The sequence below is a fragment of the Bordetella genomosp. 2 genome (genome assembly GCF_002261345.1).
Taxonomy (GTDB): Bacteria; Pseudomonadota; Gammaproteobacteria; order Burkholderiales; family Burkholderiaceae_B; genus Bordetella_A.
Genome location: NZ_NEVT01000008.1, coordinates 55,612 through 113,282 on the forward strand (window position 1 = coordinate 55,612; position 57,671 = coordinate 113,282).

A 57,671-nucleotide genomic window follows, 5' to 3' on the forward strand; every position below is an offset into this window, starting at 1 on the left:
CAACGGCGACACCACCAACTGGCACGCTGAGGTGCTGGCCTTCCTCAACGGCCTGAATGCGTCCGGCAAGCTTTCGGACTGGAACCAGGTGGCCTTCCTGTTCCGCTCGGTGAAGAACGACAAGGTGGTGGCGCTCGCACGCTTCCTCGAAGCGCGGGGCGTACCCGTGTTCTCCCCCCGCTCGAACATGTTCTTCGAGCGCGAGGAAATCCGCCTGATGATCGGCGCGCTGATCTTCCTGTTCCCGCAGTTCCCCAAGGTGCGGGCGTGGGCCGAAGGCGTGCATCTGGACATCTGGGACTACTACGACCACCTTTGCTTCAAGCCCTTCACGGACGAGCTACGCAAGCCGGAGAACAAGCCTTTGCTGGATTGGGCGCGCCCGCTGGCCAAGCGCCACGTAGTGCTGACGCAGAACACCGACTACGCCTTCTCCGGCCTGTTCTACCAACTGCTCCAGTTCCCGCTGTTCTCGCGCTTCCTCACCGAAGAGGCAGTGCAAGGCGTGGACAAGGGACGCGCGGCGCGCAACCTCGGCACCTTCTCCAAGCTGCTCACTAAGTTCGAGTACCTGCACTTTGTCAGCGTGCTCAACCCGGATTTTCTGGAAAAGAACCTCCGCGACCTGTTCAACCAGTTCCTGCGCTTCCTGCAGGAGGGCGGTATCGGCGAGTACGAGGATGAGGCCGAGTACGCGCCCAAGGGCTGTGTCTCGTTCCTCACCATCCACCAGTCCAAGGGGCTGGAGTTTCCGGTGGTGGTGTGCGGCTCGCTGGAGGCCGTGCCAAGGAAGCAGCACACCGCGCTCGACGAGTTGTTGGAAGATGGCGGTTACCTGTCGAAACCCCGCTTCGAGCCGCTGGAGCACATCAAGCACTTCGATTTCCGGCGGCTGTTCTACACGGCCTTTTCGCGCGCGCAGAACCTGCTGGTACTGGCTGCGCAGGAGCGCAATGGCCGAGGACTGGGCAAGTCGCCGTCGAAGTATTTTGAGCGACTGTTTTACGAGCTGCCCAGCTGGCGCGACATCGACCTGTCGGCGCTGACCTTCGAGGCGGTCAAGCAGATCAACCTCAAGCGCGAGTACTCGTTCACCTCGCACATCACCGTGTTCGAGAACTGCGCCGAGCAGTACCGTTTTTTCAAGGAGCTGGAGTTCGCGCCCATCCGCGAGAGCCCGATGCTCTTCGGTACTCTGGTGCACCAGACCATCGAGGACATCCACAAGACCGTCCTGCGCGGCGAAGAGCACACCATCACCCTGGACGCCATCCGGGGCTGGTTCTCGGCTAACTACGCGATGCTTTCCAAGAAAGAGCGCGTCTACCTCGCGCCCTCCTCACAGCAGGCGGCGCTACTGCACGTGCTGCGCTACTACGAGCGCGAGAACGGCAACTGGGATCGCATCAAGGAAGCCGAGGTCGAGATTTCGCTGGTCAAGGATCAGTACATCCTCAAGGGCAGCGTCGACCTGATCCGGGGCGAGAACGACACGGTCGAGATCATCGACTTCAAGTCGGAGAAGAAGCCCGACATAGAGAAGGATCGGGAGCGGCTGCGCCAGTACCAGCACCAGCTGGAGGTGTACGCCCACCTGGTGGAAGAGCGCACCGGCCAGAAGGTCAGCCGGATGCATCTGTACTACACCGGCGAGGACGGCGGGAACCCTTACGTCTCCTTCACCAAGGACGACCGCGCCATCGGCAAAACCATCGCGCGCTTTGACGACATCGTGGCGCGCATCGAGCGGCAGGACTATCGCATGGCCGCACGCCCGGCCAAGCTGTGCCAGAGCTGCGACATGCGCGCCTACTGCGACAACAAGAACTGGAAATTCAGGAAAAACGACCAATGAGCAAGAACACCCCTGCGCAGGAGTCCCTGCAACTGGCCACGCCCGATGGTGGCACCACCAACGTCGACAAGTACGAGTTCGAGCCGATCAAGGGCTACCCGATGCTCAACTGGCGCGGCAAGCGCCCGTTCACCTCGACGCAGTACTACCCGGCGCAGTTGAAGGAGGTCCACGGCGAGGAGGTGGACGGCTGGCGCAACAAGATTTTCTGGGGCGACAACCTTCAGGTGATGAGCCACCTGTTGAAGGAGTTTCGGGGCAAGGTTGATCTGATTTACATCGATCCACCGTTTGATTCCGGGGCTGACTACAAAAAGAAGGTGCAACTTGGTGGGAAGTCTACGACTACGGATCAGCCAGTTTTCGAAGAGAAGCAATACACGGACTTGTGGTCGAACGATGAATATCTGCAGTTCATGTTCGAGCGTCTAGTTTTGATGCGTGAGCTGCTCTCCAAGACCGGGAGCATCTATGTCCACTGTGACTCCCACAAATCGCATCATCTCCGCTGCATCATGGAAGAAGTGTTCGGTCAAGAGCACTTCTTAAACGATATCATTTGGTGCTATTCAGATGCCGCAAACAGCAAAAAATACTGGAACACAAAACACGACACGATTCTGTTCTTCAAGAAGTCAGAAGAGTGGACATTCAACTATGAAGCTGTGCTTCGGCCACACACTGAAGAAAACATAAAAAAGTACCGTTACGAGGATGAAAATGGGCGCTATAGGCTATTTGGGAAAAATGTAGCAGGAAGCCCTATCCAGTGGCATCGAGATGTAAGTCCTGAATGGGAAAAAACCAATCCTGAACTTGTCTTCAGGCATTACCTCAAGGAGGGTAGCCTCCCATTGGACTGGTGGAACATTAATCCGGTGAATCAAGCAGCAAAAGAGCGGACTGGTTATCCAACGCAGAAGCCAGAAGAACTCTTGGAGCGAATTCTCCTTGCCAGCTCCAATCCTGGGGGCATCGTCTTTGATTGCTTCATGGGATCAGGAACCGCTCAAGCAGCGGCAATGAAGCTCGGACGCCGCTTCATTGGTGCTGACATTAATTTGGGTGCGATCCAGACGACCACCAAGCGCCTGATCAAAGTGGCCGAAGAACTGCGCCAGAGGCCGCTTGACCAAGATACCAAGTACTACACCGGCTTTGAGGTCTACAACGTCAACCACTACGACATCTTCCGCAACCCGGTGCAGGCCAGGGAGCTGCTGCTGGAGGCGCTGGAAGTCCAAAAGCTGGAATTCAGCACCGTGTTCGATGGTGAGAAGGACGGACGCATGGTCAAGATCATGCCCGTCAACCGCATCGCCACGCGCGCCGACTTGAACGAGCTCATCGCAGGCTTTGACTACAAGGCCTGGGAGCGCAAGCAGAACGAGAGCCCGAACCGCCCCGTCGAGAAGATCACCCTCGTCTGCATGGGCCACGAGCCGGACTTGGCCGCGCAGCTGGAGCTGGCCGCAAAGCCCTTCAAGATCGACGTCGAGGTGGTGGACATCCTGCGCGACAAGGCCAACCTGGAGTTCAAGCGCGACTCCGAGGCCAAGGTCGTGGTGAAGAACGGCGAGCTGGTCATCGAGCGCTTCTACCCGATGAACCTGCTGCAAAAACTCTCCTTGCAGAAGGAGTCGGTCGAGGACTGGAAGGAGCTGGTCGAGTCGGTGCTGATCGACTGGAACTACGACGGCGCGGTGCTGCAACCGGCGGTGGTGGACATTCCGGGCAAGAACGAGCTGGTCAAGGGCAGGTACAAGGTGCCGGAGGATGCAGGCACCATCCGGGTCAAGATCACCGACCTGCTGTCGGAGTCCTGGGAAGGGAGCGTGGCCCATGGCGACTAAACGCACAGCCACCTCGGCCAAGGCCAGCTCGTCCGGCGCGTCGCTGGACTTCGCCTTCTTTCGCTTTTTGTGGCAGTTCTACCAAGACAACCGAGGGGCGATCCGCTCGCACTACAAAGAGCTAACGCGCAAGTTCCTCGACTTCAACAACCCGGAAAAGAACCCCAAGGCCTTCCTGCGCCAGCCGCAGTTCGAGGCGCTGGAAACCTACGTTTTTCTCAAGGAGTTCCTCGACAACGCCAAGGTCGAGGAGATCTTCAAGGCGTGGTACGAGCGCAGCGGCAAGTTCGAGGGCCGCAAGTTCGGCTCCTTCCTCGGCACAGCCGGGCAGGAGATGTTCTCCTTCGACGAATCTGACGAGCTGGAACTGGATTCGTACAAGCGGCTGTTCGAGAAGATGCGCAAGAACTCGCGCGCCTACCCGAACTACATCTTCGCGCTGACGATGGGGACGGGCAAAACCATCCTCATGGCCACCTGCATCTTCTACGAGTTCCTGCTGGGCAACAAGTTCGAGAAGGATTCACGCTACTGCCACAACGCGCTGGTGTTCGCGCCGGACAAGACCGTGCTGCAGTCGCTGAAGGAGATCGAGTCGTTCGACCTGACCCGCGTGGTGCCGCCGGAGTACGTCAACTTCCTCACCACCCACCTGCGCTTCCACTACCTCGAGGAGGCGGGCACCTCACTCGACACGCTGGATCGCTCGCGCTTCAACATCATCGTCTCCAACACGCAGAAGATCATCCTCAAGCGCCAGCACAAGGAAAAGACCTCCGTCGACAAGCTGTTCGGTGCGACCGGCGAAACCCTCGCCGCCACCGGCGTCTATGCCGACGCCGCCGACCTCTACAACTTCGACCAGCCGGAAGAAGAAGGCGAGCTGACCACCAACCAGCGCTTCGAGAAACTGCGCCGTCTGGAGCAGCTAGGCATCTACGTGGACGAGGCCCACCACGCCTTCGGCAAGGCACTGGCCAAGGACATGGGCGTCGGGGCCAAGGAAACCGACACCAGCCTGCGCACCACCATCGACATCCTGGCCGCCAGCCTGAACGCGGCGGGCACCCGGGTGGTGGCCTGCTACAACTACACCGGCACGCCCTACGTGGGGCGCGAGGTGCTGCCCGAGGTGGTCTACGCCTATGGCCTCAAAGAGGCCATCGACAAGGGCTTCCTCAAGAAGGTGACCCTGCACGGCTACGCCAACACCCGCACCGACGAGTTTGTCGACATCGCCATCGAAACCTTCCTGAAGGAAACGGGTGACTTGCGACCGGAAGGGCTGCTTCCCAAGCTGGCCTTCTTTGCAGCCACCATCGACGAGCTGACCGGCGAACTGCGCCCAGCGGTGGAGCGTGCGCTGCTCAAGCACGGCATTCCGACCTCGCGCATCCTGGTCAACGTGGGCGACGACAAGCTCACCACCAACGACGACATCCGCGAGTTCAACCGCCTGGACACCGAAGGGTCGGAAAAGCAGTTCATTCTGCTAGTCAACAAGGGCCGAGAAGGGTGGAACTGCCGGTCGCTTTTCGGCGTAGGGCTGTTCCGCGAGCCCAAGTCCAAGGTCTTCGTTCTGCAGGCCACGATGCGCTGCCTGCGCGCCATCGGGCAGGCCCAGCACACCGGCCATGTATTCCTCTCGGACGACAACCTCAACACCCTGAACGACGAGCTGCAACAGAACTTCCGCATCAGCGCCGACGAGCTGCAGAAGACCGGCAAGGACAAAGAGCGCGTCGAAGTGCGCGTGGTCGAGCCACCGGTCAAGATCAAGCTGGTGCGCGTGCGCAAGCAGTACCAGGTACGGGAGAAGCAGATCAATGCCGGACTTTCGCTGGGAATCAATCGTTTTGATCCAGTGGGGTGGTCAGACCTAGTCGAGAAGTACCGACTGATCTCCACGGTTCAGGAAGGACTCATCGCTGATCAGGCCAAGATTTGGACCGTAGAACATACCCAACGGCGTACGAAGCGGCAGTTCTCCCCATTGACGCTTGTGGCGGAGATCTCGCGCTACCTGAACCGCCCACCGCTGGAGATTGAACAAATCCTTGAGTCGACCAAAGAGGGTCTTGGCGAACTGGTAGCTGTGACCAATGAGTTCAACGAACTGCTGTATGACGAGATCATCCCGCGCCTTTTCCGCCAGCTCTACGACCTAGACGAATCACAGCAAACCGAGGAGCACGAGGTCGAGTTGATCAAGATGCCCCCGAACGGCTACTACGAGGTGACGGCAGCCAAGGACAAGATCGTCCGGATGCACGACCCGCAGATCAAGGACGACGAGCGCGCCAAGAGCTTCCACCTCGACACCTACTGCTTCGACTCCGGCTCGGAAAACTGGCTGTTCTGGGATCTGCTCCGCGAGCAGCGGGTGAAGAAAATCTACTTCACCGGGATGCTGACTCACGGCCAGTCTGACTTCTTCATCCAGTACATCGACCCGGATTCGCGCACTGTTCGCAGCTACTACCCCGACTTCATCTTCCAGCGCGAAGAGCCGGATGGCAGCCTGAAGTACGTGATCGTCGAGGTAAAGGCCGACAACCAAATCGAAGATGCCGTGGTGCAGGCCAAGAAGGACTTCGCCCAGCAGATCGCGGTGGCAAGCGGAATGGAGTACCGAATCCTCAAGTCGTCCGATGCGGACAAGCGACACTTTAGAGTGTTGCTCTAAAGAACACGTTACTCAGGGAACCAATAATGGCGACTTCATTGCCCCAAAAGAAACTCTCGAAGTCCAAACTCTCGCTATATCTGCGTACGCAGTGCGACAAAGAGCTGTACTTATCGTTGTTTAACGTGAGCGCACAGGATATGGCCGCGGCGGGATTGCCCGCACCGCTGAAATCTAGACCAAACGTGCAGCTAGTAACCGGTGCCGGAAACGCATTTGAGAATGCTCAATTTCAGATGCTTGTGGCCAGATTAAGCGGGCATGTCCGTCACGCGCCAAGTTTTAACGATATTGACCTCTTAGTAGAGCTACCTACCATTACCTCTCCAACTTTGTGCATTCAACCCGCAATTGAGCCGGAGGCATTCCGGACAAATCTGCTGAACAATCTTGGTGTCTCGTCGGCAGATCAAGCCTCCATCCCTGTAATAGCAGGGATGCGTCCCGACCTTATTCTGGTGGATCAACCAGTGGTGGGTGACTGGGAGGTGCTGCCAAACGGAAGTCGGAAACGCATCGATTCCACAGAGTCGAGGCAAGCGCTATCGGTAATCGACCTGAAGAATGTCACGGAAGGCAACGCTAGCTACGCTGCTGAAGTCTGTCTTTATGCTGTGGTTCTTGCGAACTGGCTTGTCCATCACGGATTGACAGGCAAGTACTACATTTCCGAAAAAATATACCTCTGGACGACACCGTTCCTCGCGGAGTTTGAAGGGCTGTTCAAGGCAGCTCCGACCACGCCAAAACCCGCGCTTATCGCGGCCCTGCGAAAGGATCTCGAACGCGAAGCCGTCGATTTCCTTCAGTTTGTACCAAGCGTAAAGAAGTTCTTTGCTCAAGATGTGCCGCGTGTTGTGTCGCGTGGCGACACACTCGGGTGGCAAGCGGTTGATATCCACGTTGGCAGCCGCTGCAATGCATGTGATTGGCTTGGAAATCGCGATTGGTTATCGCCAGTTGATCAGGCTTTTTATGACGCCAACCCCAATCATTACTGTGTGCCTTCTACCAAGGCTTGCGGGCATCTGAGTCAAATCGCGAATTTATCTCGAGGCGCGAGAAAGGTTCTTGAAGCAAATGGCACAAAGGACATTGCTTCACTCCAAGCATTACCCGCCACTGACCCGATTCTATCTCGGCACTCGTTTCTCAAAAAGCATAGGAACGGTCTTTCGGGTAAGGCGGGATCTCTAATTACCAACACAAGCAGTCCGGGATTAACTTCCAAGGTTACTTCGCTCGCAAAAGGGGTGGAGCTCCGAGCATGTGCTGCTGTCACTTTTGATTCCTCTGCTGGGAGGTTAACTGGCATTGGCCTTCGTGCGGATGTTCTTCCACCCTACGGACATGCGGCGGCCCTAAAGCATCTTAAATATGTGGCGTACATGGTGGAGCGCAACACCGACGACGCAGAATGGATCGTTCTAAAACAATTCATTGATGATTTGGTCGACAGCGCAGTGCAAGCCGCCAAGCATTTAGATCCTGGAAATGCGAAGCCAAAGTTACCATACGCGCAGGTCTATTTTTGGGAATACCGACAGTACGAAGAACTTTGCAAAGCCTTCGGACGACATCTTCCGCGAATCCTGTCTTTGCCCGACAGTAAACAGCGAGCTCTTGCCTGGCTGTTTCCGTCAGATGATCTTCTCGAAAGAGACGACGGTGCGATTTCCCCTGCCATTGTCTTTGTGCAAGATATTGTCGAACGGGCGATGAACCTACCTGTTGCCCATGTCTACACATTGCTGGCAACGGTTGCTGTGTACCACCATCCTAAACTGCCGCCTATCTCTGGTGTGGATACCTTTTACTCTGAGCCCTTGTCAAACGGGATTCCACGTGAGCGTACATTCGAAATTTGGACAAATACATCTGGCGTAGTCCAATGGGGCAAATCTCACTCTCTACCACTATCAAAGGCGGTGGACCGATATTGCAGCCACTTGAAGGTACTCGCCTACAGTCTCAATTCAATTGTTGCAAAGCTTGATCAAGATTTCAGATCGGCGCTTAAGGGCAAAGCCAAACGACTCGAGTTATCTGGTATCGGCACCAAGAAAGGACTCGCTTTCGATTCTCAGTTGTGGGCTCAATGGAGCTTATTGGAACACGCCACGGCATCGACAGAAGCCGGAGCCGCTCTGGGTGCGTCACATGAAGAACTTGAGGCAAGATACGAAGCTATTGTTCTGACTAATATGCTGGCGAACCTTGGAGGTAATCGCTATCGATTCAAGGTGAGCAGTGACTCTCTCGAAGCAAAATTCGATGCCCCTGACCGCTTCCTCACCATCGGCGTTGTTAGCCGCCCAGGCTTTCCTCTTGAGAACGGATATTCTCTTAATCTGACATCCATTGACCCTTTACTGCAGCCACAAGAGTTGCGCCCTGCGATGCACAAAATTATCAAAGCATCGCTATTGGTGTTTGATCGTGCAGCGGGCGAGGCTGAGGTGGAAATTGCTCCCGCCTATACCGGTGCTGCATCAGCTTTCAATGCGGCAATCAATCCCAAAGTCGTCAATATTGCCACCGAGCAACTCTATCTTGTCAAAGGTGCACCTTGGGACGGAACGGAAGAAATAAAGGAAGTTCTCGATGCAATCGGTGATCCAAAGCACGCCAAGCCAGATCCGAACGCGATTCGTGCACTTGGCAAGCTAGGCAAGACTATCAAGCCAGGAGCTGACGCACCAACAACCGCTTCTCGCGTTCTATGGGATGCGCCGACTCTTTCAAAGGCGGCATACCGTCCGATTGCAGCGGCAAAGACTCTCGCTGCCGATGCCTGCAAAATTGCATTGAAGCCATTAAACCCAAGCCAAGTAAGTGCCATAGAGGGAGCTGCCAAAACGTGCCTCAGTCTCATTTGGGGGCCACCAGGTACCGGTAAAACGGATACCCTAGCAGCGCTGCTTCACGCGGTTGTTCGCGAGGCAATTTCTCTCGGAAAAGGGGTAAAAATTCTCGTTACTGGGCCAAATTACCGTGCTGTAGAAGTATTAGCGGATCGCCTACTTGAACTGTTGGCCAAAGATCCTTCAGCGATCTGCGATTTCTTTCGCGCCTATTCAAAATCACGCGAACTGCCGCCTTCGCCAAGGCTACCGCCACATATCAATGGTCAGAATGTCTCGCTGCAATCTTCTGCCGCTGGCTATAGTGATCTGAGTACAAGCCTAAAGGCAAACAATGTTATTACACTGGTCGCCACATCGGCGCATGCAGCTAAGAAGGTGGCGGCTCTCGCAAACTCTCACGACGTTTTGGCGCCAGTCTTCGACATGGTCGTAATTGATGAGAGTTCCCAAGTTCCTATTACTCTGTCTTTGTTACCTATATCGACACTAAAGGCCGAAAGTCAGCTTGTAGTTGCGGGTGACCCGCTGCAGATGCCTCCAATAGCTAGCCTTGATCCTCCGATTGGATCGGAATATCTCGTTGGGAGTATTCATGCCTATCTCAAGGAACGATTCAAACTTGCACAGCTTGAGCTGCTGGAGAACTATCGCTCAAATCAATGCATAGTTGACTACGCTCTCACACTAGGTTACCCCCCAAAGCTGCAAGCTGCTCGCCCGAATCTGAAATTGAAGGAGATAATGCCGCGAGCAGCTGCTTTGACCTCATTGCCCACATCGCTGCCTTCTTCGACTGCGTGGGAACAATTGCTTGATCCCGATAAGGCAGTTTGCACTCTCATTCACGAGGACGAAACTGCATCACAAGCAAATCCGGAGGAGGCCAAAATGGTTGCCGCTCTGGTGTGGGGACTGTACCGCGCAATGTCTGTCGAACTTGAGCCACTGACGGCCGGGAAAACCCATCAAGCACCCACGGAGCATGAACTGTTCGAGCGGGTAGTTGGAGTCGTTACACCGCACAAGGCTCAGCGAGCGCTCATTCTCAATGAGCTAATGAATTTATTTCCTACTGTCAGCCGCGACGAGATGGCGAACGCGATTGATACGGTCGAAAAATTTCAAGGCGGGCAACGCCAGACCATCATCGTATCCTTTGGCGTTGGCGACGTCGACATTATTGAAGGCGAGGAATTCTTTCTACTTCAATTGGAACGCATAAACGTTTCAGTTTCGCGAGCAGAAGCAAAGTGCATCGTGATTCTCCCCAAATCGCTCGCATACCACTTGCCATCGGAGAAAAGGACAGTAAAGACCGCCAAGGCGATCAAGTCGTACCTTGAAACCTTTTGCAATCAACGCCAAATGCATTCGGTGAGCTTTTCTGGTGGCGCGACGCGAGATGTTGAGGTGCGTTGGCATCAATGATTTCTCGCTGCATTACTTAGGCCCGTTCGATATGAAAATCGAACTCAATGGCGGCGGCGGACTCGGCTTTCATTTGATCTGCTTGCCGCTTGCCGACATCGGCTGACTTTGCCGAGCGCGTAGAAACCAAGCGCCAATTGATTCCAGATTCCTCCAAAGAGTCCCTGAAGAGTTTTTTTGCATCAACCAACGCTGACGGAATTATTCCGAATCGGATGTACATATGGAGCGACTCGGAGGACGAAGCAGTATTGGCAATATTGCGCCAAACCTTTCCAAGCGAAGCTGCAAATGCCTGTTGCCCACCGTGATCAAGTTGCGGGCCAGCTGAATAGTCAATGGAACTGGGGCCGCCAAGAAACCAATTTCTCAACCATTGGTCCTGAACATATGTCCGCATTCCGTAGTATGGAGGAGAAGTGATTACAACCGAGGGCGCTTTGTTAATCGACTGAAATAACTCTTCCGACTGAGCGTCTCCATGTATGACATGAGATATCGGACATGGGGAGGCTTGATCAAGTCCAGCCAACCGCTCTATCTTTCGACGCAATACTCGGAGTACATCAATCTTTGGGGCTTTGAGGTCGCGTTCCTTCCAGAATCGAACAGCGTAGTCCGGTTTTGACGCGTAAGTCCTTGGCATTTGGTTTGAAAAGTAGCCCGCGCTCTCAAGATGCTTGGGGAGTGGGCCGTGCAAACACCCCAGTGCGGCAGCACGCAATATGGACGACGCATCCGTTTCATTTCCGAGTCCAAGCAATCCTTCGCGCAGAGCGCAAATATCACGGAGCGTCGACCGGTGATACGCGGCACGGAAGAATGGAGTGTCTGGCAAGTCGGCTGGCTCGGCGTCTGCAATCAGTTCCGCAGCAAGCTTTAGAGGAGCCTCGATGTCGCAGCTCGCAAGCTTGGCTTTTGCAATAGCAACAGCAACAGGCGACGAATCAATACCCCAGGCAGAAAGTCCAAATTTTCGAGCAGAGAATAACGTGGTGCCCCGACCACAAAATGGGTCGAGCACAACTGGCTGTTCCTTTAGATGCTTTTTGAGCACCCTATTCGGATACTCAAGCGGAAACATCGTAAAGTAAGGGCAAATTGCGTTCAGCGCATTTTCTTTTTTGTAGGCTAGGGCCACGTTCTGAGTACTTGTGTTTGACATGAATTTTAGATATAAGGATTAGTCTACACGGCAATGGGTGCGTAGGGAACCATTGGCGGCGTTAGCTCTATCCGGAGTGTGTGCTTTGTGCAAGGTTATCCCTTCCAACAGCAGTCTGCGGCAGTAGCTCCATTCAACGACCTGGCCGCTGTTGAAGAGAACCAGCATGGTGCAGAGCATGGCAAGGGTCATGCTCTGCGACAGATCCGGCAGAAAACGCTGTGCTTGCTCGGTTTCCTCGCTATGCCCTGCATCAGTTTGGGCGATTTTCTGAAAGTCATTGTTGATTTTGCAGACGACCCCCAGTTTGCCCAATTGCTTCAGCAGGCTCGCACCCTGCAGACGTAGCAAAATCCGCTCAGACGTGCTGGTAGACGTCTGCCGCATCCCGCCTATCAGGCCATCAACTTGGGCAGCCAGCTGTCGCATCAGTTTCTTTTGCTGTTGCAAAGGCATGCTGTGTTGAAAGGCATCATCGAGCAGCAGCTCATCTATTTCCGAAAGCAGTGCAATGCTATTGGCAACCCGGCGATAACTGTCGGCCAGTTTTTCGAGCTTGCGTATCCGTGAGCTATGTGTCTCCACCGAACAGTTGTTGGTGCCGAAAAAGGTGAGTGCAGCTAACTCCTCAAAGAAGCTCGACTGAATTTCGTGTGGCAGCGCCTTGAAGTCGCGATGTTGCTGAATTTTTGCAATCAGGCGCTCCCTGAATAGTAAGCGTCCTGCCTCCGTGTCGGGCAGGTACTCACTGTGTTTTACTGACTTCACCTGTGCTCTCCCGCTTCCAGAGTTCAAGCTTGTCCGCCCATGCCTGCATCATGCCCCGCCGCTCTTCGAGGTAGGTGGCATGGTTGTAGGTGCGGCGTACCGAGTTGGGTTCCGAATGGGCAAGCTGCGCCTCAATGGCATCCGGGCGGTAGCCCATTTCGTTCAGCCGGGTGCTGCCCGTGGTTCTGGTGCCATGCGGGCTGTAGGTGCCGCTCCAGCCCAGCACCTTGAGCGCCTGCCGGATCGAATGCACTGACATCGGCCTGTTGCGGTCATCCCTGCCGGGGAAGAGGTGCGTCCGGTCGCCGCTAATGGCGCGCAGGCGCCGCAACATCTCTATGGCCTGCGTTGGCAGTGGCACCACATGCTCGCGGCGGGCTTTCATGCGCCGAGCTGGGATCGTCCAAAGCGCGGCATCGAGATCGAATTCAGCCCATTCCGCTTCTGCCGCTTCGCTGGGACGCGCCAGTGTCCACCACATCAACTGTATGCAGAAATTGACCTGATAGCCGCAACGGTGGTTGTCGAAGTCGCTGAGCAGCTTGCCGATCTGCGCGGTGGTCAGTGCCGTCTTGTGTTGCGTCTTGTTGGCGGGCAACGCCTTGCGGACGGGCCAGACGGGATCGTTGTCTGCCCGCAAGGTGGCGACGGCCAACTCGAAAATGCCGGACATGGTGCGCTTGGCTTCGGCGGCGACGGTCGGCGCACCGCGCTTTACGGTCTTGGTGAGGATGTCGAGAACGTGCGCGGGGGTGATGTCACGCACAGGTAGCTTGCCGATGCTGGGGAATACCACCCGCTCCAGCATGTCCAGGCGGCGTTTCTTGGTGATGTCTTCCCAGTCCCGCAGAGCCAGCCATTCTTTGGCGACCATCTCAAAAGTATTGGTGGAATCCTGTTCGCGCTTGAGGCGCTCAAGCTGCCGGTGCTGAACGGGGTTGATGCCCTGCTTGACCAGCTTCCGCGCCTCCTCGCACTTGTCCCGCGCTTCGGCCAGGCTGACGGTGGGGTAGTCGCCCAGCGCGAACCACGATCCCTTGCCACCCAGCTTGAAGCGGTAGCGCCAAGCCTTTACCCCATTGGGCTTCACTTCGAGGTAAAGGCCGCGAAGGTCATTCAGGCGGTAGAGCTGCTCCTTCGGTTTGGCAGCACGGCAGTGGGCATCTGTCAGCACGGTGTCACGAGATCGGCAATGAGGAACGACAGGAGGATCATATACACCTTCCGCCGCCTCGTCCAATCTTCATATACACCAGTATAGTCACTTTGCGCAGGCAAGGCCGAGCAACATCATGCAATCGTCAGAAACGAAAAACCCCGGATTTTCCGGGGTTCTAGCGTTTTTTCAAGACTTCAAAGCAATCTTATGAAATGCTGAGAAATGGCTCTCTAGGGTCAGACGTTGAACAGGAAATTCATCACGTCGCCATCCTGCACGACGTATTCCTTGCCTTCCGCCCGCATCTTGCCGGCTTCCTTGGCGCCCTGCTCGCCCTTGCAGGCGATGAAGTCGTCGAAGGCGATGGTCTGCGCGCGGATGAAGCCGCGCTCGAAGTCGGTGTGGATGACGCCCGCGGCCTGCGGCGCGGTGGCGCCGATGGGGATGGTCCAGGCGCGCACTTCCTTCACCCCGGCGGTGAAGTAGGTCTGCAGGCCCAGCAACTTGAAGGCCGCGCGGATCAAGCGGTTCAGGCCCGGCTCGTCCATGCCCATGTCGGCCAGGAAGGCCTGGCGGTCTTCTTCGGGCAGGTCGACGATTTCCGACTCGATGGCGGCGCAGATGGCCACCACCGGCGCATTGCGCGAGGCCGCGAAGGCGGTCAGGCGCTCCAGCAGCGGGTTGTCGGTGAAGCCGTCGTCGCTGACGTTGCCCACGTACATGGCCGGCTTGGCGGTGATGAAGCACAGCGGCTTGACCAGCGCGGCTTCCTCGTCGCTGAGATCGACCGAGCGCACCGGCTTGGCCTCGTTCAGCGCGGCGATGCATTTCTCGAGCACGGCCACCAGGCGCTGGGCTTCCTTGTCGCCCGAACGCGCCGTCTTGGAATGGCGATGCAGCGCTTTCTCGGCCGTCTGCAGGTCGGCCAGCGCCAGTTCGGTCTCGATGACCTCGATATCGGCGATAGGGTCGACCTTGCCGGCCACGTGCACCACGTTGGGATCTTCGAAGCAGCGCACCACGTTGACGATGGCGTCCGTCTCGCGGATGTGCGACAGGAACTGGTTGCCCAGCCCTTCGCCCTGGCTGGCGCCGGCCACCAGGCCGGCGATGTCCACGAATTCCACCGTGGCCGGCAGGATGCGCTCCGGCGAGACGATGTCGGCCAGCTGCTGCAGGCGCGGATCGGGCACCTCGACCACGCCGACGTTCGGCTCGATGGTGCAGAAGGGGTAGTTTTCCGCCGCGATGCCCGCGCGGGTCAGGGCGTTGAAAAGCGTCGATTTGCCCACGTTGGGCAGGCCGACGATGCCGCATTGCAGAGCCATGGAAATTCCTCGATGATCAAGACGGGGATTGTAGCCGCCCGGCCCGCCGGGCGCCGCCGCCCTACTTTGCCAGCCCCAGCACCAGCCAGATCAGCAGCATGGGCCCGGCGTTGAACAGGCCGTGCAGCGCCACCGACGCCCCGATGCCGCGCCGCACGCGGATCCAGCCCAGCACCAGGCCGGTGGCCCACTGCGGCAGCACCAGCAGCGGCAGCATCCAGTACGCGACGTCGGCCAGCACGAAATTGTTCAGGTGCACCAGCGCGAACGCCAGGCCGGACAGGTGGAACACCCGGCCGAAGTGCATCCGGTAATGGCGGCGCCAGGCCATCCGCGGGCGCGTGCGCGCCGCCCTGCCGCGCCGCAGCGGCAGGCAGGCCAGCAGCACCACGGCGGCCGCCCAGGCCAGCGTCCAGCCATGCACGCCCCACAGCAGCGGCGGCAGGATGGCGGGGCAGACCCATAACGCCTGCACGGGCCGCCGCAAGCCGTAGCGGAACAGCATTTCTTCGATCAGCGGCGCCCACAGCACCGCGGTCAGCCAGGGAATGGCGGACGGGTCCAGGCGATGCACCGCGCCGCCGGCGCCGGCGGCGGTGACCGCGATCGGCCCCAGGGCGAAGAAATTCAGGCCCCACAGCACCGCCGCCCAGCCCAGCAGCCGGCGCGGCGAGACGTCGGGCAGCCAATCGTTGCGCAGCTGGCTGGACGAACGCCGGCCGGGCAGGCGGCGCAGGTCGGGGGCGAACAGGAAACGCCAGAAATCGGCCAGTTCGTCGCGGAAGCGCGGCTTGCGGGGCGCGGCCGCCGATGTCGCAGCCATGCCGCTCAGGCCCCGTTGCCGCTGTGCAGCTGGCGCGTGGCCAGCGCGAAATCGCCGTCCAGCATGGCCGGCACCACGGCGCGGCAGCGCTGGATGACGTCGTCGATGGCGCCCTGTTCGTCGCGGCGCGGCGGGTGCAGCACGAAATCGGCCACCTGCTGCGCCAGCCCCAGCGTGCGCGGATGGCCGATGCCGATGCGCAGGCGCCAGAAATTGGGGCTGCCCAGGGCGGCCTGGATATCCTTCAGGCCGTTGTGCCCGGCATGCCCGCCGCCCTGCTTGAGCTTGACCTGGCCGGGCAGCAGGTCGAGCTCGTCGTGCAGCACCAGCACCTGCTCGGGCGCCAGCTTGTAGAAGCGCGCCAGCGCGCCCACGGCCTGGCCGGAGCGGTTCATGTAGGTGATGGGCTTGAGCAGCAGCACGCTGTCGCCGCCGCGCCGCGCCTTGGCCACCAGGCCATGGAAGCCTTTTTCCAGCGCGAAGCTGGCGCGCAGGTCGTCGGCCAGGTGGTCGGCCAGCCAGAAGCCGGCGTTGTGGCGGGTGGTTTCGTAGTCGGGCCCCGGGTTGCCCAGGCCGACGATCAGGCGGATGGCGGTAGACATGATGGGCATCTTTAAAACATAAAAAACCCCGCGCATGCAACTCGCATGCGCAGGGTTTCCGTTTTGGCGTCCGGCGCGGACCGGCGCCGCGGCTTAGGCGGCGGGGGTTTCGCCGGCCGGCGCGTCGCCTTCGTCGTCAGCGGACGCAGCACCACCGCCCTTGACCAGCGCCGAGGCCAGCACCGGGTTGGCGTCGCCGCCGTGCGCGACGTAGGTCACGCCCTTGGGCAGCTTGATGTCGGCCAAGTGGATCGAGGCGCCGCCCAGCAGGTTGGCTAGGTCGACTTCGATGAACTGCGGCAGCGCCGAAGGCAGGCAGGTGATTTCCAGTTCGGTCATCACGTGGCTGATGATGGCGTTGCTGAGCTTGACCGCCGGCGAGGTCTCGCCGTTGATGAAGTGCAGCGGCACCTTGGTGTGCAGGGCCTGGTTGGCGTCGACGCGCTGGAAGTCGACGTGCAGGACTTGCGGCTTGTAGGCGTGCCATTGAACCGCACGCAGCAGCACGGGCTCTTCCTTGCCGTCGAACTGCATCTGCAGGATCGAGGCGTGGAATTCTTCCTTGCGCAGGGCGTGGTAGATCTCGTTGTGGTCGAGTTCGATGTTCAGGGGGGCAGCCGTACCACCATAGACAATGGCGGGAACGCGGCCCGCGCGGCGCAGGCGGCGGCTCGCACTCGAACCCTGGACGCTACGCGCAGTGGCAGTGAATTTCATGGATGACTCCAGACAATCTGGCAGCGGTGAAGCTGCCGGCTAAGTTGCACGGCACGCGACATGCGTACCGTGTTGTTTGCCTGCCTGCCGCGACCAGCAGGCGGGCAAATTCGAAAATACGGGCTGCGCCGGCTCAGTCGACGAACAGCGAGCTGACCGATTCCGCGTTGGAAATACGCAGAATGGTTTCGCCCAGCAGCGCCGCGCACGAAAGCTGGCGGATCTTGCTGCTGGCCTGGCCTTGCTCGGACAGCGGGATGGTGTCGGTGACGACCAGTTCGTCCAGTTCCGACGCCTCGATGCGGTCGATGGCGCCGCCCGACAGCACGGGGTGCGTGCAATAGGCGTAGACGGCGCCGGCGCCGCGGTCTTTCAGGGCCTGCGCGGCCTTGCACAGCGTGCCGGCGGTATCGACCATGTCATCCATGATGATGCAGGTGCGGCCGTCGACTTCGCCGATGATGTTCATGACTTCCGACACATTGGCGCGCGGGCGCCGCTTGTCGATGATGGCTAGGTCGGCCTCGAGCTGCTTGGCCAGCGCCCGGGCGCGCACCACGCCGCCGATATCGGGCGACACGACCACCAGGTTGGCGAAATTGCGGCGCCAGATGTCGCCCAGCAGGATCGGCCCGGCGTAGATGTTGTCGACCGGGATATCGAAGAAGCCCTGGATCTGGTCGGCGTGCAGGTCCATGGTCAGCACGCGGTCGACGCCGGCGACCTGCAGCATGTTGGCCACCACCTTGGCCGAGATGGCCACGCGCGCCGAACGCGGGCGGCGGTCCTGGCGGGCATAGCCGAAATACGGGATGGCGGCGGTGATGCGGCCGGCCGAGGCCCGGCGCAGCGCATCGACCATGACCATGATTTCCATCAGGTTGTCGTTGGTCGGCGCACAGGTGGGCTGCAGCACGAAGACGTCCTTGCCGCGCACGTTCTCGTTGATCTCGACCATGACTTCGCCATCGGAGAAGCGGCCAACCGTCATCTTGCCCAGGGACATGTCGAGATGGTTGACTACGTCCACGGCCAGGCGGGTGTTGGCCGTGCCCGTGAAGATCATGAAGCTGTCGTTTGCCATGATGGAAGCTGCGATGGTCGATTAGGACGCGAACGTTTGCTGCGGCCGGCAAAACCGGCAAATAAAAAAGCTGCTGAACCATGGCCAGTGTCTGACAGGCGTGTTCAACAGCTTTTTTATTGATATTTGGTGGCTGGGGAGGAAGGATTCGAACCTTCGCATGCCGGAATCAAAATCCGGTGCCTTAACCAGCTTGGCGACTCCCCAACTATCTTGCAATCCAGTTCCGCAACGGATGCTCGGCCAACCCGGGACATGCCCGCACCAACCGGAACCCTGCTTGCGCTTGGCTGGTTGATTCACCAGCGACGCGCATTGTAGCGGTAATTTCCTGCTGCGCCAAAACGGCCTGTTGCGGTGTGGCGTACTGGGCGAACAAACACGCGCCAGACCCCGACATGCGGACGTGGACACCACGCCCCGACAGCCACCGCGCCGCCCGTGAAACCTCAGGATAGCGCCGGTAAACCACCGGTTCCAGGTCGTTCTTGCCAAAAAAGCCCTGGCTCGGTTTTGTGCCGGACTCTTGCGAAGCAAGAAAGTCCGCTATTCTGACTGAAGGTGTGTTCCTTGTCAAATCCGGGTCGGAAAAAATGCCGGCCGTGGGCACGCTGGCGTCGGGCTGGGCCACCAGGTAGGCGGCCGGCGGCAGTTCCAGGGCGGTCAGGATTTCGCCCACGCCCTCGGCGAAGGCCGATTGGCCGAACACGAACACCGGCACGTCGGCGCCCAGCGGCAAGGCCAGCGCCATCAGGTCGCGGCGCGACAGGCCGGTGTTCCACAGGCGGTTGAGCGCGATCAGGGTGGAGGCGGCATCGCTGGAGCCGCCGCCCAGCCCGCCGCCTTGCGGAATGCGCTTTTCCAGCCCGATGGTGACGCCCTGCCGCACGCCGGCGGCCTGTTGCAGGGCGCGCGCCGCGCGCACGGTCAGGTCCTGGTCGGCCGGCACGCCGGGCAGCTCGGCGGCGCGCTCGATGCGGCCGTCGGCGCGCGCCTCGAAGTGCAGCGTGTCGCACAGGTCGATGAAGCGGAATACGGTCTGCAGCAGGTGGTAGCCGTCGGGACGGCGGCCCACCACATGCAGGAACAGGTTCAGCTTGGCCGGCGCGGGTACGTCGTACAGCATGGCCGGCGGTCAGGGCTGGCTGATGGCCAGCCGGACCATGATGCGCCGCCCCGGCTCGCTGCGCTGAAGCACCAGCAGCCCGGGGCCGAGATTGTCGTAGCGCGACAGCCGGGCATGCCAGCCGTCCTGCTGGAAAGCCGCCGGGCGGCCTTGTTCGTCGCGCTGCATGCCGGCCACCGGGGCGTCGTCCGCCACCCGGCCGCGCAGCCAGTCGCGCAGGCTGGCCACTGGCACGGGGCCGCCCAGCGCCTCTTCGGCCAGCGCATCGGGGGTATCGGCTTCGAGCCGGGTGCCGTCGGCCTTGGTCAGGGTGGCGCGGCCGGGACCGCCTTCGACGCGGGCCTCGGTGGAGCCGAGCGGATTGGTGAGGTCCAGCACGTAGCGGCGGCCGTCGTCGCGCCAGGTGAAGCCGCCCTGCACCGCCTGCTGCTGGCCGCCGGCCTCGGTGACCGTGATGGCGAAGCGGCCATTGCGCGCGAAGGCGTCGTCGGCGGTGCCGGACGGCGCGTCCGGCACGCTGGCGCAGGCCGCCAGCAACGCGCACAGCCCGCCGGCCAGCCAGCCGCGCAGCCAGGCGCGGCGCGGCGCCATGCCCGCGGCCGCGCTCACAGCGAGACCCCCAGGCGCTTGGCGGTATCCAGCAGCGTACGGTTCTTGGGATCCTTCTGGAAGCCTGCGCGCAGCAGTTCTTCGGCCTGCTGGCGCTTGCCCTCGGACCAGAACACCTCGGCCAGGTGCGCCGCGATGTCGGCCTCGGGACGCTGCGCATAGGCGCGCGACAGGTATTCGGCGGCTGCCTGGCGGTCGCCCATGCGGAATTTGACCCAGCCCATGCTGTCGAGGATGAACGGATCGTCGGGCAGCAATTCCAGAGCCTGGGTGATCAGGTCGAGCGCCTCCGGCAGCCGCTGGTTGCGGTCGGCCAGCGTGTAGCCCAGCGCGTTGTAGGCGTGGGCGTGGTCGGGGTCGAGGGCGATCACCTGCCGCAGTTGCGTCTCGAGTTCGTCGTAGCGGCCCTGGCGTTCATACAGCATGGCCAGTTCGTATTTGATCTCGACGGTATCGGGCTGCGCCTGGTTGGCGGCCTCGAGCGTGGCCACCGCCTGGTCGATGCGGTCGGCATCGCGCAGGATCTGCGCCTTGGTCAGCACGCCCTGCACCTGGTCGTCCTCGTCGTGCGGCTGCGCGGCGTCGACCATGGCCAGCGCGTCGTCGATGCGCCCTTGCTTGGCGCGCAGCGCGGCCTGGCGCATCTGCGCGGAATAGCGCAGGGTGGGGTCGTCGATCTGGCCAAGCTGGGCGATGGCTTCGTCGTAGCGGCCCTGGTCCTCGGCGATGCGCGACAGCAGCACCCGCGCGTCGGCCTCGGCGGCGGGCGCATCGGAAGCGCCGGCCACGATCGATTCCTGGCGCTGGTTCTGCACGTCCAGGTATTGCTGCAGCAGGCTGCGGGCCTGGTCCTTGCGGCCGGCCTTGTAGGCCAGCTGCGCCTGCATGAACAGCAGGTCGAAGTCTTCGGGCGAGCGGCGCGACATGGCCTGCAGCTCGGCCAGCGCGCTGTCGTAGTCGCCGCGCTCGGCCATCTGGCCGGCCAGGGCCAGGTGCAGCTTGCGGGCGTCGGGATGCTTGGCCAGGAACGCGCGCGCCTCGATCTCGGCGCGGCGCGGGTCGACGCGGGCGCCGTACTCGAGCACGCGCTGGGCGGCCGCCTCGGAATGCGGATCGGCCGCCAGCGCGGCGCGGGCCTCGTCGGCGGCGCGGCCGTAGTCGCCCGCGGCCTGCGCCACGTCGGCCAGGGCCAGGTGCGCGGCGGGCAGCTTGCGCACCGGCGGGCTGAGCGACTCGTCGAAGATGCGCAGCGCCAGGCGGCGGTCGTTCAGGCGCGCCAGCACGCCCAGGGCCTGGGAGATCGCGGCGGGCTTGTCGTCCGCCGCGTCGATGCGCTGGCGCAGCGCCGCGGCCAGGCCGGACGTCTGGCCGTTGGCGGCGGCCAGCGCCAATTCGGTGGAACTGGCCTCGATGTCGTTGGGCGCCAGGCGGGCCCACTCGCGCGCCGCGTCGAGCGCGCCGGGCAGGTTGCCGCCCGCCAACTGGAATTCCAGCGCGCGCCGGGCCAGGCGCGGGTCGCCGGTCTCGCGGGCCAGGTTCGCCAGCGTGGACGCTGCCGTGCTGTACATGCCCCGCTGCGCGGCGATCTCGGACGCCAGCACGCGATAGAAGATGTCGGCGGTCAGCGAAACGTATGGAATCTGCCCCGGCCGCAGGCGGATGACCTGGGTTTCCGGCGTACGCGATTGAGGCACCAGGCGCGGCCCGGTGGCGTCGCGGCCCGGCCCATCGGCCGCCAGGGCCGGCACCGACTGCAGGCCCCCCAGCGCGAGCGCCAGCACGGTGATGAGGGAATGAACTTGTTTGAGCGAGGACTTCACGCGGCCCGTCCGGTTGATGGCACAATCTCTGGTCAAGCAATTGATCATCTTACACTGGCTCATGCCGGAACTTCCCGAAGTCGAAACCACCCGCCGCGGAATCGACGCCGTCATTACAGGCCAGACGCTGCGCCGGCTGGTGGTGCGCGAAGCGCGCATGCGCTGGCCCATTCCGGCCGAACTTCCCGCCCTGCTGTCGGACCGCGCCGTGCTCGAATGCGCGCGGCGCGGCAAGTACCTGCTGCTGCGCTTCGAGCACGGCACGCAAATCGTGCACCTGGGCATGTCGGGGTCGCTGCGCAGCGTGCCGGCCGGCGAGGCGCCGCGCAAGCACGACCACGTCGACTGGGTGTTCGACCACGCCACGCTGCGGCTGCACGACCCGCGCCGCTTCGGCGCCGTGCTGTGGCACCCGGACAGCGCCGGCCCGGTCGCCGCGCACCCGCTGCTGGCGCGGCTGGGCATCGAGCCCTTCGATCCGCGCTTCGACGGCGCCTGGCTGCACAGCCAGTTCCGCGGCCGTAGCGTCGCGGTCAAGCAGGCCTTGCTGGCCGGCGACGCGGTGGTGGGCGTGGGCAATATCTACGCTTCCGAAAGCCTGTTCCGCGCCGGCATCGATCCGCGCACGCCGGCGCGCCGCGTCTCGGCGGCGCGCTGCCAGCGGCTGGCCGACATGGTGCGCGCCACCCTGGCCGACGCCCTGGCCTCGGGCGGCAGCACCCTGCGCGACTACGTCGGCGCCAGCGGCCAGCCCGGCAGCTATTTCGAGATCCACGCGGCGGTCTACGAGCGCGCCGGCCTGCCCTGCCGGGTCTGCGCGACGCCCATCCGGCGCCTGGTGCAGGGCCAGCGCGCCACTTACTACTGCCCTACCTGCCAGCGCCGCTGAGCCGGCGCGAGCGGCCCAGCCGCGGCCCCGTCGCGCCCCCGATATTCGTCTATAGCAAACGTATTGCACAAAAACAAACGACAGGCTATAGTGACCCGCATCAGAAACCCACATATAGGAGACGCCGTGAGCAAGCAATTCGCCTCCCAGGCCGACCTGGCCGACAAGGTCGTGTCGTTCGAGAAATTGTCCGACAACGCCTACGCCTACACCGCCGAAGGCGACCCGAACACTGGCGTCATCATCGGCGACGAAGCCGTCATGGTGGTGGACACCCAGGCCACCCCCGTCATGGCGCAGGACGTCATCCGCCGCATCCGCGAAGTCACCGACAAGCCCATCAAGTACATCCTGCTGTCGCACTACCACGCCGTGCGCGTGTTCGGCGCCTCGGCCTACAACGCCCAGGAAATCCTGGCCAGCCGCGATACCTACGACCTCATCGCCGAGCGCGGCGAGCAGGACAAGGCCAGCGAGATCGGCCGTTTCCCGCGTTTGTTCCGCAACGCCGAGTCGATCCCGCCCGGCCTGGTCTGGCCCACCATGACCTTCCAGGGCGCCATGACCGTCAACCTGGGCAACCTGGAAGTCCACCTGCTGCAGGTGGGGCGCGGCCACACCAAGGGCGACACCATCGCCTGGCTGCCCGAGCAGAAGATCCTGTTCGCCGGCGACCTGGTCGAATACCAGTCCACGCCCTATTGCGGCGACGCTTATTTCCGCGACTGGCCCACCACCCTGGACGCGCTGGCCCGCTTCGGCGCCGAGAAAATGGTGCCCGGCCGCGGCCCGGCGCTGAAAAACGCCACCGAAGTGCGCCAGGGGCTGGCCGGCACGCGCGCCTTCCTGACCGACCTGTACGGCGCGGTCAACCGCGGCGTGGCGCAGGGCAAGGACCTGAAGACCATCTACCGCGAGGTCTACGACTTCATGCAGCCGCGCTACAGCGACTGGGTCATCTTCGACCACTGCATGCCGTTCGACGTGTCGCGCGCCTATGACGAGGCCACCGGCCACGACCATCCGCGCATCTGGACCGACAAGCGCGACCGGGAAATGTGGCAGCAGCTCGAAGGCTGATTTCCGCATGAAGCCGCGCCAGCGCCCCGCAGAGGGCGCACCGGCGCGCATGGCGGGCGCCCGTGCGCGCCCGCCTACAGGAGACAACGCGTGAGCGACATCGATTACCAGGCGCTGGAGTTCGCCTATCAAAAGCACGCCGACCAGGATTGCCCCGCCCCCGCCAGCCACCGCGTGGTGGTGGTAGGCGCCGGCCCGGTCGGGTTGACCACCGCCCTGGACCTGGCGCAGCGCGGCGTGCGCGTGGTGGTGCTGGACGATGATTACCGGCTGTCCACCGGATCGCGCGCCATCTGTTTCGCCAAGCGCACGCTGGAAATCTGGGACCGCCTGGGCGTGGGCCAGCGCATGGCCGACAAGGGCGTGTCCTGGAACGTGGGCAAGGTGTTCTTCCGCGACCAGGAAGTGTGGCGCTTCGACCTGCTGCCCGAGCCCGGGCATCGTCGTCCCGCGTTCGTCAACCTGCAGCAATACTATGTGGAAGGCTTCCTGCACGAGGCGGCCTGCGCGCACCCGCTGATCGACCTGCGCTGGAAAAGCAAGGTGGTCGGCGTGACGCAGCGCGACGACGGCGTCGACCTGGCGGTCGAGACACCCGATGGCACGTACGCCCTGCAGGCCGAATGGCTGGTCGCCTGCGACGGCGCGCGTTCGCCGGTGCGCAAGCTGCTGGGCCAGGAAAGCCACGGCCGCGTCTTCAAGGACCGCTTCCTGATCGCCGACGTCAAGATGACGGCGGACTTCCCCGCCGAACGCTGGTTCTGGTTCGACCCGCCATTCCACCCCAATCAATCCGTGCTGCTGCACATGCAGCCCGACAATGTCTGGCGCATCGATTTCCAGCTGGGCTGGAACGCCGACCCGGTCGAGGCGGTCAAGCCGGCCAATGTGCTGCCGCGCATCCGCGCCCTGCTGGGGCCCGACACGCAGTTCGAGCTGGAATGGGTCAGCGTCTACACCTTCGCCTGCGAGCGCATGGACGCCTTCCGGCACGGCCGGGTGGTGTTCGCGGGCGACGCCGCGCACCGCGTGTCGCCGTTCGGCGCGCGCGGCGCCAACAGCGGCGTGCAGGACGCCGAGAACCTGGCCTGGAAGCTGCAGCTCGTGCTGGCCGGCGCGGCGCCCGAGCGCCTGATCGATTCCTATGCGGCCGAGCGCGAACAGGCGGCCGACGAGAACCTGCTGAACTCGACCCGCTCCACCGATTTCATCACGCCCAAGAGCACGGCCAGCCGCCACTTCCGCAATGCGGTGCTGAACCTGGCGCGCGAGCACCCGTTCGCGCGCGCGCTGGTCAATAGCGGGCGTCTGTCGCTGCCCACCGCCTACACTGATTCGCCGCTCAATACGCCGGACGTCGATGCGTTCGACGGCCGCATGGCGCCGGGCGCGGTGGCGCTGGACGCGCCGGTGCGCGATGCCGCGGGGCGCGACGGCTGGTGGCTGTCCTGTCTGGACGGCAGCTTCGTGCTGGCGCTGTTCTGCGGCGCGCGCGCGCCCGCCGCGGCCACCCAGGCTGCCCTGCGCAAACTGGCCGACGGCGCGGTGCCGCTGCGCATCGTGCTGGTGGGCGACGGCAGCGCGCCGCTCGATGCCCCGGCCGGCTGCGCCGTGGTCTACGATCACCAGGGCTGCCTGGCGCAACGCTACGATGCGCGGCCCGGCACCTGCTACCTGTTGCGGCCCGACCAGCACGTCGCGGCGCGCCGCCGCGCGTTCGACCCGGCCGCGCTGGCCGCCGCCCTGGCGCGCGCGCTGGGCCAGGCCTGAAGGAGCCCACCGACATGCCCCTGAACATCGACACCAACCTGCCGGCCCCGGACGCCTTCTACGAGGCCTTGATCGACACCCACCGCGACCTGGACGACGCGCAGAGCGCCGAACTGAATGCCGCGCTGATCCTGTTGCTGGCCAATCATATCGGCGACATGGAAGTGCTGCGCGACGCGCTGGCGCGCGCGCGCCGCTCGGTGCTGCCGGACCAAGGCGCCTAGGGCGGGCTTACCGTGGCGCCTCGTCGAGGCAGTCCAGCAAGGCCTTGACCCGCGCGCTGCGGCCCTTGCGGCTTGGCACCAGCAGCATGACAGGCGCGGCGTCCAGTTGCCAGGCCGGCAGCACCCGCGCCAGCGTGCCGCGCGCCACCGCGGCCTCGGCATCCCATTGCGACCGCACCACCAGGCCCAGGCCCTGCTCGGCCCAGGCGCGCGCCACGTTGCCGTCGTTCGAAACATAGGCCGGCGTCACGCGCACCGTCTCGAAAGCCTTCTGCCCGGCCGCGCGCCGGCCGGGCCGCCGGAAGCGCCACAGCGTGACGTCCTCGTCGTTTTCGCGGATGCAGATGCAACGGTGCCGCAGCAGGTCGCGCGGCTCGCGCGGCGTGCCGTGGTCCCGCAGGTATTGCGGGCTGGCGCACAGCCAGCGTGCATTGGCGGCCAGCCGGCGCGCCACCCAGGACGAATCGCGCACCGCACCGATGTGCACCACGGCGTCGGCGTCGTGATGATCGGGCCAGGGCGTCTCGCGCAGATCCAGCTGCACGCGCAGGTCGGGATGACGCAGCGCCAGGCGCGCCAGCACCGGCGCGATATGGCGCCGGCCGTAGCCGAACGGCGCGGCGATGCGCAGCGTGCCGGTCAGCCGGCTGTCGTCACGCTGCAGCGACTCGGGCAGTGCGCGCAATTGCGCCAGCAGCGCCGCCGCCTCGCGCGCGAAGCGCTCGCCCTCGGGTGTCAGGCTCAGGCGCCGCGCGGTGCGCACCGCCAGGGCCAGCCCCAGCCCGGCCTCCAGCTTGCGCAGGCGCATCGACAGCGCGGGTGGCGTCACATTCAGCGCGCGGGCCGCCGCGCTGAGCGACGGCGCCTGCGCCAATGCCGCCGCCAGCTCCAGGTCTTCGATCCTGATCATTCAGCAATGCTTAACGATTGATGAAGAACCATTAAATCACGGCAGTAATTATCCGCCCTATAGTCCCGCCATTGCCTGATCCCAACCTGGAGCGTTTTCCATGTCCGCTGCGCCTGCGTCATATCCGCGTGCCGTGCTGTTCGACCTGCTCACGGCGCTGCTCGATTCCTGGACTGTCTGGAACACGGCGGCGGGCTCGGAAGCGGCCGGCCGGGCCTGGCGCGCCGAGTATCTGCGCCTGACCTATGGCTGCGGCAGCTACGTGCCTTATGAAGCACTGGTGCGCCAGGCGGCGCACGCCGTCGGCCTGCCCGAGCGCGCACCGGCCGCGTTGGAGGCCGGCTGGAACGGGCTGCCGCCCTGGGACGGCGCGCGCGCCCTGCTGCAGGCCCTGCGCCCGCACTGCAAGCTGGCGGTGGTGACCAACTGTTCGCAGCGGCTGGGCCATCAGGCCGCGGCGCTGCTGGACATCGATTGGGACATCGTCGTGACGTCGGAGCAGGCCGGCTATTACAAGCCTGACCCGCGCCCCTACCAGATGGCGCTGCAAGCGCTGCAGGTGGCGCCGGCCGATGCGGCCTTCGTGGCCGGTTCGGGCTACGACCTGTTCGGCACCGCGCGCGTCGGCTTGCGCACCTACTGGCACAACCGCGTCGGCCTGGCCCTGCCGCAAGGCGCGCCCGCGCCCGAACTGCAATCGCCCACCCTGGACTCGGCGCTGCCCTGGCTGCAGGCCTTCCGCCGCGCGCCCTGAATCCCGGAGCAAGCCATGATCCGCCTCCCACATCCCGTCGCGGCACTGGCCGCCCTGGCCCTGCTGTGCGGACTCGCCGCGCCGGCCCATGCGCAGCAGCCCGACTATCCGCGACGCCCCGTCACGCTGGTGGTGCCGTTCCCGTCCGGCGGGCCGAGCGACGCGCTGGCGCGCGGTTTCGCGCAGCAGATGGGCAACCGGCTCGGCCAGCCGATCGTGGTGGAAAACGTCGGCGGCGCCGGCGGCACCATCGGCCTGCAGCGCGCGGCCCGCGCGGCGCCCGACGGCTATACCCTGGCGTTCGGCACGCTGGGCACCCATGTGGCCAATGCGGCCGTCTATCCCAGGCTGCCCTACGATCCGCTGGCGGACTTCCTGCCGGTCGGCCTGGCCGGCTCGGCGTCCATGCTGCTGCTGGCGCGCGCCGACTTTGCCGCGCAGGACCTGCCGCAGTTCGCCGCCTGGCTGGCGGCCCGGGGCGACCAGGCCACCTACGGCAGCGCCGGCGTCGGCTCGATCTCGCATTACGGCTGCGTGCTGCTGCTGGCGGCGCTCGGGCAGCCCGCCACGCACGTCCCGTATCGCGGCGTGGCGCCGGCCATCAGCGACCTGATGGGCGGACAGACCGATTTCATGTGCGACCAGACCACCACCTCGCTGCCGCAGATCGCCGGCGGCAAGCTCAAGGCCATTGCGGTACTCTCGGACACGCGCCTGCCGCAATTGCCCGGCGTCGCCACCGCGGCGGAAGCGGGCCACGCGCTCGACCTGCGCTCCTGGAACGCCATCTTCGCGCCGCGCGGCACGCCCGAGCCGATCATGGCGCGGCTGCGCCAGGCCTTGCAGGACGCCGCCGCCGACCCCGGCTTCGGCGCGCAGATGCGGGCCGTCGGCGTGGACCTGCCGCACGGCCCGGCGGCGCAGCCGCGGGCGGTGACCGCCCTGATCGAGCGCGGCCTGCGCGACGACGTGCCGGCCCTCAAGGCCCGGCAGGAATTCCTGAACTGAGGCGCCCCGCGCCATTCATCGCACCATGACCATGCCCACCCACCCCCTGGAAACCCTGGACACCCCGGCCGCCATCATCGATGTGGCGCGCATGCAGGCCAACATCGCCCGCATGCAACAGCGCATGGATACGCTCGGCGTCGCCCTGCGGCCGCACGTGAAGACCAGCAAGTGCACGCCCGTGGCGCAGGCCCAGCTGGCCGCCGGCGCGCGGGGCGTGACGGTGTCCACGCTGAAAGAGGCCGAGCAGTTCTTCGAGGCCGGCATCGGCGACATCCTGTACGCCGTCGGCATGGCCGAACACCGCCTGCCGGCGGCCCTGGCGCTGCGCCGGCGCGGCTGCGACCTGAAGATCGTCACCGACAACAGCGCCGCCGCGCGCGCCATCGCCGCTTTCGGGCGCGAGCATGGCGAGCGCCTCGAAGTGTGGATCGAGATCGACACCGACGGCCACCGCTCCGGCATCAAGCCCGACGAAGCCGCGCTGCTGGACGTGGGCGCCGCCCTGCACGCGGGCGGCATGCAGCTGGGCGGCGTCATGACGCACGCCGGCTCGAGCTACGACCTGGACACCCCCGAGGCGCTGGCGGCCATGGCCGAACAGGAACGCGCCGGCTGCGTGCGCGCCGCCGAACGCCTGCGCGCCGCCGGCCTGCCGTGCCCGGTGGTCAGCGTGGGCTCGACGCCGACCGCGCTGTCGGCCGCGCAACTGCCAGGCGTGACCGAAGTGCGCGCCGGAGTCTATGTCTTCTTCGACCTGGTCATGCACAACATCGGCGTTTGCCGCACCGACGAGCTGGCGCTGAGCGTGCTGACCACGGTGATCGGCCACCAGGCCGAGAAAGGCTGGGTGATCGTCGATGCGGGCTGGATGGCGATGAGCCGCGACCAGGGCACGCGCAAGCAGAAGCGGGACTTCGGCTACGGCCAGGCCTGCACGCTGGACGGCGCCCTGCTGCCGGGCTACACCCTGATCGGCGCCAACCAGGAGCACGGCATCCTGGCCGCCGCCGCGCCGGCCGGCGAGGACGTGGTGGCGCGCTTCCCGATCGGCACGCGCCTGCGCATCCTGCCCAACCATGCCTGCGCCACCGGCGCGCAATTCCCGCAGTACCACGCCTTGGCGCCCGACGGCGGCCTGCGCGCCTGGGACCGCGCGCACGGCTGGTAGCCGCGCCGTGACTGACCGACTTGCCGGAGACCCGACCACCATGACCGACCGCGATTCCGCCCCCCGCTACCTGTCGCCCGCCGCGCTGTCCCAGCCCGGCGGCCACTACAGCCATGCCTGCGTGGCCAATGGCATGGTCTACGTCTCGGGCCAGTTGCCGATCCGGCCCGACGGCGCGCTGCTGGCCGACGCGCCGTTCGACACCCAGGCGCGCCAGGCGCTCGCCAACGTGGCGGCCGCGCTGGCGGCCGCCGGCAGCAGCATCGAGCGGCTGGTGCAGGTACGGGTGTACGTGGACAGCGTCGACCATTGGCCGGCCTTCAACGCCGTGTATGCCGAATGGGCCGGCGCGGCGCGGCCGGCGCGCGCCGTGGTGCCGACCGGACCGCTGCACCACGGGTTCAAGGTGGAGGTCGAGGCCGTGGCGCTGGTCTGAGCCCCGCCGGCCGCGCGCTCAGGCGGTGTCGGCGAAAGTCTCGATCACCACCCCGCGCAACCATTGGTTGCCGCTGTCGCGGTGAAAGCGGCGATGCCAGTACAGGTTGGTCTGCAGGGCTGGTACGCGCACCGGCGGGGTCAGCATGCCCAGCTGGAAGTGCGGCGCCGCGCTGGCCGCCAGCTTGCGCGGCACGGTGGCCAGCAGGTCGGTGCTGCCGACGATGTACGGCACGGCCGCGAAATGCGGCACGCTGAAATGCGCATCCAGCGCCACGCCGGCCTTCTCCAGCGACTGGTTGACCTGCCCGTATGGCGCCGCGCGCGACACCACCAGGTGGCGCTCGGCCCGGAACGCCTTCAGCCCCATGCCCTCGTGCGCGGTCGGGTGGCCGCGCCGGAACAGTGTGGCGTAGCCCTGGCGGAACAGCATGCGCTGCATGATGCCGCTGCCCAGGTCCTCGAACGCGCCGATCGCGAGATCGACGCGGCCGGCATCCATCTCGCGGCGCAAGTCGGCGCCCAGCAGGCGCAATGAATCGATGCGCACGCCCGGCGCGCGGCGCGCGCACTGCTCCATCAGCTGCGGCATGAAGTGGATCTCGCCCACGTCCGACATGGCGATGCGGAAACGCCGCTGGCTGGCGGCGGGACGGAAGTCATGGGTGGCGTCCAGCGTATGCGACAGCAGCGCCAGCGCCTCGCCCACCGGGCCGCCCAGGCGTTCGGCCTGCGGCGTGGGCTGCATGCCCTGCGGCGTGCGCACGAACAAGTCGTCGCCCAGCGCGGCGCGCAGGCGCCGCAGGGCATTGCTGACGGCCGGCTGGGACAGGTCGAGCCGCCGCGCCACGGCCGAGATATTGCGTTCTTCGAGCAGGTGCTGGAACACCACCAGCAGGTTCAGATCGAGATTGCGCAATTCGGCCATGGCTGCTCCTATATATTCATGAAAGTTATAGTCGATATTTTTGTATTCCCATAGCCAGGGATGGCGGTTTTGCGGAAAATGACCGCTGCACGCACGCCGCGCGGCCCTATCGCGCGCGTCACAGGAGACCCCGCCATGTCCTTGCAATACCAATCCGGCTTCGGCAACGATTGGGCCACGGAAGCGCTGCCCGGCGCGCTGCCGGTGGGCCGCAACTCGCCCCAGCGCTGTCCGTACGGGCTGTATGCCGAACAACTGTCCGGCACCGCGTTCACGGCGCCGCGCGCCGAGAACCGCCGTTCCTGGCTATACCGCATCCGCCCGGCGGTGCAGCACCGGCCCTTCGAGCCGTTCGCCGGCGCCCCGGGCTGGCTGAGCGATTTCGGCGCCGGCCCCGTCACCCCCAACCAGTTGCGCTGGAGCCCGCTGCCCATGCCCGACGCGCCCATCGATTTCATCGAGGGCGTGCAGACCTGGGGCGGCAACGGCGCGCCCGGCGAGCACAGCGGCGTGGGCATCCACTTGTACGCCGCCAACCGCTCGATGCAGGGCCGCTTCTTCTACAACGCCGACGGCGAACTGCTGATCGTGCCGCAGCAGGGCCGGCTGCGCCTGGCCACCGAGCTGGGCCTGGTCGACGTCGAACCGCTCGAGATCGCGGTCATTCCGCGCGGCGTGCGCGTGCGCGTCGAGCTGCCCGACGGCCAGGCGCGCGGCTACATGCTGGAGAACTTCGGCGCCGCCCTGCGGCTGCCCGAGCTGGGCCCGATCGGCTCGAACTGCCTGGCCAACGCGCGCGACTTCCAGACGCCGGTGGCCTGGTACGAAGACGTCGAGGGCGACTTCGAACTGATCGGCAAGTTCACCGGCGGCTTCTGGCGCGCGCCCATCGACCATTCGCCGCTCGATGTGGTGGCCTGGCACGGCACGCACGCGCCGTACAAGTACGACCTGCGGCACTTCAACACCATCGGCTCGATCAGCTTCGACCATCCCGACCCGTCCATCTTCACCGTGCTGACCGCGCCGTCGGACATGCCGGGCACGGCCAACATGGATTTCGCCATTTTCCCGCCGCGCGTGCTGGCCATGGAAGACACTTTCCGCCCGCCCTGGTTCCACCGCAACGTCGCCAGCGAGTTCATGGGCCTGATCCACGGCGTCTACGACGCCAAGGCCGACGGCTTCGCGCCGGGCGGCGCCAGCCTGCACAACTGCATGAGCGGGCACGGCCCCGACGCCGGCACCTTCGAGAAAGCCACGGCCGCCGACACCCGGCAGGCGCACTATATCCGCGATACGATGGCGTTCATGTTCGAGACGCGCCGCGTCATCCGCCCCACCGCGCAGGCGCTGGCGAGCCCGCAGTTGCAGCGCGACTATTACGAATGCTGGCAAGGTCTGAAGAAGCACTTCGACCCCGCCAAGCCCAACTGACCGACAGCCCATGACCACTCTGAACGAAACCCACGACGCCAACCTGACCAGCTGGGTGGCCAGCGCCAACGACGAAGGCACCGGCTTTCCGGTACAGAACCTGCCGTACGCCGTGTTCCGCCGGCGCGGCAGCGAGGAAACGTTCCGCCCGGGCGTCGCCATCGGCGACCGCATCCTCGACCTGGCGGCCCTGGCGGAACTGCGGGTGTTCGACGGCCAGGCCGGCGCAGCCCTGGCCGCCTGCACGGCGGACAGCCTGAACCCGCTGATGGCGCTGGGTCGCGCCCACTGGAGCGCGCTGCGCCTGACGCTGTCGCGCGCGCTGCGCAGCGGCGCGGCGCTGCAGGCCCGCCTCGAACCGCTGCTGGTGGCCCAGGCCGACGCCGAATACACCACCCCCGCGCGCATCGGCGACTACACCGATTTCTACATCTCGCTGCACCACGCCACCGCGGTCGGCAAGCAGTTCCGTCCGGACAACCCGCTGCTGCCCAACTACAAATGGGTGCCCATCGGCTACCACGGCCGCGCCTCCAGCGTCGGCGTCGAGCAGCGCTTCCCGCGCCCGGTCGGCCAGACCCGTCCCGCCGCCGAGGGCGAGCCGCCGCAGTTCGGCCCCTGCCAGCGGCTCGACTACGAACTGGAACTGGGCGTGTTCGTCGGCACCGGCAATGCACAGGGCGACCGCATCGCCCTGGACCAGGCCGATGACCACGTGTTCGGCCTGTGCATCCTCAACGACTGGTCGGCGCGCGATATCCAGGCGTGGGAATACCAGCCGCTGGGGCCGTTCCTGGCCAAGAACTTCGCCTCCACCATCTCGCCGTGGATCGTCACGCTGGAAGCGCTGGAGCCCTTCCGCGCCGCCTGGACCCGCGCGGCCGGCGAGCCGCAGCCGCTGCCCTACCTGGCCTCCGAGCGCAACCGCGCGCAGGGCGCCTACGACGTGCAGATGGAAGTGCTGCTGACCACCGAGGTCTCGCGCGCCGCGGGCCACCCGCCGGCCCGGCTGTCGTCCAGCAACTTCCGCGACGCCTACTGGAATATCGCGCAACTGCTCGCGCACCACACGGTCAACGGTTGCAACCTGCAGCCCGGCGACCTGCTGGGCACCGGCACGCTGTCGGGCCCGCAGCCCGAGGAAGCGGGCTCGCTGCTCGAACTGACCCAGGGCGGCAAGGCCCCCATCGAACTGCCCTGGGGCGAACAGCGCGTCTTCCTGCAGGACGGCGACCAGGTCATCATCCGCGCCGAATGCCGCAAGGCGGGCTACCCGCGCATCGGCTTCGGCGAATCCGCCGGCACGGTGCTGGCGGCGCGCTGAACGGCCGGGCCCGCGCGGGCCCGTGCCGGCGCTACCGCGCGGGCAGCCGGTAGCGCTCTTCCCGATAAGCCCAGCTGGCCCACAGGGCGTGGGCCAGCGCCTCGTCCACCAGCCCCGGCGGCGCCGCGGTTTCCGCATAGCCGTCCTCGCGGTCGAGCGGCGCGCGGCTGTAGCGGTAGGCGCGCGGCGCCTTGCGCGGCTCCAGCACCACCAGCGTATCGCCCTTCAAGTAGCCGAAATTGTCGCCATACTGCATGAGCGCCCGGCCCGGGTCGCGGCGGGTCAGGTCCGCCCCGGGCATCGGGTGCGTGCTGTCCAGCCCGATCAGCGACAACAGCGTGGGCCCCATGTCGATCTGGCTGACCAGGCGCTGGTCCTGGCGCGGCGCGACCGTGCCGCCCAGGATCAGCGCCGGGACGCGGAAGTGGCGCACCGGCACGAGGTTGGCGCCGAACACGCGCGAATCGTGGTCGGCGATCACCAGGAACACGGTGTTGTCCCAGTACGGGGCGCGGCGCGCTTTCTCGAAGAACTGGCCCAGCGCCCAGTCGGCGTAGCGCACGGTGTTCTCCACCGTGGCCGGCTCGCCCACCGGCTGGATGCGGCCGGCCGGGTACTCCCAGGGCGAATGATTGCTGACGGAAAACGCCAGCGTGAACGCCGGCCGGTCGCCGTCGGCGCGCAGCAGGCGGTCGAGCTGGTTGAACATGTCCTCGTCCGAAGCGCCCCACGAGCCGACGAAAGCCGGCGCCACGAAGGACTTGCGGTCCACCACTTCCTGGAAGCCGTTGCCCAGGAAAAATCCGCGCATATTGTCGAAATGCGCCTCGCCGCCGTAGATGAAGCGCGCGTGATAGCCGTGCTGCCCCAGCAGCTGGGCCAGGGTGAAGAAGCCGGTCTGCGCGCGCGGCAGCTTCAGCACGGCCTCGGCCACCGAAGGCGGGAACCCCGCCACCACCGCCTCCAGGCCGCGCACGGAACGCGTGCCGGTGGCGTAGGCATGATGGAACATCCAGCCCTGCCGCCCCAGCTGGTCCAGGTTGGGCGTCAGGTCGCGGCCGCCCAGGCTGCCGACATACTGCGCGCCCAGGCTTTCTTCCAGGATGATCACCAGGTTCAGCGGCTTGTCGCGCCGCGCGCTGGCCGGCTGGGTGTGCAGCGTGGGCAGCTGCGGGTCGGCCGGCGGCCCTTGCAGGCCGGCCGCCTCGCGCACGATGCGGTTCATGGTGGCCGCGTCCATGGCCGGGTACAGCGCCGCCGATGAACGTTCGTCGCGCAGGCGATAGGCCGCGTCGAACACGTTGTACAGTGAATTGAGCGCCAGCGTATTGACCATGGCGTCGCCGGAAAACGCCACCATCGACGGGTTGATGGGCCGGTGACCGAGCGTGCCGCGCGCGGCCAGCACGCTGACCGCGATGATGACCAGCGAAGCCAGCGGGCGCTTCCACCAGGCCAGGCGGGCGTCGCGCGCCTGGGTCGGAAACAGCCGGGTGGCCAGCCACGCCGCCAGCGCCAGCACGACGAAGGCCGCCACCAGCACGCCCTTGTAGCCCTGCCACAGCATGGCGGCGACCTCGCGGGGATGCACCAGGTACTCGAAATACAGGCGGTTCGGCCGCGTGTCGTACTCGGCGATGAACTGCGGCGTGGAGACTTCCAGCAATACGTAAAGCATCCACCACAGGCGGAACCACCACGCCGTCAGGCGCGCCGCCAGCGGGCGGTGGCCCAGCCATGGCGACAGCGCCGCCGGCAGGGCCGCCACCATGGCGAGCAGGCACAGGTCGATGCGCAGGCCGCCCGCCATGACCGGCCACAGCCCGCCCGCGTCCTGCACGCGCGGCCACAGCCAGAAGCAAAGAGCCAGCCGGCTCAGGGTCAGGAGCGCCAGGACGGCGACGATGAACCGCAGGGTGAGACTACGCAAGAAGGACTCCGCAATACCGGGCCGGACACGGCGCCGCGTGGCGCCGCGCCCGGCGGATCCGCCAGCATACTGCGGGCGAATTGTTGTATGACATCATATGAATTTAGGTGCTTACCCTAGCGCACTTGGGCGCGGCGCAGCCGCTCGCGGCTGTTGCTCAGGTGGGTGCGCATGGCCGCCCGCGCCGCCTCGGCTTCCTGCCGCACGATCGCGGCGTAGATGTCCTCGTGCTCGAGGTTGACGCGCGCCAGGTATTGCTCGCGGTCTTCGTGGGCGATGCGCGCCGAGTTGATGCGCGTGCGCGGGATGATGGCCGAGCCCAGGTGCGACATCAGGTCCGCGAAATAGCGGTTGTCGGTGGCCTGCGCCACCAGCAGGTGGAAACGGAAATCGGGCGTGATGGTGTCGCCGCCGGCCGCCAGGCAGGCGCGGAACTCGTCCAGCGCGCGGCGCATGTCGGCCAGCTGGGCTTCGGTGCGGCGCTGCGCCGCCAGGCCGGCGGCCTCGCTTTCCAGGCAGATGCGCAGTTCCAGCAGCACCAGCACGTCGCGCACCGTGGCGATATCGGCCGGGTCGACGCGGAAATCGGCGCCGCCGCTGGGCTCGAGCGCATAGGTGCCGACGCCGTGGTGCGTCTCGACCAGGCCGGCGGCCTGCAGGCGCGACAGGGCCTCGCGCACCACCGTGCGGCTGACCCCGAACTGGCGCATGAGGGCCGATTCGGTGGGCAGCTTTTCGCCGGGCCGGATCTGCCCGCCACGGATGCGCTCGGAGAAATCCTCGACCAGCCCTTGCGCCAGGTTGCGCGGACGGCGCGGCGTGGAAACCGGCGATTCTGGGGTATCGGTCATCGAGGGATATCCCGGGTGGCGCCGCGCTTGACGGCGAAATTTTGGCGTCATTATACTGCCCGCAGGTTGTACGATAACTTGGCAAAGACCAGGCGCAGCATTTTCCCCAACTTGCTGGACCACGCATGACCGTACCCGCCGATTTGCCGCCGCCCGCGTCCCGGTGCCGCCGCCTGCTCATCACCGGCGCCGCCGGCGGCCTGGGCCAAGTGCTGCGCGAGCGCCTGCGCCCCCACGCCGAGACCCTGCGCCTGTCCGACATCGCCGCCATGGCCCCGCCCGGCCCGGGCGAAGAAGTCGTCATCTGCGACCTGTCGGATCCACAGGCCGTCATGGAACTGGTGCGCGACTGCGACGCCATCGTGCACCTGGGCGGCATATCGGTCGAGCGGCCGTTCGACGAAGTCCTGCCCGCCAACATCCAGGGCACCTACGACATCTACGAAGCCGCCCGCGTCCATGGCGTGCGGCGCATCGTGTTCGCCAGCTCGAACCACGTCACCGGCTTCTACCGGCAGGGCGAGATCCTGGACGCCGACACGCCGCCGCGGCCCGACGGCTATTACGGCATCAGCAAGGCCTTCGGCGAGAACCTGTCGCGCTTCTATTTCGACCGCTACGGCATCGAGACCGTCTGCCTGCGCATCGGCTCGTCGTTCCCGGAAGCGCGCGACCGCCGCATGCTGGTCACCTGGCTCAGCTACGACGATCTCACCCAGCTGGTGGTGCGCTCCCTCTTCACGCCCAAGGTCGGCCACACCATCGTGTACGGCGCCTCGGCCAACCGCGACCGCTGGTGGGACAACCACGCCGCGCGCCACCTGGGCTTCGAACCCAAGGACTCCTCCGAGCGCTTTCGCGCCGCGGTCGAGGCGCAGCCCGCGCCGGACCCGGACGATCCCGCCGCGCAATACCAGGGCGGCGCATTCGTCAAAGCGGGGCCTTTCTGATCATGGACGCGTCGCGGCAGGCCGAGCGGCTGGGCGACATGCTGTGCGAGGTCGGGGAAAGCCCGGTATGGCATCCCGCCGAGCAGGCGCTCTACTGGACCGACATCCCCGCGCGCCGCCTGTGGCGCTACCACCCGTCCAGCGGACAGGCTCGCCAATGGGCGCTGCCCGAGATGGCGGGTTGCATCGCCATGCGCGGCGACGGCTGGCTGGCCGCCATGGAAAGCGGCCTGTACGCCCTGCCCGCCCTCGCGCCCGGCCAGCCCGCGCCCGCGGCCACGCTGCTGGCGCGCGCCACCCATGCCGAGCCCGCCATGCGCTTCAATGACGGACGCTGCGACCGCCAGGGCCGCTTCTGGGCCGGCACCATGGCGCTGGACATGGCGCGGGGCCGCGACAGCGGGCGCCTGTACCGCTATGCCGGCGGCCGGCTGGACGCGCCGCTGCCCCTGGCGCTGGTCGTGCCCAACGGCATGGCCTTCAGCCCCGACGGCCGCACCATGTACCTGTCCGACTCGCATCCCGACCGCCAGACGGTATGGGCCTTCGACTACGACGTCGATGCCGGGCTGCCGCACCGGCGCCGCGTCTTCATCGACCGCCTGCCGGCCGGCCGCCCGGACGGCGCGGCGGTGGACCAGGACGGCTGCTACTGGATCTGCGGCAATGATGCCGGCGTGGTGTACCGCTACACCCCCGACGGCCGCCTCGACCGCAGCCTGCCGCTGCCGGTCGCCAAGCCGGCCATGTGCGCCTTCGGCGGCCCCGGCCTCGACACGCTCTTCATCACTTCGATCCGGCCGCCCGCGGCTGCGGACGACGCTCTGGACGGCGCCGTCCTCGCCCTGCGCCCCGGCACGCGCGGCCTGGAGGAACCCACTTACCTCGATTAGACCCGCACCGCAGTCAGGCTGAGATTTCCACAAGAGCACTCACGACACGCCACCACTCCCAACCCGGAGGTAGACAATGCTGCGCTTCACCCTTCAACGCGCCACCCTGGCCGCGTCCGTCCTGCTGTTGTCCGCGGCCGCCTGGCCCGCCCATGCCGAGACGCTGCGCTCGGCCGACATCCACCCCGACGACTACCCGACCGTGCTGGCGGTGCGCCACATGGGCGAACTGGTCAAGCAGCGCACCAACGGCCGCCTCGAGATCAAGGTCTACGCCGGCAGCAAGCTGGGACGCGAGGAGGACTCGATCGAGCAGGTGAAGCTGGGCGCGCTCAGCATGACGCGGGTCAGCAGCGCGGCCATGCACAACATCTGCGAAGTGACGCGCGTGCCGTCGCTGCCCTTCCTGTTCCGCTCCAAGGAACACCTGCACAAAGTGCTCGACAGCGACATCGGCGAGCAGATCCTGCGTTCCTGCGAAGAGGCCGGCTTCGTCGGCCTGGCCTGGTACGACAGCGGCGCGCGCTCCATGTACACCCGCGACAAGCCGATCAAGACGGTGGCAGACGTGCGCGGCCTGAAGATCCGCGTGCAACAGTCGGACCTGTCGGTTGCAATGGTCGAGGCGCTGGGCGCCAACGCCACGCCCATGTCCATGGGCGAGGTCTACACCGCGCTCAAGACCGGCCTGGTCGACGCCGCCGAGAACAACTTCCCCAGCTACGAAAGCGCGCACCACTACGAAGTGGCCAAGTACTACTCGATGACGCAGCACACCATGACGCCGGAGATCCTGCTGTTCTCCAAGCGCCAGTGGGACAAGCTGTCCGAGGCCGACCGCAAGATCATCCGCGACGCGGCCCGCGAATCCGTGCCGTATATGCGGAAGCTGTGGAGCGAACGCGAGGACAAGTCGCGCGCGTTGGTCGAGCAGGCCGGCGCGCAGATCGTCGAGCCCGACAAGGCCTCGTTCCAGGCGGTCATGAAGCCGGTCTACGACCGCTACGTCACCACCGACGCGATGAAGGACCTGGTGTCGCGCATCCAGGCGGTCAAGTAGAGCCCGCCATGTCCGTCCAAGTGATCCCAACGGCTGAACGGCGCGCGGCGGGCGGCGCGTTCGCGCGCGCGCTGGACTGCTACGCGCGCGGCTGCGCCATGCTGGCCCGCCTTTGCATGGTGCTCAGTGTCGCCGGGCTGGTCTGCCTGATCGTGGCGGTCTCGTACCAGATCTTCGGCCGCCACGTGCTCAACAGCACCCCTACCTGGGCCGAAAGCCTGTCGCTGTTGCTGGTGCTGTACGTCACCATGATGGGCGCCGCGGTGGCGGTGCGCGATGCCGGCCACATCGGTTTCGAATCGCTGGCCCAGCTGCTGCCGCCGCGCGGCCAGCGGCGCCTGCAGCTATTCGTCCATGCGTTGGTGCTGCTGTTCGGCGCACTGATGGCCTGGCAGTGCGGCGTGCTGGCCGAATCGGTGCACAGCTACAAGATCCCCAACCTGGGGCTGTCGGAGGGCTGGAAATACGCGCCCGCCACGCTTTCCGGCGGGCTGATCGTGCTGTTCTCGCTCGAACACATCATCGCGCTGCTGCGCAACCAGAAGGTGGTCCCCGCATGGCACTGACGCTGCTTTCCGTGACGTTCATGGGCTTCCTGGCAATCGGCGTGCCGGTGGCCTTCGCCATCGGCCTGGCCTCGATCGCGGCCATCCTGTACGAAGACCTGCCGATCGCGGTGGCCTTCCAGCAGATGACGTCGGGCATGCACGCGTTCTCGTTCCTGGCCATCCCGTTTTTCATCTTCACCGGCGAACTGATGCTCTACGGCGGCATCGCCGACCGCATCGTCGCCTTCGCCAAGTCGGTGGTGGGGCATGTGCGCGGCGGCCTCGGCATGTCGAATGTGCTGGCCTGCACCCTGTTCGGCGGCGTTTCCGGCTCGCCGGTGGCCGACGTCTCGGCCATGGGCTCGGTCATGATCCCGATGATGAAGCGCGACGGCTACCACGCCGACTACGCCGTCAACGTGACGACGCATGCGGCCCTGGTGGGCGCTCTCATGCCCACCAGCCACAACATCATCATCTACACGCTGGCCGCCGGCGGCAAGGCATCCATCGCCGCCCTGATCGCCGCCTGCGTGGTGCCGGCGCTGATCCTGACGCTCTGCAACCTGGCGGCGGCCTACCTGGTCGCGCGCAAGCGCGGCTACCCGGCCGGCGCCTTCCCCGGCTGGGGCATGGTGGCGCGCTCGCTGGCGGCCGCCACGCCCGGCCTGTTCGTCATCGTGCTGATCATCGCCGGGATCCTGAGCGGGGTGTTCACCGCGACCGAGTCGGCCGCCGTGGCGGTGCTGTACGCGCTGGCGCTCACCGCGCTGGTCTACCGCTCGCTGACCTGGGACCAGTTCCTGCGGGCGGCCGCCAAGGCGGTCAAGACGACCGGCGTCGTGCTGCTGCTGATCGGCATCTCGGCCACGTTCGGCTACCTGATCGGCTTCTACGGCGTGGCCGAAAGAACCGGCGAATTGATGGCCACCATCTCGGACAGCCCATGGGCCATCTTCCTGATGGTCAACATCGCCCTGTTCGTGCTGGGCACCTTCCTGGACATGGCGGCCACCATCCTGATCTGCACGCCCATCTTCCTGCCGATCTGCATGCAGTACGGCATGAGCCCGGTGCAATTCGGCGTGGTGATGCTGGTCAATTGCGCGCTGGGCCTGAACACCCCGCCGGTCGGCACGGTGCAGTTCGTCGGCTGCGCCATCGGCAAGGTCGCGGTGGGCACGGTCATGCGCACCATCTGGCCGTTCTACGGCGCGCTGCTGGCGGCCCTGGCGCTGGTGACCTACGTGCCGGCGTTCTCGTCCTGGCTGCCCGACCTGCTGTTCAAGTAAGGCGGCCGGGCGGCGGCCGCCGTCAGGCCTGCAGCACCTTGCCCGGGTTCATCAGCCCGCGCGGATCGAGCGCCTGCTTGATGCGCTTCATCAGCGCCAGCTCGATCGCGCTCTTGTAGTGCGGCAACTCGTCGCGCTTGAGCTGGCCGACCCCGTGCTCGGCGCTGATGGAACCCGCGTGCGCCTGCACACTACGGTGCACCACGTCGTAGACGTCCTGCTGCAGCGCCAGCAGGTCTTCCTCGGTCTGGCCGGGCGCGCGCGCCACGTTGTAATGCAGGTTGCCGTCGCCCAGGTGGCCGAACACCACATTGCGCACATTGGGAAACCGCTGCTGCAGCAGCGCGTTGGTCTTGTGCACGAAACCGGCGATGGAAGAGATGGGAATCGAGACATCGTGCTTGATGCCCTTGCCCTGTTCGGCCTCGGCCAGCGGAATGCTTTCGCGCAAGTGCCAGAGCGCGCGGCTCTGCGCCACGTTGGCCGCGATGGCGGCGTCCCGCACCAGCCCGGCCTCGATGGCGGCGCCCAGCACCGTCTCGAAGCGCTCGCGCGCATGCGCCTCGCTCTCGCTGTCGGACAGCTCCAGCAGCGCGAACCAGGGCGCCGCGGCCGACTCGCCCTCGAACGGCAGGCGCTGCTGCGGGAACAGGCGCACCACCAGTTGCAGGCAGTCGCCCGCCATCAGCTCGAAGCCGGTGAGCGCGGCGCCGAAGCCGGCGCGCGCCCGTGACAGCAGCTCGACCGCGTCATCGATCGACCCCAGCGCCAGCAGCGCGGTGCAGGACGCCACCGGGCGGGGGAACAGCTTGAGCGTAGCGGCGGTGATGATGCCCAGCGTGCCCTCGCTACCGATGTACAAGTCGCGCAAATCGTAACCAGTATTGTCCTTGCGCAGGCCGCGCAGGCCGTCCCAGAGCTCCCCTTCGGCGGTGACCACTTCCAGGCCCAGCGCCAGTTCGCGCGCATTGCCGTAGCGCAGCACCTGGGTGCCGCCGGCATTGGTGGCCAGGTTGCCGCCTATGGTGCAGCTGCCCTCGGCGGCCAGGCTCAGCGGGAACAGCCGGCCCGCGTCGGCGGCGGCCTGCTGCACCGCCTGCAGGACGCAGCCGGCCTCGACCGTGATGGTGTCGTTGTCGGTGTCGATGCTGCGGATGCGGTTCAAGCGCGCGGTCGACAGCAGCACCGCCTGGCCCGAGCCGTCCGGCGTGGCGCCGCCGCACAGCCCGGTATTGCCGCCCTGCGGCACCACCGGCGCGCCGTGCTGCGCGCACAGGCGCACCGCCTGGGCGACCTCGGCGGCGCTGCCCGGCCGGATGACGGCCCGCGCCGTGCCGCGGTAGCGGCGCCGCCAATCCTGCAGGTAGGGCTCGGCGTCGGCGCCGGTCAGGACATGGGCGGGGCCCAGGAGTGACTGCAGTTCATTCAGTAGGGACATGGGCGGGATCGGCGGTCGGGGCGCCCGGCCGCGCCGGGCGACAGGATGAGGAACGAAGGTTATTGTAGGACGAGCCTACCCGGCGTGGTCGCCCCCCGCCGGACCGGCGAATCGGGGATAATTCACCCAGGACGGCCGCCGCAGGCGGCCAGGCAACCGCCTCACGCAAAGGAACCCATTTGAACGACGCCTCCCGCTATCCAGATTCCGTCTTCAAGGCCTACGATATCCGCGGCACCGTCCCCGACACGCTCGATGCCGGGTTTGCCCGCGCGCTCGGCCGCACACTGGCCGACCAGGCGCGCGCGCAAGGCGTCGACGCGCTGGTGATCGGCCGCGACGGCCGGCTCAGCAGCCCGGAACTGGCGCAGGCCCTGCAGGACGGCATCCAGGACGGCGGGGTGGACACCATCGACATCGGCCAGGTGCCCACGCCGCTGGTGTACTACGCGGCCCATACGCAGGGCACCGGATCGGGCGTGGCCATCACCGGCAGCCACAACCCGCCCCAGTACAACGGCTTCAAGATGATGATGGCCGGCAAGGCCCTCTACGGCCCGGCCGTGCTGGCCCTGCGCGACGCCATGAACGCCGCGGCCGCGCAAGGCGGCGCCCCGGCGGCCGCGCCGCGCGGCACGCGGCGCGCGCTCGACCTGGTGGACGAATACATCGACCGCATCGTCGGCGACGTCAAGCTGGCGCGCCCGCTCAAGGTCGCCATCGACTGCGGCAACGGCGTGGCCGGCGCGGTGGCGCCGCGGCTGTTCCGCGCGCTGGGCTGCGAAGTCACCGAGCTATATTGCGAGGTCGACGGCACGTTCCCCAACCACCACCCCGATCCGGCCGACCCGCACAACCTGCAGGACCTGATCGACTGCCTGGCCCGCACCGACTGCGAAATCGGCCTGGCCTTCGACGGCGACGGCGACCGCCTGGGGGTGGTCACCAAGTCGGGCCAGATCATCTGGCCCGACCGCCAGCTCATCCTGTTCGCGCGCGACGTGCTGCAACGCTGCCCGGGCGCCACCATCATCTACGACGTCAAGTGCAGCCGCCACGTCGGCCTGGCGGTCGAGCAGGCCGGCGGCCAGCCGCTGATGTGGCAGACCGGCCATTCGCTGGTGAAGGCCAAGCTGGCCGAGACCGGCGCGCCGCTGGCCGGCGAAATGAGCGGGCACATCTTCTTCAAGGAACGCTGGTACGGCTTCGACGACGGCCTGTACACCGGCGCGCGCCTGCTCGAGATCGTGTCGCGCCACGCCAACCCCTCCGAGCCGCTCGAGGCGCTGCCGCAGGCCTTGTCGACCCCCGAGCTGAAGCTCGAAATGGCCGAGGGCGAACCGTTCGCCCTGGTGCAGGCCCTGCGCGAACAGGGCAAGTTCGACGGCGCGCTGCAAGTCATCACCATCGACGGCGTGCGCGCCGAATACCCCGACGGCTTCGGCCTGGCGCGCGCCTCAAACACCACGCCGGTGGTGGTGCTGCGTTTCGAGGCCGACACCCCGGAGGCGCTGGCGCGCATCCAGGACGACTTCCGCCGGCAGCTGCAGCGGCTCGCGCCCGGCGCCGCCCTGCCTTTCTAGAACGAACCGCCCCGCCCATGCCTACTTCCCTGCCGTTCAGCCCCGCATGGCTGGCCTTCGCCCAGGCGGCCCAGAACGCCTCCCGCCGCGGCGACCGGCTGCGCATCATCGAGGCCGCCGGCCTGCGCATCGACCTGACCGCGCAAGCCCAGTCCGAGCAGCTCGACCAGGCCGCCCAGGCCCTGCTCGTGCAGCAGAACTTCGACGCCGCGCGCGCCCACCTGTACGACGGCGGGGAAGCCAACTGGACCGAACGCCGGCCCGCCTGGCATACCGCGCTGCGGGCCGACAACCCGCCGCCGGCGGTGGCCCAGGCGGTGCTGTCCGAGCGCGAGCGCGTGCGGCGCTTCGTGCGCGAACTGGACGGCGCCGACGCCTATGGCGGCATTCTGCACCTGGGCATCGGCGGCAGCGACTGGGGGCCGCGCATGGTCACCCGCGCGCTGCGCCACTACGGCCTGCGCCGCAACATCCAGTTCGCCTCCAATGTCGATTCGCACGCGGTCGCCGACGCCATCGGCCAGCTCGATCCCCACGACACGCTGGTGATCGTCGCGTCCAAGTCGTTCACCACCACCGAGCCGCTCGCCAACGCCGAAGTGGCCATGAACTGGCTGCGCGACGCCGGCGTGGCCGATCCCATCAAGCACGTGGTGGCGATCACCGCCAACGTCGACGCGGCGCTCGATTTCGGCATCTCGCCCGACCGGGTCTTCCGCTTCTGGGACTGGGTCGGCGGGCGCTATTCGCTCTGGTCGGCGATCGGCCTGCCGGTCGCGCTGGCGCTGGGCTGCGAGGCGCTCGACCAGCTGCTGGCCGGCGCCGCCGCGATGGACCAGCACTTCCTGCAGGCCCCGCCGCTGCGCAACGCCCCGTTGCAGATGGCGCTGGCGGGCATCGCCAACCGCAGCGTGCTGGGCTACGCCACGCTGGCCATCACGCCCTACGACTCGCGCCTGATGCACCTGGTGCCGTGGGCCCAGCAGCTCGACATGGAATCGCTGGGCAAGGTCGCCACGCGCGACGGCACGCCCGTAGGGGTGCCCACCGGCCCGGTGGTGTGGGGCATGCCGGGCACCGATTGCCAGCACACGTTCTTCCAGTGGCTGCACCAGGACACCACCGGCGCGCCGGTGGATTTCATCGTCTGCGAACAGCCGGACCATCCCTATGCGCGCCACCACAAGCTGCTGATCGCCAACTGCCTGGCGCAGCGGTCGGCGCTGTTGCGCGGCAAGTCGTACGAAGAAGCGCTGCACGAGACGCGCCAGCACGAGCCCGACGCGCAGCGCGCCGAACTGCTGGCCCGCCACCGCGTGCATCCGGGCGGGCGCCCGTCCAACCTCATCGTGCTGCCGCGCCTGGATGCCTATTCCCTGGGCGCCCTGCTGGCGCTGTACGAACATAAGGTGTTCGCCCAGGGCGCGCTATGGGGCATCAATCCGTTCGACCAATGGGGCGTGGAATTCGGCAAGCTGCTCGCCAAGAACATCATCCGCGAGCTGGATGCCCCGTCGTCCGCCGAGGCCTCCGACCAGGACCCGTCCACGCGCCACTGGATCGACATCCTGTCGCGGCGCGGCTGAACGTCGCCGCCGCGGCGCTACTGCCCGAGCGCCCGGTAGATGTCCAGGTGCTTGCGGCAGACGTCCTCGATATCGAACTCGCGCTCGGCCAGCTCGCGGCCGGCCGCCCCCAGCCGCTGCCGCAGTCCATCGTCGGTCGCCAGCCGTCCGATCGCGGCGGCCAGCGCCATGGCGTCGCGCGGCGGCACCAGCAAGCCGGTCTGGTCCGGCTCGATCGCGTCGCGGCAGCCCGGCACGTCGGTCGTCACGACCGCGCGCCCGCAGGCCGCCGCTTCGATCAGCGAGCGCGGCAGGCCTTCGCGATACGACGGCAGCACCGCGATGTGCGAGCCCGCATACAGCTCGGCCACGTCGCTGCGCTCGCCCAGTGCTTCGATGCAGCCCTCGCGCTGCCAGGCATCGACATCGGCCTGCGTGACCGAGGCCGGATTGCCGGGATCGACTCCGCCCGCCAGCACCATGCGCACCGGCACCCCGCGGCTGCGCAGCAGGCGCGCCGCCTCGACGAACTCCAGCACACCCTTGTCGCGCAGCAGGCGGGCCACCATCAGGGCCGCCACCGGCGGCGGCGGTTCGGGCGTCGCCGCGTATGCCGACAGGTCTACGCCCGAGCCGCGGATCATCACCACCTGCTCCTCGCGCACCGCGCCCACGCCGCGCAGCAGGTCGCGGTCGTTGGTATTCTGGAACACCACGCGGCTGTTGCGGTGTCCCAGCGCCAGCCGGTACAGCACCGTCACGATGGCGCGCACCAACGCCGCCTTGGCGCCGCGCGCCACGAACACGAAGCCCAGCCCCGAGATCGCCGACACCATGGCCGGCACGCCGGCCAGACGGGCGGCAATGCCGCCGTACAGCACCGGCTTGATGGTCACCAGGTGGACCAGGTCCGGCCGCAGGCGGCGGAACAGGCGCCACAGCGCCCAGACCGTGGCCAGTTCCTGCAGCGGCTGCTGGCCGCTGCGGGTCATCGGCACCGCATGGTGCGTCAGGCCGTGCGCCTCGATCTGCGCGACACTGTCGCCCGGCATGGTGGCCACGTGCACCTCGTAGCCGGCGCGCCGCGCCGCCAGCGCCAGCGGCAGCCGGTGCGACAGGAAGAAGGCGGGGTTGTTCACCACGAACAGCAGGCGCGGGGCTGCGCTCATGAGCGGGCTCCTGCTATGCGGCGCCAGGCGGCCTCGTAGGCGGCCACCATGTGCGCCAGGTCGAATTCGGCCAGCACCCGTGCGCGGCCGGCCGCGCCGACGGCGGCGCGGCCGCGCGCGGCGATGTCGTCCAGCGCGGCGGCCACGCCGCCCGCCAGCGCCTCGGGCTGCTCGGGCGGCACCACGGGCGCGGTGGCGCCGACGATGTGGGCGGCGTCGCCCACGTCGGTCACCACGCAAGGCGTGCCGCAGGCCATGGCCTCGGCCACCACGTTGGGGAAGCCTTCCGCGCAGCTGGACAGCACGTGCAGGTCGAGCGCATTCATCACGGCCGGGACGTCATCGCTGGAACCGGCCAGCAGGATCCGGCCGCGCAGGTCGTGGCGGTCGATCAGGGCAGCCAGCTCGGCATTGCCGGGCGACATGCCGCGCCCCACCAGCACGCATTGCAGGCCGCGGTCGCGCCCGTCGCGCACCAGCGCGGCCACCGCGGCCAGCAGATTGGCATGATCCTTGAGCGGGTCCCAGCGGGCCACGCAGCCGATCAGGGGCGTCTGCGGCGCCACCTGCCATACCTGGCGCATCCGTTCGCGCGCCGACTCGTCGGGCTGGTAGCGCGACAGGTCGTAGCCGTTGGCGATTACTTCCAGCCGGTCGGCGCGGTAGCCATACTGTTCGTGCCGCACGGCGGCATCGCGCGCCGCGCAGATAATGGTGGCCGGCACGCGGCCCGACAGCAGCGCGCACAGCTTCAGCACCAGGCGCGCCGAGCGGCTGCTGCGCCGCAGGTGCGCGCCGGAATTGCGTATGCCCCAGGCCACGGCGCGTATGCCGGCCAGCCGCGCCGCCAAGCCGCCGATCAGGTCGGCGTGGTACATCCAGGTCTGCACGGCATCGGGCTGCTCGCTGGCCAGCAGCCGGCGCAACGCCAGGAAGCCGTCCAGGGTCAGGCGGCCGCGCGGCATGCCGAGCGCATGCACGGGCACGCCGGCGGTGCGCAGGCGCGCGCCGTACACGCCCTCGTCGGTCAGCGACACGACACTGTGGCGCACCCGCTGGTCGGGGTAGGTGGCCAGCCGGAACAGCACCGATTCGGCGCCGCCCTGCCCCAGGCCGGTAATGACGTGGATGACCCGCAGGATGGCCGGGCCGCTCATCGTTTGCTCCGCACCGCGTCGAACAGCGCGTCCCATTCGGCCAGCACGGCGGGCAGCGCGTAGCGGCGGCGCACCGACTCGGCCGCCCGCGCCCCCAGTTCGCGCCGCGCCGCCGGGTCGCTCATCACGCGCCGCAGGGCCGCGGCCAGTTGCGCACGGTCGCCGGCCGGCACCAGCAGGGCGTCCTGGCCATCGCGCGTCATCTCGCGCGGGCCGCTCGGGCAGTCGAAGGCCACGCAGGGCAGGCCCAGCGCCATGGCCTCCAGCAGCACATTGGGAAAACCTTCCACTTCGGAGCTCAGCACGAAGGCCTGCCCCCGGGCCAGCTCTTCCCAGGGCTCGGTGGTGCGGCCCGGCAGCTGCACGCGGCCGTCCAGGCCGGCGCGGGCGACGCGGGCCTGCAGGTCATCGCGGTCGGGGCCCTCGCCCCAGATGCACAGATCCCAGTCGGGGAAATCCGCCGCCAGCGTGGCATATACGTCGATCAGCAGGTCGAAGCGCTTGGCCGTCGTCAGCCGCCCCATGGCCAGCAGGCGCTTGCGCGCCACGGCGGCGGTCGGGTCGACCCGCGGCGCATCCAGCAATTCCGGCGGCAAGGGATTGGGAATGACCTTCAGCTGCTTGATGCCGGGCACCTGGCAGGCGAACGGCTCGACCGTATCTTCGGCCTGCACGGTAACCATGTCGGCGCGCGGGTAGAACAGGCGCCGCAGGGCCCGCCACAGGCGCCCGGTGGACTGCTCCACCACCGGATTGGTGCGTTCGCAGACGATCAGCGGCACGTCGAGCCCGCGCGTGGCCAGGATGGCGGCCACGTTGACGTTGGTCAGGAACGAAATGACCACGTCCGGCGCCTTCTCGCGGATCAGCGCGCGCAGGGCGCGCAACCGGCGCCAGGCGGCCAGCGCCCCGCCGTCGCGCGTGCCGACGCGATCGGCCAGCCAGACCAGGTCCACCGCGTCGGACAACGGATAAAAACAAGTGCCCTTGGCGGAATAGGTGGGCACCAGGGTCACGGCATCGCCGCGATCGGTCCAGGCATTGACCAACGTCGCGGCCACCCGTTCGGCGCCGCCCGCGTGCATGGAACTGACCAGCAGCATTATTTTCATGTATCGGAATCCTGTTCGCCGGCCATGCCGGCGTGATAGCGGTCCAGCCAGGCCTGCATCATCAGCACGCCCCACAGGCGGCTGTCCCAATTGCGATGCCCGGAAACATGCTCGCGCCACTTGCGCAGGATCGGCTCCGGCTCGAACCAGCCCTCCTGGCGCAGGCGGGCCGGATCCAGCAGGGCCTCGGCCCAGTCGCGCAGCGGGCCGCGCAGCCAGCTGGCCAGCGGCACCGCGAAGCCCCGCTTGGGGCGGTCGACCAGCGCCTGCGGCACGTGGCGGTAGAGCACCTGGCGCAGCAGCCACTTGCCAGTGTTGCCGCGCACCTTGTATTCGAACGGCAGGCGCCAGGCGAACTCGTAGACGCGATGATCGAGCAGCGGCACGCGCGTCTCCAGGCTGACCGCCATGGCCGCGCGGTCTACCTTGACCAGGATGTCGTCGGGCAGGTAGGTGACGGTGTCCAGTTTCATCATCACGTCGAACGCGCTGCCGTCCATCGGTTGCTCGAACAGCGACGGCGGCTCGACGCCTCCCTTTACCACCCGGCCCGGATCGGCCCAGTACGACACGAACTGGCGATAGAAGTCGCCCCGCGTGTCGGCGCGCAGCAGCTCGCCCAGCTTGCCCACCTTGCCGCGCCACGCGCCGCACCCCGGCAGCGCGGTAGACGCGCCCATCAGCGCGCCCATGGCGTGGCGCAGCGGCCCCGGGACCCGCTCGCACTGGCGCCACCAGTTGTGCACGCGGAAATAGCGCGAATAGCCGCCGAACAGTTCGTCGCCGCCGTCGCCCGACAGGGCCACCGTCACGTGCTGGCGCGCCATGCGCGTGACCAGCGAGGTGGGGATCTGCGACGAATCGGCGAACGGCTCGTCGTACATGTCGGCCAGCGTGGGCACCACTGCCAGCGCGTCGTCGGCGGTCACGTACAGCTCGGTGTGCTCGGTGCCCAAGTGCCGCGCCACCGCCTTGGCGTGCTCGGCCTCGTTGTAGCCCTTTTCGTGGAAGCCGATGGCGAAGGTGCGCACCGGCTGGGCGCTCTGCTTCTGCATCAGCGCCACGATGGTCGAGGAATCGATGCCGCCCGACAGGAACGCGCCCAGGCTCACGTCGGAAATCATCTGGCCGCCCACCGCCTGGGACAGCACGGCCTCGAGCGCATCGGCGGCCTGCGCGTCGGACCCGAACGACAGCGGCGCCGCCAGGCCCTGGTCGGCCATGGCCAGCGCCGACCAGTACGTGCGCGGGGCCGGCATGCGCGCGCCGCGCAGCTCGGCCTCGGCGAGTTCGAGCCAGGTGCCCGGCGGCAGCTTGTGAATTCCCTGGTAGATCGATTGCGGCGCCGGGATGTAGTTATGGCGCATCAGCGACGCCAGGGCGGCGCGGTTCAGCTCGCGCCCGAACCCCGGAATCGGCATCAGCCCCTTGAGCTCCGACGCGAACACGAAATTCGCGCCCGTATAACCGTAGTACAGGGGCTTCTCGCCCATCCGGTCGCGCGCCAGGGTGAGCGTGCGCCGCTCGCGGTCCCACAGGGCGATGGCGTACATCCCCACCGCGGCCTGCAAGGTGGCCTCCACGCCCAGCCCGGCGAAGCAGGCCAGGATGGTCTCGGTGTCCGAATGGCCGCGCCAGTCCGGCGCCAGGCCCGCCTTTTCCAGGCGGGTGCGCAATTCCAGGTGGTTGTAGATCTCGCCATTGAGCACCAGCACATAGCGGCCACTGGCCGAGACCATGGGCTGGTGCCCCGCCTCGGTCAGGTCCAGGATGGCCAGCCGCACATGGGCGAATGCCAGGTCGGCGCCGGGATCCTCCCACAAGCCATGGCTGTCGGGGCCGCGATGGCGGATGCGCCGGCAGCTATCGGCCAGCACGTCGGCCTTGCCTTGCAAGGGTCCCCAGATTCCAGCGATTCCACACATGATGGTGATTTCCGCGATGGTCAGGACAACGGGCGGCCGGGCTAACGGCCCGGTCCGCGCACGTCGTCGAAAAGTTGCTGCCACAGGCCCAGCACACGCCCGGCCGAAAAGCGTTCGCGCGCCTCGATGGCGCGCCCTGCCATGGCCTGGCGCGCAGCCTCGTCGCCCATCAGCGCCGACAGCGCCGCGGCGAGCGCGGCCACGTCGCCGTTGGGCCGCACCAGCACGCCGTCGACGCCGTCGCGCACCACTTCGCGCGGCCCGGTGTCGCAATCGAAGCAGACGGCCGCCAGGCCGCTTGCCAGCGATTCCAGCAATGTATTGGACAATCCTTCGAAACGCGAGCTCAACACGTAGAGGTCGGCGCTGGCGTACCAGTCGCCCACATTGCCTACCCGCCCCGGCAGCGCGACGCGGCCCTCCAGGCCGGCGGCGGCGATCTGCGCCTGCAGCCGCGCCCGTTCGGCGCCTTCGCCAAGGATGACCAGGTCCCAGTCGGGATGCTCGCCGGCAATGCGCGCATAGGCTTGCACCAGCAGGTCGAAGCCCTTGTCCGGATGCAGCCGGCCCACCGCCAGCAGGCGCCGGCGCCCGTCGCGGGCCGGCGGCGCCAGCACCGGCTCGGTGCGCGGCAACGGCCAGTGGACGGGGTTGGGAATCACCGCCAGCCGCGACCCCGGCACATGCCGCGCAAGCCAGTCGGCCGTGCCGCGCGTCAGCGCCACCACGCGCGCGGCGCGCGGGTAGGTCAGGCGCCGCAGGCGCTGCCAGAGGCCCGACAAGGCCTGCGACGGCGGATGCGTGTGCTCGGTGGCGATGACCCGGCACGGCAGGCCGCGCGCGGCCAGCACGGCCAGCACCGAGGCGGTGGTCATCATGCCCAGCACGATGTCGGGCTGGAACTGGCGCAACAGGCGGCGCAGCGCGCGCACGCGCCGCACGTTGGCGAGCGCGCCGCGCAGGCCGCCGCCCTCGCCCGCCGTATGCAGTATCTCGCGCCGTACCGCCGGGTGCAGCGTATAGGCGTCGTCGCGCGCATCGGCCTGCGTCGCCAGCATGACCTGCCAACCCGCCGCGGCCCAGTGCGCGCTCAGGTCGGCGGCCACGCGCTCGGCGCCGCCGCCATGCAGCGAATGAATGAAGATCAGCACGCGTGGTGCGGTGGCGCCGGCCATCAGCTCGCCTCCCGTGGCGCCGGCGGCTCGTGGGGCCGCACGGCGACCAGCGCATAGCAGGCGAACGACAGGGCGTACATCAGGCTGGTGGCCAGCATGATGCCGGCCGTGCCCATGCGCGGCGCCAGCATGGCGTTCAGAATGATCTTCAGCAGGAAATTGCCCACGGCGATCAAGGCCATGATGCGATAGCGATTCTGGCTGGCCAGCAATTGCACCAGGATCAGCACCCCGAAATAAAACGGCAGCTGCAAGAGCCCCCAGCGCAGCACCCCGGCCACCGCGGCGGTATTCTCGGCGGTGAAGGCGCCCCGCTCGAACAGCAGCGCCACGCCCCAGGGGGCAAGGACCCACGCCAGCGCCACCGCCGCGGTGCCGGCGCCGACCATCAGCACCGACCACTTCAGCGCCATGGCGCGGGCCCGCGCCGCGTCGCCGCGGCTTTGTATGTCGGCCAGCACCGGCAGCGCCGCGCGCCCCACCGACACGGCGCCGATGCCCAGCAGCAGCGACAGCAGGCGGCTGGCATAGCCCAGCGTGGCGTTGGCGTTGTCGCCCAGGTTGGCGGCGGTGTATTGGTCCAGCGGCCCCACGAAGCTCATGGCGACCTGCCCCACCAGCATGATGCCGGCGGCGCTCATCAGCTCGGGCCAGTGCGGCGAGCGCAGCGACAGCCGCGGCGCGCCCCACAGCCCGCCATCGGCGCGCGCGGCCAGCCACGCCAGCCACACGGCCTGGATCAGGTAGCCCACCAGCGTGCCCCACAGCAGCGGCCCGACGTCGTCGGCCGACACTGCCGCCAGCATCACCCACGCCAGCGTGGCCACCGCCGGCATGCTGTCGAGCAAGGTGTTGACGTGGCGCTCGTGGGACCGCAGCCGCGCCCCGCTGATGCCCGCCATCAGCACCAGCACGGTGACCGGCACGAAGGCGTACAGCAGTTGCCGGCTCATGGCCGCCACTTCCGGGGACAAGCCGCTGCCCAGCCATTGCAGCACCCATGGCCAGGCCAGCGCGGTCAGGGCCGCCAGCGCCAGGCCGCCCGCCAACACCATGCCCTGCAGCTCGCGCACGAACAGGTCGCGCTCGGCGCCGCCGGTGCGCCGCAGGCGCACCAGCACCGGGATCAGCACGACCCCCAGCACGCCCACGATGGTGACCGGCAGCCAGGTGGCCATGGTCATGGTGAACTGGTAGGCGTCCACGGCATCGCTGATGCCATAGCGGTACGCGACCGCCATTTCCTTGACGGCGCCCGCCGCCTTGCCCAGCACCAGGAAGACCGCCACCCGGAAAGCGCCCCTGAAGATGCGCAGGTGGTCGGGGTGGATGGCGTTGAACTTGCGTAGTAGCGTTTTCAAAAAACGTTCAGCGCAAGAATTGCTTGTACCAGGGCATGGCCGTCTCGAGACCCTTGAGGATGTCGTAGGCCGGCTGGTAGCCCAGCAGCTTGCCCGCCTTGCCGATGTCGGCCTGGGAATGGCGCACGTCGCCGGCGCGGAAGTCGGCGTAGACCGGCTGCTTGTCGTAGCGCACGCCCTGGCCGGCCAGCGCCTGGGCCAGGTAGCGGAACAGATCGTTCAGCGTGGTGCGGCCGCTGTAGGCCACGTTGTAGACCTGGTTGACGCCTTCCTCGGGCGCCAGCGCCGCCAGCAGGTTGGCCTGCACGGCATTGTCCACGAAGCAGAAATCGCGGCTGGTCTCGCCGTCGCCGTTGATCACCACGTCGTCGCCGCGGATCATGGCGGCCGTCCACTTGGGGATCACGGCCGCGTAGGCGCCTTCCGGATCCTGGCGCTTGCCGAACACGTTGAAATACCGCAGCCCCACGCTGGCGAAACCATACGAGCGCGCGAACACGTCGGCATACAGCTCGTTGACGTACTTGGTCACGGCATACGGCGACAGCGGCTTGCCGATGGTGTCCTCGACCTTGGGCAGGCCGGGATGGTCGCCATAGGTGGAGCTGGAGGCCGCGTAGACGAAGGTCTTGGTGTTGGCATCGCGCGCCGCCACCAGCATGTTCAGGAAGCCGCCGATGTTGACGTCGTTGGTGGTGATCGGGTCGTTCAGCGAGCGCGGCACCGAGCCGAGCGCGGCCTGGTGCAGCACGTGGTCCACGCCCTCGACGGCCTGGCGGCACGCCGGCAGGTCGCGGATATCCCCTTCCAGGAAAGTGAAGCGCGCCCACTGGGCCGGTTCGACCGAATCGCGCACCTCGTCCAGGTTGTGGCGGTGGCCGGTGGCGAAGTTGTCCAGCCCCACCACGGTCTGGTCCAGCTTCAGCAGGGTTTCCAGCAGGTTCGAGCCGATGAACCCGGCGCAGCCGGTCACCAGCCATTTGCGGGGCGCGCGGCGCAATTCCTCTTTGAGGCTTTCGTAGCGATTGCTCATTCGTCTTCCTTACAGGCGCAGATCGGATTCGTCGGGGGCCAGCACGTATTTCAGGTCGTACAGCACGTGCTTGGCCTTGCCCAGCTTGCGGATTTCCGCCGCGCCCATCTCGATGAACTGGCGATGCGACACCGCCAGGATGATCGCGTCGTACTTGCCCGCCTCCGGCTCGGCCACCGGCGTAATGCCGTATTCGTGCACCGCCTCCTGGGGGTCGACCCACGGGTCGTAGACGTCCACATCGACGTTGTACTCGCCCAGTTCGTTCACGATGTCCACCACCCGGGTATTGCGCAGGTCGGGGCAGTTTTCCTTGAAGGTCAGGCCCATGACCAGCACGCGCGCGCCCTGCACATGGATGCGCTGCTTGGTCATGCACTTGACCAGCTGCGACACCACGTAGCTGCCCATCGAGTCGTTCAGGCGGCGGCCGGCCAGGATGATCTCGGGGTGGTAGCCGATGGCCTGCGCCTTGTGCGTCAGGTAGTACGGGTCGACGCCGATGCAGTGGCCGCCCACCAGGCCGGGGCGGAACGGCAGGAAGTTCCACTTGGTGCCGGCGGCCTGCAGCACCGCTTCGGTATCGATGCCCATCTTGTTGAAGATCAGGGCCAGCTCGTTGATCAGCGCGATGTTGACGTCGCGCTGCGTGTTCTCGATGACCTTGGCGGCCTCGGCCACGCGGATGCTGGAAGCCTTGTGGGTGCCGGCCGTGATGATCTCGTTGTACAGCGTGTCGACCAGGTCGGCCACTTCGGGCGTCGAGCCGGAAGTGACCTTCTTGATGGTGTTGACGCGGTGCGCCTTGTCGCCCGGGTTGATGCGCTCGGGGCTGTAGCCGGCATAAAAGTCCTGGTTGAACTTCAGGCCGGAGACGCGCTCGAGCACCGGCACGCAGTCTTCTTCGGTAGCGCCCGGGTAGACCGTGGATTCGTAGATGACGATGTCGCCGCGCTTGAGCACCGCCCCGATCGTCTCGCTGGCCTTGATCAGCGGCGTCAGATCGGGCTGCTTGTAGGCGTCGATGGGCGTGGGCACCGTGACGATGTACACGTTGGCCGCGGCCAGGTCGGCGCGCTCGGCGGTGTAGGTCAGGTGCCTGGCCTCGGCCAGTTCGGCGTCGTCGACTTCGAGCGTATGGTCATGGCCCGCCTTGAGGGCCTCGATGCGCTTGGCGTTGATGTCGAAGCCGATCACCGGCCGCTTCTTGCCGAACTCAACGGCCAGGGGCAGTCCGACATAGCCCAGGCCGACCACGGCAAGTTTTACCTCATCGATACGCAAGATAGCTCTCCCTTGCCGTGTCGAGTCCACGGCATTTCAAATAGGAACGGTAAATTGTAACAACGGCCCGCCGGCCGGCGCAGCCGGCATACGTCAATGCGCACGCGGCAGCAGCAGCCAGCCGGGCCGGCGCCACGACACCAGCCGCACGTACAACCAGATGTAGGCCGCCGCGAACACCAGCAGGCTCAAGCCGAGGATCCAGGCGTTGTCCCACCAGATCGTGGCCGGCACCAGGCCGATCAGCGCCAGTACCCACATGTAGGGCGAGGCCAGCGCGTTGCACAGCGCCGGCACCGCATGGCGGCGGTTCTTGCTGAAGGTCACGCGCACCAGCCGGCGGAACACCAGCTGGTGCAGGTGCAAGGCGTCGGGCTGGTCGACCGGCACGCCGCGCTTGAAGCGGCGCCGCCAGATGGAAAAGCCGGTTTCGAACACGGGGTAGAACAGCACCGCCAGCGCGTAGAACGGCGAGACCGAGGGATTGCGCACCACCAGCAGCACCGCCAGCTCGGCCAGCATGAAACCCAGGAAGTACGCGCCGCCGTCGCCCAGGAACACGCGGCCGAACGGAAAATTCCAGACCAGGAAGCCGAGCGTCGCGGAAGCCAGCGCCGCGGCGATCATGGAAATGGGCATGTCGCCGACCTGCAGCCCGACCAGCGCGATCGACACCGCCATCAGGGTGGCCACCATGCCGGCCAGCCCGTTCATGCCGTCGACGATGTTCAGCGCGTGCGTACAGCCGCCCACCGCGAACATGGTGAACACCAGCGAAACCGGCCAGAACGCCAGCACCCAGTCGACCGGGGCGATGCCCACGCGGCTGACCCCGCCCAGCAGCCACCATGCAATGGCGGCCGACAGGAATGCCGCCAGCAGGCGCTTGCTGGCGCCGATGTCCTTGGTGATGTCTTCCAGCAGGCCGGCCACGAACACCGGCAGCACCGCGACGAACAGCGCGGGCCACAGCCAGGTGAGCGTCATGTTGCTGGGCCCCAGCACCAGCAGCCCGGCCAGCGACCCGGCCAGCACGGCCAGCCCGCCCACGCGCGGCGTGGCGCGCGAATGCGACGCCTGGGGCTTGCTCAGGTCGCTGTCGCCGGTGAAGGCGCCATGCCAGCGCTCCGACGCCACGATGAGCCCCCCCACCATGAACGCCACCACGCAGATGTACAGCCAGGTCACGGAAACACCTTAGTCGGGTCGATTTTTGAAGAAACAGAGCACAACATTATCGAGAGCGCGTGTAACGGTCATATATGTGAGACCTAAACAAGTGCAAGCCCGCCCCACAGAACGTAACGCCCCCTGTAGCGCCCCCCACGCTAGAGGGACAGCCGAAAACCATTGTAATTCTTTCCGTCCCGTTGCACGGGCCCGAATTAAGGGTAAATACGGAGGAATAGACATCCGGCAACGGCCTTGCCCGCGCAGCCGTGAAAATTTTAGGGACGCATCTGCTCGACCCAAAAAAAAGCCCGAGATCTTGCGATCTCGGGCTAAATCCACCAAAGGAGGAGGG

46 protein-coding genes and 1 tRNA gene (1 of these 47 running past the window's edge) are annotated in these 57,671 nt (G+C 66.4%); 21 read left to right on the forward strand and 26 right to left on the reverse strand.

What is annotated here, in order from left to right:
- The 4 genes in view from CAL24_RS19240 to CAL24_RS19255 are tightly spaced (at most 26 nt apart) and all read left to right on the forward strand, a layout consistent with a single transcriptional unit that may run on beyond the window.
- On the forward strand, positions 1-1,855 hold the 3' portion of the coding sequence (locus tag CAL24_RS19240) for an ATP-dependent helicase (RefSeq protein WP_094807621.1). The gene continues 1,070 nt to the left of window position 1, outside the view; the window shows 1,855 of its 2,925 coding nt (coding positions 1,071-2,925); its start codon lies beyond the left edge, outside the window; the stop codon is at positions 1,853-1,855.
- Positions 1,852-3,708, forward strand: a complete 1,857-nt coding sequence (locus CAL24_RS19245; RefSeq protein ID WP_094807622.1) for a site-specific DNA-methyltransferase — start codon at positions 1,852-1,854, stop codon at positions 3,706-3,708. The genes CAL24_RS19240 and CAL24_RS19245 overlap by 4 nt, the downstream gene beginning before the upstream one ends.
- Entirely contained in the window at positions 3,698-6,394 is a 2,697-nt protein-coding gene (locus CAL24_RS19250) for a TnsA endonuclease N-terminal domain-containing protein (protein WP_094807623.1), read from the forward strand. The genes CAL24_RS19245 and CAL24_RS19250 overlap by 11 nt, the downstream gene beginning before the upstream one ends.
- Before the next feature lie 26 nt (positions 6,395-6,420).
- Complete coding sequence (locus tag CAL24_RS19255; protein WP_141218100.1) at positions 6,421-10,689, forward strand: DEAD/DEAH box helicase; 4,269 nt, start codon at positions 6,421-6,423, stop codon at positions 10,687-10,689.
- A gap of 16 nt (positions 10,690-10,705) precedes the next feature.
- On the opposite strand, the gene CAL24_RS19260 is transcribed toward CAL24_RS19255, so the two are convergent.
- The 12 genes from CAL24_RS19260 to CAL24_RS19315 form a co-directional block, all read right to left on the reverse strand.
- Positions 10,706-11,830, reverse strand: coding sequence for a DNA methyltransferase (locus CAL24_RS19260; RefSeq protein ID WP_094807624.1), 1,125 nt, complete (start codon positions 11,828-11,830; stop codon positions 10,706-10,708).
- A 42-nt stretch (positions 11,831-11,872) separates the two neighbouring features.
- Positions 11,873-12,622, reverse strand: a complete 750-nt coding sequence (locus CAL24_RS19265) for a hypothetical protein (protein WP_094807625.1) — start codon at positions 12,620-12,622, stop codon at positions 11,873-11,875.
- Positions 12,600-13,796, reverse strand: a complete 1,197-nt coding sequence (locus tag CAL24_RS19270) for a tyrosine-type recombinase/integrase (RefSeq protein WP_094807626.1) — start codon at positions 13,794-13,796, stop codon at positions 12,600-12,602. The genes CAL24_RS19265 and CAL24_RS19270 overlap by 23 nt, the downstream gene beginning before the upstream one ends.
- A 221-nt stretch (positions 13,797-14,017) precedes the next feature.
- Entirely contained in the window at positions 14,018-15,109 is a 1,092-nt protein-coding gene (ychF, locus tag CAL24_RS19275; RefSeq protein WP_094807627.1) for a redox-regulated ATPase YchF, read from the reverse strand.
- 61 nt (positions 15,110-15,170) lie between these two features.
- Positions 15,171-15,941, reverse strand: coding sequence for a CPBP family glutamic-type intramembrane protease (locus CAL24_RS19280; RefSeq protein WP_432759302.1), 771 nt, complete (start codon positions 15,939-15,941; stop codon positions 15,171-15,173).
- On the reverse strand, positions 15,938-16,534 hold the full coding sequence (pth, locus tag CAL24_RS19285; RefSeq protein WP_028352628.1) for an aminoacyl-tRNA hydrolase: 597 nt from the start codon (positions 16,532-16,534) through the stop codon (positions 15,938-15,940). The genes CAL24_RS19280 and pth overlap by 4 nt, the downstream gene beginning before the upstream one ends.
- Before the next feature lie 93 nt (positions 16,535-16,627).
- On the reverse strand, positions 16,628-17,251 hold the full coding sequence (locus tag CAL24_RS19290; protein ID WP_028352629.1) for a 50S ribosomal protein L25/general stress protein Ctc: 624 nt from the start codon (positions 17,249-17,251) through the stop codon (positions 16,628-16,630).
- 133 nt (positions 17,252-17,384) lie between these two features.
- Positions 17,385-18,335 (reverse strand): ribose-phosphate pyrophosphokinase, encoded by a 951-nt coding sequence (locus CAL24_RS19295; protein WP_028352630.1) that lies wholly within the window; start codon positions 18,333-18,335, stop codon positions 17,385-17,387.
- A 130-nt stretch (positions 18,336-18,465) separates the two neighbouring features.
- A tRNA-Gln gene (locus CAL24_RS19300) sits at positions 18,466-18,542 on the reverse strand.
- 1 nt (position 18,543) lies between these two features.
- A complete protein-coding gene (gene ispE / locus CAL24_RS19305) occupies positions 18,544-19,461 on the reverse strand; it encodes a 4-(cytidine 5'-diphospho)-2-C-methyl-D-erythritol kinase (RefSeq protein ID WP_094807629.1) in 918 nt (305 codons plus the stop codon).
- 9 nt (positions 19,462-19,470) lie between these two features.
- Positions 19,471-20,052, reverse strand: a complete 582-nt coding sequence (gene lolB, locus CAL24_RS19310; protein ID WP_094807852.1) for a lipoprotein insertase outer membrane protein LolB — start codon at positions 20,050-20,052, stop codon at positions 19,471-19,473.
- A gap of 14 nt (positions 20,053-20,066) precedes the next feature.
- The gene (locus CAL24_RS19315; RefSeq protein ID WP_094807630.1) at positions 20,067-21,953 is read right to left on the reverse strand and encodes a tetratricopeptide repeat protein; all 1,887 of its coding nucleotides are present in this window, start codon (positions 21,951-21,953) and stop codon (positions 20,067-20,069) included.
- Here CAL24_RS19315 and mutM point away from each other — a divergent pair.
- The 4 genes from mutM to CAL24_RS19335 all read left to right on the forward strand — a co-directional run bounded on the left by mutM (position 21,952) and on the right by CAL24_RS19335 (position 25,853).
- Positions 21,952-22,779: a bifunctional DNA-formamidopyrimidine glycosylase/DNA-(apurinic or apyrimidinic site) lyase gene (mutM, locus tag CAL24_RS19320; protein WP_028352634.1), complete on the forward strand. Its 828-nt coding sequence runs from the start codon at positions 21,952-21,954 to the stop codon at positions 22,777-22,779. The two genes, CAL24_RS19315 and mutM, sit on opposite strands and share 2 nt — an antisense overlap.
- A gap of 126 nt (positions 22,780-22,905) precedes the next feature.
- On the forward strand, positions 22,906-23,859 hold the full coding sequence (locus tag CAL24_RS19325; protein ID WP_028352635.1) for an MBL fold metallo-hydrolase: 954 nt from the start codon (positions 22,906-22,908) through the stop codon (positions 23,857-23,859).
- A 90-nt stretch (positions 23,860-23,949) separates the two neighbouring features.
- On the forward strand, positions 23,950-25,629 hold the full coding sequence (locus CAL24_RS19330) for an FAD-dependent oxidoreductase (RefSeq protein ID WP_094807631.1): 1,680 nt from the start codon (positions 23,950-23,952) through the stop codon (positions 25,627-25,629).
- Positions 25,630-25,643: 14 nt separating this feature from the next.
- A complete protein-coding gene (locus tag CAL24_RS19335) occupies positions 25,644-25,853 on the forward strand; it encodes a DUF2783 domain-containing protein (protein WP_094807632.1) in 210 nt (69 codons plus the stop codon).
- A 7-nt stretch (positions 25,854-25,860) separates the two neighbouring features.
- Here the strand turns inward: CAL24_RS19335 and CAL24_RS19340 are convergent, their stop codons facing one another.
- Complete coding sequence (locus CAL24_RS19340) at positions 25,861-26,763, reverse strand: LysR family transcriptional regulator (protein WP_094807633.1); 903 nt, start codon at positions 26,761-26,763, stop codon at positions 25,861-25,863.
- Between the two features lie 100 nt (positions 26,764-26,863).
- Between CAL24_RS19340 and CAL24_RS19345 the strand changes: the two genes are divergently transcribed.
- From CAL24_RS19345 to CAL24_RS19360, 4 genes are read left to right on the forward strand one after another with little or no spacing between them, the layout of a single operon-like run.
- Positions 26,864-27,517, forward strand: coding sequence for an HAD family hydrolase (locus CAL24_RS19345; RefSeq protein ID WP_094807634.1), 654 nt, complete (start codon positions 26,864-26,866; stop codon positions 27,515-27,517).
- 15 nt (positions 27,518-27,532) lie between these two features.
- On the forward strand, positions 27,533-28,525 hold the full coding sequence (locus CAL24_RS19350) for a tripartite tricarboxylate transporter substrate-binding protein (RefSeq protein ID WP_094807635.1): 993 nt from the start codon (positions 27,533-27,535) through the stop codon (positions 28,523-28,525).
- Positions 28,526-28,550: 25 nt separating this feature from the next.
- Positions 28,551-29,696 (forward strand): DSD1 family PLP-dependent enzyme, encoded by a 1,146-nt coding sequence (locus CAL24_RS19355; protein WP_094807636.1) that lies wholly within the window; start codon positions 28,551-28,553, stop codon positions 29,694-29,696.
- 40 nt (positions 29,697-29,736) lie between these two features.
- Positions 29,737-30,132: a RidA family protein gene (locus CAL24_RS19360; protein WP_094807637.1), complete on the forward strand. Its 396-nt coding sequence runs from the start codon at positions 29,737-29,739 to the stop codon at positions 30,130-30,132.
- Positions 30,133-30,150: 18 nt separating this feature from the next.
- Here the strand turns inward: CAL24_RS19360 and CAL24_RS19365 are convergent, their stop codons facing one another.
- Complete coding sequence (locus CAL24_RS19365) at positions 30,151-31,059, reverse strand: LysR family transcriptional regulator (RefSeq protein WP_094807638.1); 909 nt, start codon at positions 31,057-31,059, stop codon at positions 30,151-30,153.
- A 135-nt stretch (positions 31,060-31,194) separates the two neighbouring features.
- Here CAL24_RS19365 and hmgA point away from each other — a divergent pair, with 135 nt between their 5' ends.
- Positions 31,195-32,496, forward strand: a complete 1,302-nt coding sequence (gene hmgA / locus CAL24_RS19370; RefSeq protein ID WP_094807639.1) for a homogentisate 1,2-dioxygenase — start codon at positions 31,195-31,197, stop codon at positions 32,494-32,496.
- A 10-nt stretch (positions 32,497-32,506) separates the two neighbouring features.
- Positions 32,507-33,820 (forward strand): fumarylacetoacetase, encoded by a 1,314-nt coding sequence (gene fahA, locus CAL24_RS19375; RefSeq protein WP_094807640.1) that lies wholly within the window; start codon positions 32,507-32,509, stop codon positions 33,818-33,820.
- 31 nt (positions 33,821-33,851) lie between these two features.
- On the opposite strand, the gene CAL24_RS19380 is transcribed toward fahA, so the two are convergent.
- Together CAL24_RS19380 and CAL24_RS19385 are read right to left on the reverse strand one after the other, a co-directional pair.
- Positions 33,852-35,750, reverse strand: a complete 1,899-nt coding sequence (locus CAL24_RS19380; protein WP_094807641.1) for an LTA synthase family protein — start codon at positions 35,748-35,750, stop codon at positions 33,852-33,854.
- Between the two features lie 116 nt (positions 35,751-35,866).
- A complete protein-coding gene (locus CAL24_RS19385; protein WP_028352647.1) occupies positions 35,867-36,601 on the reverse strand; it encodes a FadR/GntR family transcriptional regulator in 735 nt (244 codons plus the stop codon).
- A 125-nt stretch (positions 36,602-36,726) separates the two neighbouring features.
- On the opposite strand from CAL24_RS19385, the gene CAL24_RS19390 reads away from it, so the two are divergent.
- From CAL24_RS19390 to CAL24_RS19410, 5 genes are all read left to right on the forward strand, one after another.
- Entirely contained in the window at positions 36,727-37,551 is an 825-nt protein-coding gene (locus tag CAL24_RS19390) for an NAD-dependent epimerase/dehydratase family protein (protein ID WP_094807642.1), read from the forward strand.
- Between the two features lie 2 nt (positions 37,552-37,553).
- Positions 37,554-38,444 (forward strand): SMP-30/gluconolactonase/LRE family protein, encoded by an 891-nt coding sequence (locus CAL24_RS19395; RefSeq protein WP_249278589.1) that lies wholly within the window; start codon positions 37,554-37,556, stop codon positions 38,442-38,444.
- 76 nt (positions 38,445-38,520) lie between these two features.
- Complete coding sequence (locus CAL24_RS19400) at positions 38,521-39,504, forward strand: TRAP transporter substrate-binding protein (protein WP_028352650.1); 984 nt, start codon at positions 38,521-38,523, stop codon at positions 39,502-39,504.
- Positions 39,505-39,602: 98 nt separating this feature from the next.
- Positions 39,603-40,070, forward strand: coding sequence for a TRAP transporter small permease (locus tag CAL24_RS19405; protein WP_028352651.1), 468 nt, complete (start codon positions 39,603-39,605; stop codon positions 40,068-40,070).
- A complete protein-coding gene (locus tag CAL24_RS19410) occupies positions 40,061-41,344 on the forward strand; it encodes a TRAP transporter large permease (RefSeq protein ID WP_094807643.1) in 1,284 nt (427 codons plus the stop codon). The genes CAL24_RS19405 and CAL24_RS19410 overlap by 10 nt, the downstream gene beginning before the upstream one ends.
- Before the next feature lie 22 nt (positions 41,345-41,366).
- Here CAL24_RS19410 and CAL24_RS19415 read toward each other — a convergent pair whose 3' ends face one another.
- Entirely contained in the window at positions 41,367-42,782 is a 1,416-nt protein-coding gene (locus tag CAL24_RS19415; protein ID WP_028352653.1) for an FAD-binding oxidoreductase, read from the reverse strand.
- A gap of 179 nt (positions 42,783-42,961) precedes the next feature.
- On the opposite strand from CAL24_RS19415, the gene CAL24_RS19420 reads away from it, so the two are divergent.
- Positions 42,962-44,365 carry a phosphomannomutase/phosphoglucomutase gene (locus CAL24_RS19420; RefSeq protein ID WP_028352654.1) on the forward strand — a complete coding sequence of 468 codons (1,404 nt, stop codon included), beginning with the start codon at positions 42,962-42,964 and terminating at the stop codon, positions 44,363-44,365.
- Between the two features lie 17 nt (positions 44,366-44,382).
- Positions 44,383-45,951 (forward strand): glucose-6-phosphate isomerase, encoded by a 1,569-nt coding sequence (gene pgi / locus CAL24_RS19425; RefSeq protein WP_028352655.1) that lies wholly within the window; start codon positions 44,383-44,385, stop codon positions 45,949-45,951.
- A 17-nt stretch (positions 45,952-45,968) separates the two neighbouring features.
- Here the strand turns inward: pgi and CAL24_RS19430 are convergent, their stop codons facing one another.
- From CAL24_RS19430 to CAL24_RS19470, 9 genes are all read right to left on the reverse strand, one after another.
- Positions 45,969-47,099, reverse strand: coding sequence for a glycosyltransferase family 4 protein (locus CAL24_RS19430; protein ID WP_094807644.1), 1,131 nt, complete (start codon positions 47,097-47,099; stop codon positions 45,969-45,971).
- Entirely contained in the window at positions 47,096-48,256 is a 1,161-nt protein-coding gene (locus CAL24_RS19435; RefSeq protein ID WP_094807645.1) for a glycosyltransferase, read from the reverse strand. Before CAL24_RS19435 ends, CAL24_RS19430 begins: the two co-directional genes overlap by 4 nt.
- The gene (locus tag CAL24_RS19440) at positions 48,253-49,368 is read right to left on the reverse strand and encodes a glycosyltransferase family 4 protein (RefSeq protein ID WP_028352658.1); all 1,116 of its coding nucleotides are present in this window, start codon (positions 49,366-49,368) and stop codon (positions 48,253-48,255) included. The genes CAL24_RS19435 and CAL24_RS19440 overlap by 4 nt, the downstream gene beginning before the upstream one ends.
- Complete coding sequence (gene asnB / locus CAL24_RS19445) at positions 49,365-51,293, reverse strand: asparagine synthase (glutamine-hydrolyzing) (protein WP_094807646.1); 1,929 nt, start codon at positions 51,291-51,293, stop codon at positions 49,365-49,367. The genes CAL24_RS19440 and asnB overlap by 4 nt, the downstream gene beginning before the upstream one ends.
- A gap of 41 nt (positions 51,294-51,334) precedes the next feature.
- Positions 51,335-52,468, reverse strand: coding sequence for a glycosyltransferase family 4 protein (locus tag CAL24_RS19450; protein ID WP_028352660.1), 1,134 nt, complete (start codon positions 52,466-52,468; stop codon positions 51,335-51,337).
- The gene (gene murJ, locus CAL24_RS19455) at positions 52,468-53,829 is read right to left on the reverse strand and encodes a murein biosynthesis integral membrane protein MurJ (RefSeq protein ID WP_094807647.1); all 1,362 of its coding nucleotides are present in this window, start codon (positions 53,827-53,829) and stop codon (positions 52,468-52,470) included. Before murJ ends, CAL24_RS19450 begins: the two co-directional genes overlap by 1 nt.
- A gap of 7 nt (positions 53,830-53,836) precedes the next feature.
- Positions 53,837-54,862, reverse strand: coding sequence for an SDR family oxidoreductase (locus CAL24_RS19460; RefSeq protein ID WP_028352662.1), 1,026 nt, complete (start codon positions 54,860-54,862; stop codon positions 53,837-53,839).
- 9 nt (positions 54,863-54,871) lie between these two features.
- On the reverse strand, positions 54,872-56,146 hold the full coding sequence (tviB, locus tag CAL24_RS19465) for a Vi polysaccharide biosynthesis UDP-N-acetylglucosamine C-6 dehydrogenase TviB (RefSeq protein ID WP_094807648.1): 1,275 nt from the start codon (positions 56,144-56,146) through the stop codon (positions 54,872-54,874).
- Positions 56,147-56,239: 93 nt separating this feature from the next.
- Complete coding sequence (locus tag CAL24_RS19470; RefSeq protein ID WP_028352664.1) at positions 56,240-57,334, reverse strand: MraY family glycosyltransferase; 1,095 nt, start codon at positions 57,332-57,334, stop codon at positions 56,240-56,242.
- Between the last annotated feature and the right edge of the window lie 337 nt (positions 57,335-57,671).

Excerpts from the sequence above, each read along its gene's own strand:
- CAL24_RS19415 (WP_028352653.1), bottom strand. The coding sequence starts at position 42,782 with ATGTCCCTACTGAATGAACTGCAGTCACTCCTGGGCCCCGCCCATGTC.
- CAL24_RS19410 (WP_094807643.1), top strand. The coding sequence starts at position 40,061 with ATGGCACTGACGCTGCTTTCCGTGACGTTCATGGGCTTCCTGGCAATC.
- CAL24_RS19440 (WP_028352658.1), bottom strand. The coding sequence starts at position 49,368 with ATGAAAATAATGCTGCTGGTCAGTTCCATGCACGCGGGCGGCGCCGAA.
- CAL24_RS19365 (WP_094807638.1), bottom strand. The coding sequence starts at position 31,059 with ATGGCCGAATTGCGCAATCTCGATCTGAACCTGCTGGTGGTGTTCCAG.
- CAL24_RS19360 (WP_094807637.1), top strand. The coding sequence starts at position 29,737 with ATGACCGACCGCGATTCCGCCCCCCGCTACCTGTCGCCCGCCGCGCTG.
- CAL24_RS19295 (WP_028352630.1), bottom strand. The coding sequence starts at position 18,335 with ATGGCAAACGACAGCTTCATGATCTTCACGGGCACGGCCAACACCCGC.
- CAL24_RS19255 (WP_141218100.1), top strand. The coding sequence starts at position 6,421 with ATGGCGACTTCATTGCCCCAAAAGAAACTCTCGAAGTCCAAACTCTCG.
- CAL24_RS19405 (WP_028352651.1), top strand. The coding sequence starts at position 39,603 with ATGCTGGCCCGCCTTTGCATGGTGCTCAGTGTCGCCGGGCTGGTCTGC.
- CAL24_RS19450 (WP_028352660.1), bottom strand. The coding sequence starts at position 52,468 with ATGGCCGGCGCCACCGCACCACGCGTGCTGATCTTCATTCATTCGCTG.
- CAL24_RS19435 (WP_094807645.1), bottom strand. The coding sequence starts at position 48,256 with ATGAGCGGCCCGGCCATCCTGCGGGTCATCCACGTCATTACCGGCCTG.
- pgi (WP_028352655.1), top strand. The coding sequence starts at position 44,383 with ATGCCTACTTCCCTGCCGTTCAGCCCCGCATGGCTGGCCTTCGCCCAG.
- CAL24_RS19460 (WP_028352662.1), bottom strand. The coding sequence starts at position 54,862 with ATGAGCAATCGCTACGAAAGCCTCAAAGAGGAATTGCGCCGCGCGCCC.
- mutM (WP_028352634.1), top strand. The coding sequence starts at position 21,952 with ATGCCGGAACTTCCCGAAGTCGAAACCACCCGCCGCGGAATCGACGCC.
- ispE (WP_094807629.1), bottom strand. The coding sequence starts at position 19,461 with ATGCTGTACGACGTACCCGCGCCGGCCAAGCTGAACCTGTTCCTGCAT.
- lolB (WP_094807852.1), bottom strand. The coding sequence starts at position 20,052 with ATGGCGCCGCGCCGCGCCTGGCTGCGCGGCTGGCTGGCCGGCGGGCTG.
- CAL24_RS19385 (WP_028352647.1), bottom strand. The coding sequence starts at position 36,601 with ATGACCGATACCCCAGAATCGCCGGTTTCCACGCCGCGCCGTCCGCGC.
- CAL24_RS19390 (WP_094807642.1), top strand. The coding sequence starts at position 36,727 with ATGACCGTACCCGCCGATTTGCCGCCGCCCGCGTCCCGGTGCCGCCGC.
- CAL24_RS19355 (WP_094807636.1), top strand. The coding sequence starts at position 28,551 with ATGACCATGCCCACCCACCCCCTGGAAACCCTGGACACCCCGGCCGCC.
- CAL24_RS19430 (WP_094807644.1), bottom strand. The coding sequence starts at position 47,099 with ATGAGCGCAGCCCCGCGCCTGCTGTTCGTGGTGAACAACCCCGCCTTC.
- CAL24_RS19335 (WP_094807632.1), top strand. The coding sequence starts at position 25,644 with ATGCCCCTGAACATCGACACCAACCTGCCGGCCCCGGACGCCTTCTAC.
- CAL24_RS19345 (WP_094807634.1), top strand. The coding sequence starts at position 26,864 with ATGTCCGCTGCGCCTGCGTCATATCCGCGTGCCGTGCTGTTCGACCTG.
- CAL24_RS19400 (WP_028352650.1), top strand. The coding sequence starts at position 38,521 with ATGCTGCGCTTCACCCTTCAACGCGCCACCCTGGCCGCGTCCGTCCTG.
- CAL24_RS19250 (WP_094807623.1), top strand. The coding sequence starts at position 3,698 with ATGGCGACTAAACGCACAGCCACCTCGGCCAAGGCCAGCTCGTCCGGC.
- CAL24_RS19315 (WP_094807630.1), bottom strand. The coding sequence starts at position 21,953 with ATGAGCCAGTGTAAGATGATCAATTGCTTGACCAGAGATTGTGCCATC.
- CAL24_RS19245 (WP_094807622.1), top strand. The coding sequence starts at position 1,852 with ATGAGCAAGAACACCCCTGCGCAGGAGTCCCTGCAACTGGCCACGCCC.
- pth (WP_028352628.1), bottom strand. The coding sequence starts at position 16,534 with ATGTCTACCGCCATCCGCCTGATCGTCGGCCTGGGCAACCCGGGGCCC.
- CAL24_RS19290 (WP_028352629.1), bottom strand. The coding sequence starts at position 17,251 with ATGAAATTCACTGCCACTGCGCGTAGCGTCCAGGGTTCGAGTGCGAGC.
- asnB (WP_094807646.1), bottom strand. The coding sequence starts at position 51,293 with ATGTGTGGAATCGCTGGAATCTGGGGACCCTTGCAAGGCAAGGCCGAC.
- hmgA (WP_094807639.1), top strand. The coding sequence starts at position 31,195 with ATGTCCTTGCAATACCAATCCGGCTTCGGCAACGATTGGGCCACGGAA.
- CAL24_RS19340 (WP_094807633.1), bottom strand. The coding sequence starts at position 26,763 with ATGATCAGGATCGAAGACCTGGAGCTGGCGGCGGCATTGGCGCAGGCG.
- CAL24_RS19350 (WP_094807635.1), top strand. The coding sequence starts at position 27,533 with ATGATCCGCCTCCCACATCCCGTCGCGGCACTGGCCGCCCTGGCCCTG.
- CAL24_RS19395 (WP_249278589.1), top strand. The coding sequence starts at position 37,554 with ATGGACGCGTCGCGGCAGGCCGAGCGGCTGGGCGACATGCTGTGCGAG.
- fahA (WP_094807640.1), top strand. The coding sequence starts at position 32,507 with ATGACCACTCTGAACGAAACCCACGACGCCAACCTGACCAGCTGGGTG.
- ychF (WP_094807627.1), bottom strand. The coding sequence starts at position 15,109 with ATGGCTCTGCAATGCGGCATCGTCGGCCTGCCCAACGTGGGCAAATCG.